This is a genomic window from Adonisia turfae CCMR0081, assembly GCF_011009555.1.
GTDB lineage: Bacteria > Cyanobacteriota > Cyanobacteriia > Phormidesmidales > Phormidesmidaceae > Leptothoe > Leptothoe turfae.
On record NZ_QXHD01000004.1, the window covers coordinates 3,008,585 to 3,057,358 of the forward strand.

Genomic DNA, 48,774 nt, shown 5'->3' on the forward strand with positions numbered 1-48,774 from the left:
ACTTCAGGTCGGTGAAAACTCCACCTTTCAATTCACCGTGGAAGTGGAAAGTGACCTGATCACCACGCCAGATACCTTTGTCAATCAAATCGAGGCGGTGGGTACATCCCCCAACGGGACTAATGTTAATGATGTATCGGATGATGGCGTTGACACTGATGCTAATCCAAATGATGGGAACCCAGGTGGAGGCCCGAATGAAAATGACCCCACCCCCGTCGTCTTGCCACCTAGACCCGTTATTGGTGTGGCCAAACAGGTCGTATCGACCGTTCCTGAACCATCAGGTACATTTGGCACTAATACAGCCCGGGTAACCTACAACATTGTGGTTGCCAATATCGGTACTGTTCCCCTTGAGCAGGTTCAATTAGATGAGGACTTCAACCCTGTTTACGGTGCTGGTACGTTCCAGGTAGTCAGTGTAACCTTTGTCAACGGAGCGACTACGGTGGTTGCCGATCCTAATTTCGATGGCATCGCTGGCGGCAACACGACTCTGCTAGCGGATGCTGCAGGTACGCCTACTGGAACCCTCGCAATTGGTGCCACTAGTACCTTCCAGCTAGTGGTGGATGTGGATGTTAGCAATCCAAACCTTACACCTGCTTTGCCGGGTCCCTATGATAATCAGGTGAGTGCTACGGCAACAGACGCCAATGGTAATACAACCAGCGATCTATCCGACAGTGGTACGGATGTTGATCCGGATGGTGACGGTGAACCAAATGAAGATAATGGTTCACCAGCGGATCCAGATAATCCTGCCGATGATGGCAATGAAAACACCCCAACACGGGTGCGGTTTGCTCCTGATATACGCCTTGTGAAGCGCATCACTCGCGTTACTCGCAATGGTAACGAAGTGGCTATTCCTGGTATTGGCGGATTCAATGATCAAGCTGGTGACTCTAATGACAACACCCTGGCTGCATTATCGGGCAGCAGCTTACCTTTGGGATTAGCGAATATCTCTCAATCGTTACAGTCTGGTGATGTTGTTGAGTACACTGTTTACTTCTTCAATGCCGGACTGGGTACCGCTGAAAATGTAGAGTTGTGTGATGAGTTGCAACCACCGAGCGTTCTGCAACCACCGAGTTTGGGGCTGGCGCAGCCAACACCGCTTGCCATCGGTGGAACAACCCTAAACTTCTCTAATATTGGGCCCTTATCAGCACGGGCTCCCCTATCTCCCCTAGAGCCTTCCTGTCTCTCTGCACCTGGAACCTTTCCATCTGGTGTCCCCGCTGGTGGTCTCGGTGTCGGTGCCGGTGGTGGCGTAGTTGTTGGGGGTCCTAACTCTGGTCTCAATGTTGATACGGGTGAAGTAGGAGCCTTCAGTTTCGAAATTCAACTTCCCTAGGATAGGGAGATTAGCTTCTGTATATCTGATAAGAGCTCTAGTGTGGGTAAAACCTAACTAGAGCTCTTTGATATTGAGTATTTATCAGGAGGAATCTCAAGTTAGATGGTAGTAAAAGTTGCATAGTTGTGGGATACCGTTGTTTATCACGGGACATAATTTTGCGCCAATGGCTTTTAGATTTGACTCAAAATTGACGTTGGTTCCCCATGGCGGTTTGTGTAATCGGATGAGAGCCATTGACTCTGCATTAAGGTTGAGCCGCAGACTGCACAAGCAGCTGACTGTGATCTGGCTTGAGAATACGTCTCAGTTACGATGTCCCTTTAATAAGCTATTTCAGCCGATTCCCCAGCTTCATCTCATCTCGCCACAGCTGACATCAATTTATATAAATCCTCAATCTATTCAAATCTCTAGTCCGTTAAAAAGAACACTCCTATCTTTCTCTGCCCAGGTATTTCAAACAGTCAACTTTCAAAAAATCATTGATAACGATGAAGCTATTAAGCTGATTAAAACTGATCAGCTGGCAACGTTGGCTAATTATCAAAGTTTGATGATTATGACTGATCGCAGTTTTGATTCGGCAAATACCTACGATGTGTTTAAACCAATTCCAACCCTAGAAAGTGCCATTCAAAGACGTATGGCTGCGTTTGGGAGACACACTGTTGGATTGCATATCCGTCGAGGCGATCATGACAAGGCTATTCGACATAGTCCGCTGGACCTGTTTATAAATGCCATCACTCAAGAAATCAACAAAAATGCAGATAGTAACTTTTATCTGGCATCGGATTCACTACAGATAAAGCATAGACTTTTAGACCAGTTCGGAGATCGCATTATCACCCAATTAGCCCCCACCGATCGCAACAGCGAACAAGGCATGCAAGACGCTGTCATCGATTTATATGCCTTATCACGAACACGAAAAATATATGGTTCTTATTGGAGTTCCTATTCAAGGGTTGCTGCCAATATTTCGAATATAGAGCTGGTTGTTCTTAATGCCCTGACCACCTAACCCGTTGTTTTAATCCTTATGGTTTTCTGGAAACGCCATCGCCTGTTAATTTGTGGTTTTTATGGTCATCACAATTTAGGGGATGAGGCCATGTTGGTAGGCATGTTGTGTTTACTTAAACGTTGTCTGGGGCCGGACTATCTGCATCGGGTCACGGTTTATTCTAATGATCCGGATGATACTGCTAAACAGCATGGTGTTGCTACGTTACGGAATCAGTTTCCCCGTCGTCGTCGTGAACAGTGGATCAAGTGGGCTGAACACACCCTGGCGTTATGGCAACATGATTTTTTCATACTAGGGGGAGGTGATTTATTGCGAGATTCCCCTGATCGGGAGGTGGCTACCGTTTGGTTAGGGCCGCTACAACGCGCGATGGCTTTGGGCTGTCAAACTATTGTTCTGGGTATTAGTGTAGGAGAGGTTTGGAAAACTCAGACGCAAGAGGCCATTGTGAAAACCTTAAATCAGGTGACCCTGATTGCTGTGCGCGATCAACAGTCTCAGAAGCAACTGCAACAGATGGGGGTCATTCGTCCTATTCATGTGATCAGTGATTTAGCCCTTCAGATAACATCAACACAATCACTGTCTAGGTCTCAAACAGCATTATCTCAATCGGCTTCTAATGGTTCAGCTCTCAACATAGGTATTTCCATTCGGTCTTTGGTGGGGCGCTCATCAGAGCTTGATGCTGATGTTGAGCAAAGCTTTTATCGAGAAATGGCCAAGATCATCGATTATTTGATTGGCACTCAAGGGGCAACGGTTTCGCTACTACCTTTTCAAACCCATACGCCCAGCGATAGAGCCCAGCGCCGTCCTCAAGACAATGATGAAGATGCGATCGCAACCGTATTAACTCAATGTCAACAACGACAGCAGGTTAACGTTTACGAAGCGTTTGATTCGGTGGAACAAGCGATCAATACATTACAGTCATTTGACTTAGTCATTGGCACTCGGCTTCATTCACTTATATTAGCCGCAGGCTTGGGGATTCCCATATTGGCCGCCGTTTACGATAAAAAAGTTTCTGGGTTTATGACAGAAATTGACCAACAGCTCAATAGTATTGCCGTGCAGCAGTTTACCCTGGAAAGGGTCAAACCCCGTCTCGAAAAGCTGCTGACTCACCAACCGGAAAATCGCCTTAAGCTCGTCAAGGCAGTTGAGGATTATCGTCAAACGATGGAACCTGTTGCAGACAAGTTATGCCAACTTTTAGGTAGCTGACGATGGTGATGAGTCATTCTTCTAGCAGCGAATCGCCCATATTTATTGTGGGCATGCCCCGTTCTGGAACAACGCTCCTGACTAGTATGCTGTCGACCCATCCCAGGATTGCGATCGCCCCAGAAACTCATTATCTTTGCTACTGGATGCGGCAATATAAAAACCTCAAGCTATCTTCTGACCAAGATTTCGACATTTTTTGGCAAACCTTAAGTCATAGTCAGCGATTTTCCTATTTTGGGATTGATGCAAACAAAACACGGGAGAGAATTTTAGCCAAAGGTTCTCCTTCACATCAGCATATTTTTGCAGGCTGGCTAGAGGAGTATGCCAACGCCATTAACAAACCTCGTTGGGGTGAAAAAACTCCGCTGCACTATCAACACCTACATCAACTGTTCACTTGGTTCCCCAATGCTCAAGCTATTTGGATGTTGAGAGATCCAAGAGCTGTTGCAGCCTCTTTGAGTAAGGTGCCCTGGGCCAGTAATTATATCCACATTCATGCTGAGCAGTGGCATGAGAGCCTGCGCAATTTTGAACGGAATTGGCAACGAGATTCCCGCGTCATGCTCTTACGATATGAAAAACTTATACAACAGCCTGAACAATCTCTCACAACGCTATGTCAGTTTCTAGGTGAAACATATGCACTTGAGATGTTAACCGCCCGTTCCGAAGTCAATCATCCTCTGATCAATCGCCAGGGATGGGCTGTTCAGCATTTACAATCTGTGCTAGAACCCATATCTACTAACGCTATTCATAAATGGCAACGTGAGCTTGCTAACCATCAAATTGAGATTATCGACGTATTAACGTTTCCTAATGCTGCCAATTATGGCTACCTTGCCAGTGCATCAACATTCGAAGCCTATGCTCGTTTTATTCTCACTTTAGAAAAGCTGAGGGTAAAACTTGATCGAAAACTGGTGTATTGGCGCACAAAAGTAGCGCAGCAGCCCATACAGACGGGGAAATATATCGGTGCTGCCCCTGAATAATTTCTGTCAAAAATTACGGTTCAACCAAAATATCAGCGTTTTGCAAAGCTTAGCTTCAATAATCGCACTCATACAGGCTTAAAGCTCTTCTACAAGCTAAAAGCTTAAGAGTCAACTTATTTTGTCAGTTCTTTATGCTTTGCTTCAGTTAACAAAAAAATCAGGTTCATATTCGTTATCTGTATCCAGTTTTCTAGACTTGTACTGTTGAATGTCCTACTATTAGAACCAGTAATTTTACCCCCAAACCACAGATTTCACCCTGCAATCGTGGTTTAACTCGAATGTTCCCTCTTAAAAGTCAGTTACGCATCTATCTTGATCTGCTTCGTTCGTCATCATCTCAGGCATCTAAACAATTCATTATTTTTGGCAGAGGTCGATCGGGTAGCACTGCCCTGGTCAGCCTCCTCAATTGTTTGCCTGATGTTTGCTGTGACGGTGAAATCTTAGCTCAACCCGTACTTTGGCCCCAACTATACCTTAAAGCCAAAGCTGCAAGTGCACAGGCATCTGTCTACGGTTGTAAGGTGCTAAGCTATCAACTGCGAAATATACATAGCATTCAACAGGGATCACACTTTCTGTATGAATTAAGTCAAGCAGGATTTCATATTCTTTACTTGAGACGAGAAAACTTGCTAGACCATGCTATTTCTAACATCCGCGCTCGGAACTTTGGCTTTCATAAAAGTCGGTTAGTTCAAGGTTTCCAAAAAAATAAAATCCACGTCAACCCAGTGACAGTCGTTGATTGGATAGAAAAAAGTCAACAGCTATGGCAGTACGAGTTGTCCTTATTGCGAGATATTCCTTATTTGGAATTGACCTACGAAAAAAATCTAGCTAATGAGAGTCAGCATCAATTCACCATTGATACCATCTGTCAGCATCTGGGGATTCAATCTAGAGCTGCGGTGAGTCAATATCAAAAGGTGTCGCCACAGACTCTACAGGCATCTGTAGAAAACTATGATGAATTAATTAGCTATCTTAGAGCAACTCCCTACCATCACTATCTTGAGCCTTGTTCAGTCCTTTCTACCGTTTAGTGACAGGGCTCATTCGCTAGCATAATTACATCTGTTGTAATTCCATTGCTGACCAGAGGCGTTCGAGCTTATGACCACTATGCGCCAATCAAGCGCCTTGCCTGTAGGTACGGAACATCGCACTCTCTTTCTTGTACAGGTAAAACCCTATCCGTTAAGTGGTGGGGTTTCTTTGCGTAATTGGCAAAATATTAACCTTTTAGCTCAACGAGGGCCAATCGCTATTTTTTCCCTTTATAAGGGCAGTGCTGATGCAGGCTCATTACCATTGACTGCTGTTTGGCAGCATTACGATCTATCGGCACCATCACGTTCTATTTGGGAAAAGTTGCAGCGTCGCCTCTGGCGGTTTCGACCCACCGGTCATGGGCGTAGTGATTGGTTATACACCCAGGATGCTGCTAATCAACTGCGTCAGAGAATTACTAGTTTTAAACCAACTCTCATTATCGTTGAGGAGATTTGGTTATACCGCTACCTGCCTATTTTGCAACAAGTTGGATGTCCTTTAATTCTCGATAATCATAATGTTGAGGGTGACGATCGCCGCTACCAGGGGAGCGACGCTATAACTCCTACGATATTGGCTCAAGTAAAACACATCGAAGCAAGATTTATTCGAGCAGTTGATCAAGTTTGGATGTGTAGTCACGAGGATGTACGTCACTTACATCAGCTATATCCGATGGAAGAGAAGAAGGCCTATGTTATCCCTAATGGTGTTAATCCTGACTACTATAAAGCTGTACAGTCAAACACTATATTGTCCGACAAGGCTAAAACGTTGCTCTATCTTGGGCGTTTCTCGTATCAACCGAATGCTGAGGCCGCATCTATTTTGCTCAACCAGATCTATCCCTTGCTGAAAAAAACCGTTGGCAATTGTCAGCTTCTATTGGTGGGATGTGATCCGACCGAAGCTATGCTGAAAGCGGCCCAAGCCGATGCAAATATTATTGTCACAGGTCAAGTGGATGATGTTCGCCCCTACTTAGCGAGAGCAGCGGTTATGGTCGTTCCCTTACAAAAAGGGAGTGGTACCCGGCTCAAGCTTTTAGAGGCGTTTGCTGCTAAATGCCCTGTTATTAGTACAACAAAGGGAGCTGAAGGCCTGGAGGTAGAAGATGAGAAACATTTACTCTTAAGAGAGTCCCCCGCTACTATTGTGGAAGCAGTTCGGCGACTATGGCAGGATCCTCGCAAGGTTCAAGCATTGACAGAAGCAGCCCATAGCTATTTTCTAAAACGTTACACTTGGACTGCTGTCGGTCAAAAGATTCAGAACTCTTTGACACAGCTTTCCAGATAAAAAATTGCGATTGCTAATTTAGGGGATGAACTGGTCTAGAGGCCTTGCTATTTGAAGGTATCTCACAACTAAAGCCATCTCGAGGATCAGCAATGCCAAACAATTATCTATGCTTTTGCTTTGATGTAAACAGATGCCTCAACTTCAGGTACTCCAGGAACCCCTTACCGTCAGTGTGGTGGTGCCTCTATATAATAAGGCCGCGTATATTGAACAAACACTAAACTCAATTCTGGCGCAAACTCATCCTTCCCAGGAAATCATTGTTGTAGATGATGGCTCAACAGATGATGGTCCAGACTTGGTAAACGCGATGGAAGATGAGCGGATTCAGCTGATTTACCAAGATAATCAAGGTCCTGGTAGTGCGCGTAATCGAGGATTGCTGGCAGCAAACGCAAACTATGTGGCCTTTTTAGATGCTGATGATGAGTGGCTACCTAATTTCTTAGAAATAACGCTTAATCACTTGAGACAGCACCCCGACTGTGCCCTTTGTGTCACGGGTCAATATCGGGGTAAAAATCGGTCTGATTGGTGTAAGACGCTATCTGCTCTGGGGTTAACATCGGGACGATGGCAACTTCCCCATGGGTTACCGCCAGAGCAATTTAAACCCAACATTGATGTGCTCCACTCAGGAGCTATTGTGTGCGATCGCACCATCGTCAATCGTTTTGGTGGGTTTTATGACAAGCATCATTGCACCTATGGCGAAGACATTTATCTGTGGCTCCAGGTGATTCTCAACTATCCCATCTATCGGGATCTACAGCCCCTTATGTGGTATCACACCGAAGCCTCTGACCTGGCTGTCTGGAATCAGGTGCGACCGCCCTGGCCCATGTTACTTGAGCCCGAACCTCTGCGTCGCAGCTGTCCTGAAAGCTACCGTCCCCTACTAGAAAGTATTTTGAATACCTATGCTGCCATTGCCGCTTATCGTGCCACGACGGCTGAAGATTTGACCACAGTCAATCGTTTGTTTGACGCATTTCCCGAGGCCCGCAAGCAAATGTTTCAAGATTGGCGTAAACGGGTGGACTACCTGATTGCTAATGTGCCCAATTTGCGGCGAACTTTAAAAGGATTTAAGCGGGGCTCGTAGACGGGCATTACCTATTCTCCAGTGGTCATGGATGGGCAATGGCTAACCCTGATATTGAGCAACCACTTCGTCATAAATGCGTTCTAACTGGCGGGTATTTCTTTGCAGATCAAAATTTGCTGCTACGTGGGCTTGCCCTGCTTGGGCGAATTGCTGTCTCAATTCTGTGTCTTCCAATAGGCGGAGCAGATGTTTGGCTAGCTGCTCAGTATCTTTTTCTGGAGCCAGCAACCCAGTTTCGCCATGGATAACGGCTTCAGGAATGCCGCCCGTGGCAAAGCTCACAACCGGTAGCCCCATGGCCTGGGCCTCGGCAAAAACCATGCCAAAACCTTCCGCATCACCTGAGCGGGCGATGATACTGGGGCCACAAAATACCTGGGCGCGATTCATCCAGTGACGAACCTGCTCCGGAGACTGTTTGCCTAAAAATTGACCCCGTACAGAAAGCTGATCAGCAAGGGTTTGGAGGTGCGATCTCAATCCTCCATCTCCAATGATCACCAACTTTACCGGCGGCAACTGACGTTGCACCGCTGCCATGGCTCGTATCAGATACTCTCCCCCTTTTTTCTCGACCAGTCGTCCGACAAATAGCACCATGGGCTCTCGATCTAGATCCGGAGAGGGTTGAAAATATTGTCGGTCAATACCAATGTAATGCACCACAATCCTATGGGCATCTCCCCCCCTTAACAGCAATTGCTCACGGATAAACTCAGACACCGTAACGATACGGTTAGCAGCCGCCAATGCTCGGTCTCGTTTATGTAATAACAAGGCTCTAAAGAAATCCCCTTGACTACGTACTGTTGTCCATGAAGGGGTTTCCCAAGTAGCATCATAGCCATGAAAAGTAACCACCAGGGGAACGTTTAATTGCTGGCACAGCGGCAAGACTAAACCACCATCACTGCCAAAATGGGCATGCACCAGGTTAGGAGCATAGTGTTTTAAGACTTTTGTCCACCGAGGAGACGTAATGCCGCCAAACTTGTACAAGCCTTTCCACAGTCGACTGGGAAAGCCATGATCTCCCAAGACAACCATGTCTCGATGATTAAAATTATGATTTAATCGGCTCGTACCTACGTAGATAGCCCTGTAACACGAAAGGTTACCTCCTTGGGCGGGGATAAAGGTCTCTGAGTACGGTAAAAGCTGGTCACGATAAATTAAAACCGTGGACATAAGAAGCTTCTAGTCATTAGGATTTAGGCAATGCTGACGCTTTCTTGCCCAGCTTACTTTTCTTGCCCAGATCATGCGCTGGTATAAAGTCAGAAGAACTAGACTCGCCACGGTTATACAGACGTTGTTTCCAGGCATAAAAAGGACTTAACAAGCTGCTGATAAGTAACTGTAGTTCGGCTGCAGACACCACATCTCTATTTAAGTGACGATGATGTTTAACCAGATGCAGCAATAGCTTTCGGCAGTCATTGCCCATAAATAAGAGTACCCATAGCGGTCGCCGCCAGGGGGATATACCCACCATACGAGTGGCATACTTACTCAGACCAATGCCATGGAAAAAACGCAATAAATAACTTTTCTCAAAGCGCCAGCTGGGAATTTGATGCTCGATGTGCATCAGCGGATTGAACCAGATTTCCCAGTTTGCTTTTTTAAGATATAGCAATGCTTCCACATCCTCTCCTTTCAAGTTTAGAGAGTTTCCGACGGGACCTCTCAGTGTCAAAGGGTAGGGAACATTATCTAACCATGCCTGGCGTAAAATCACTAAGCCAGCTCCGGGAGGAACTAAGTTACTCATAGCGCGCCATCCCGTGGTGAAACAAACCTCCTCCTGGCGCTCTACCACAGGAATAAAGGGGGCAATGCGCTCAAAGTTGGCAGGTGGTGGGGTCTCATAGTTTGGATGAATCTGGCTCCCAAAAGCTGCTGCCTTGGGATGGGTACAGCCAAATTCATACGCCGACTGTACCCAATGGGAATCAGGAATATTGTCATCATCCAAAAAGCCAATCCACGTCCCCTGTGCTTCCACGATGGCACGACGACGGGCAAAAGAGGCCCCTTGTCGCGCTTCTAATACATATCTCAGCGAACATGCCGTCCATGTTTGCTGATACCTATGGACAATATCAACTGTCCCATCAACACTGTTATTATCAACGATAATTATTTCCCAATTGATGCTGCTCGAAATAGCCTGGAGACTGAGGGCATCTAGAATTTTAGGTAATGTTAAAGCACCGTTATAAAGACGAATAGCAACCGAAAAATCAATCATAGATTTGAGTAACGCTACAGTCGCCTGGGCACCTATAGGAACATATCTTACTGAATTCAGTTAAAACCACAGCTAAGTTGAGGAATTTACCTGACATTGAATTGTTTAAACTATGACTTAGCCAACTCACGGATGACAACAGTAAATTCGTATTAATACGTAGGATAGTAATTGAAGATTACATAGACGGTTGTAATACTAGAGGGTGAGACCTGGGACGTAGCAATATCCATACAGTTATAGCGCCATCCATATATCTGCTACCATGCAATGCCCTCAGTGTATTCACTACAAGATAACTGCGAAAGCTAATCAGTACCACCTAAAGAAGTGACCCCCAGGCAACCTAAATCAGCAAAAATCTAAAAATTTACAATTAAATCACCGTTTCATTAAGTGTCTGGGAAAAAGTATCTACCCCCTTTTGGTTAGGAGGAGTCACGTGTGACGGACCCATCAGTTAAGTGTTTCCCAAAAAGTGCATACCCCATACCCAAAAATCATTAATTCTCAAAAGTTAGTACATTCGACTTTAGTTTATATAAATGCAACTCCCCTGGCCATAGAGTTAACTGAACCTACGACCAAGGGAGTTTACAGCAATATTCAAGTTAGATGACCTTTACTCGTTTCACTAACCCGATGTTGGTGATGTGTTACGACAATGCTTTCTTGCTCATGCTGTACTTACCACCGCGGCCACGGTACCACTCACTGGTACGTGCACCAGCAGACAAGATATTAGAAACACGGTTACGTGCTTTCAAGAACGTAGCCTTAGGCATATCACTCTTGAAAATAGCATCCATAACCTCAGCAATTTTAAATGCCTCATCTGGCTGGGCCTTTAGGATGTTAGCAACAACATCAGGTAGAGGTGTCTTACGGAAAGGATCTTGCACATAGCGCTGCCAGTTAGGAGATTTGCCTCCACGGGGCTTGCGAGTAGCCTTAGCAGCGGGTGCTGCCGCTGCTGCTTTGGCCTTAGGGGCTTTTGCTTTAGGGGCAGCTTTTGCTTTTGCAGCTGTTTTAACAGATGGCTTGCGGCCACGACGCTTGCCAGGTTTCTTAGCAGGAGCAGGTTCAGGCGCTTCTTCCTCTTGTACGGTAGCAACCGCGCTGCTAAGAATTTCAGTAACATTGGCGGCAACACCATTAGTGTCACCGGTTGACTGAAACATGTTAATAACAGTCAAAAGGCCTTCGCGCTGTTTTGCGGCGGCGGAGAGTTGATCGCTTAGTGCTTCAACTTGAGAAGCCAACTGGGATTCAACTTCCTTGAGCTGATCAAGGACATTGGTAGCCATATCGGGTTAAACCTCACTTTGTTGCAATGAATTTGAGTGATATTTGAGAAAGATAGTCTCGTTGGTTTTTTAATTCTACAAACATATAGCACTAATTCAACAAGTTTTTAACACCAAAAAGATACCCAAACACAAAAAAGCACTATCATCGGCAGCTTTTTTGCCTCGCCAACAACCTCAATTTTCGAGATCAGATCCAACGGGTAGTCACGTTTGCTTGGGCAAAAACGGCAAAAGATACAACATATACATTTAAGCTACAACCTCCTAATGACAAAGGTTTTCAGGTTTGAAAACTAACGAGAAACAGCTTTAAAGAGCGCTTTATGAAGGATTTTTTTGCCTCCTCGGTGAGGGGGCTTTTGCAGTCATCCCCCTTAATTATTTTCTGGGAAAGAATCAGCAAAATTTTTCTAAAAATTTAGGAAGACAGAACAATGCAAACTGTTAATGATGAACCAAGTCTCCCTTTAAAAGAAGAAAAACTAGTTCAAATGAACTAGTTTTTCTTCTTTTATGAAATTGTCAATTGATTTATCCCCACCGCGTTGATTGTAAGTTAGGGGGAACATCCTGAAGTCGGCCTGGGCCAATCGCTTTGATGGCCTCTGATAAGTCAACATTACCCGTGTAGAGGGCTTTCCCAACAATCACACCGCTGACACCTAATGGGGCTACGCCTAACAGACTGAGTAAATCGCTTGTGGAACTCACCCCTCCCGACGCAATAATAGGGGTATCAATTTTTCCAGCGAGATCTCTAAGCGCGTCTAAATTGGGTCCTTTGAGGGTGCCATCCCGTTTAATGTCGGTGTAAATAATGGCAGCAGCCCCTAAATCTCCCATGCGGCGGGCAAGATCATCAGCCATAACACTGGAGGTTTCTAACCAGCCACGGGTAGCAACTTTGCCATCACGGGCATCAATCCCTACGAAAATACGTCCTGGAAACTCGGCACTGAGTTCTCCCACTACATCAGGATTCTCAACGGCAACAGTACCTAAGATGGCGTACTGTACGCCCAGTTCAAATAGCTCTGCTACACGGTTGCGATCGCGTAATCCTCCCCCCACTTGAACCGGTACATCAACGGCCTGAACAATCTCGGTAATTGCCTGCCAGTTCTCGGGTTTACCCGCTTTAGCACCGTCTAAATCTACCAGGTGAATGCGAGAAGCTCCCTGTTCTGCCCAGCGGCGAGCAACAGCCACCGGATCATCACCAAAGACCTGAGACTGGTCATAGTCTCCTTGAAATAAGCGAACACAGCGACCGCCGAGTAAATCAATGGCAGGGATCACATCCATAGTAAAAATCTACCGTTCGATAGGGTAAGTAATGGTTCAAATTGTACAGAAAAAGGGGAGAGGAAATCGTTAGCACCATGGGTAAGAGCCTTGAATGCCTGACCTTCTAGCTACTGTAAACAATCAGACTCCAGTGCCTAGAGATTATCCGTAATGTTATCTAGTAACTGTGATATCTGGTCACGATCTGGAGCCATGGGGCTATGGGTCAGATAGGTTTCTAAGTCACTGCGGGCAGCCAACAGGTTTTGCAATTGGTAATGAACTAATCCCCGATCTCGGCTGTTGCTGGGCTCATTGGGCAGCAGCAGGAGCAAATAATCAAGGATCATCAAAGTGTTTGTTAAGTCACGCCGATTCAGGTAAATTAGCTTCAAATTATTGAGAAGCCTTGCTAGAAGGGACTTATCGGTAATTGGAGCAAGATAGTGGCTGCTCCAAGCCGCATTGTCACCGTATAGCCGATGAAAAATAGCCTGACAATCGGTTGTAAAGAGGACCTCTCCCTGATTAAACGGGTCTATGTATACCTCCATCTCCTCAATCGTAGGGCGTGCTAAAAAATGTCCCGGCATGCCCACGCCAATCATCGGGAAATCTAACCGCTGAGCAACTTCTAGATACACCAGCGCCAGGGTAATGGGGATGCCTAATCGTCTTTCTAGCACCCGATTGAGATAGCTATTATCAGGATCGTAATACTCCATTTGGTTGCCCCTAAAGCCCAGTTCTCTGTAGAGATAGTGATTAATGGCCTGAATGGTCTTGAGGGGATAGGTAGAAATGTTAGGTCTGATAGCCGTTGCAATGGCATCCAGCTGTTGCAGAATCTCGGCGGGATCAAGCTCAGGATAAATTTCTTGCGCCGGACAGAGTGCGGCTGCAGCCAGGTTGCGAGTGGGCTGAGCAATCAATTGGCGAAACTGCTGTCGGGCCTGGGAGAAGCGCAGGGTCATGGAGATTGGTGAGGTTAAAAAGGCTTTGAGAGAGGGGTGATCAGGGGCGACAAGGACCGACAAAGGTCTTAGAGGAGCAGGGGGGAGTTAGTTGAATTTTGAGTGTTGAGTGAATGCCTGTGGATAGGAGTAATCCATGCATACGCAGGTAACTCAACACCAGAAACCAGGAACTAAGAGCCCATAACTCTTCCCTCTAACGTTGAGCTGAAGGCCCATCGTAGTCACTGCCACTGCCATAGATTAAGGCCTCTCTCCACCGTCGCCAATAGTAGCCAGCATCTTTGGCAGGAGTGGTTAGTATCTGATTGAGGGCGCTATAGATAGCCAAACTGAGATAATGTCCAGTCCAGTCTAAAACCGCTGGAACACCTACTTGGGGCAAAATTTTGGCGACAAGCATCGGATGATAAACAGAGGTGCGCAGTAACGTTTTTGCTAAGGGCAAGAACTGTACAACGTCTTGGAGAAATGGCCGTAGCACTGGCTCACCCAAGGCTGCCATATCTTGAAAAATGGTTGTTAGTAGGCTGTTGATGTGGTGTTGATCCAGGGATTGACCCATGGAAAGACTCATGGCTTTTTGAAACAGCCAGGTAACAGCAATATTCGGCTGATAAGGCTGTAACCAGCCAAGAGCGGCTGCATTCAGCTGATCTTGCCGTAAAGCATCATTGATGCCTGCACTCAGACGCGTTAGGTGCCGAATCATGGCCCCAAATCCGCCAAAACTGAGGGGAGACTGGTGGCCGCTAGCATCCCCAACTGCCAACAGCCGATCCCAAGAAAAACGTAGGGGGCTATTGCGATAAGCGGGGAAAAACCCAAACAAGGCCCGCTTAAAGTGAAGCTGCTCTAGGGAAACTCCTTGATAGTCAGGTAGTAACTGAAAGTAGTCTTCAAACAGGTCTTCTAGGGTGATGCGGTCGGGATGAGCATCGAGATAGGTGAACAGATAGGTGGTGCGGCCATCACGGGCGGGAAAAGCCTCCCAAAAATATTGGCACTGATTTTTAATCGGGGTGAATGAGGCAATTAGATCTCCGGTTTGATTATGTTCATATCCGGTGGCACAGGTTCCTACCACAAGACATACGGCATCAGGGGACTCTCCCTGACGGGCCTGCTGCACAATCGGGGAGAAATGGCCCATGGTATCGATCAGCAGACGGGTAACAAACGTGTGCTCACCTGCAGTCACTTGCACGCCATCGGGAGCCACCCGAGCCTTGGAGAAGGGGGTCTTTTCCAAAAGTTCACCCCCCGCATCTAGAAAGACTCGTTTCAGGGTATCGAGCAGATAAACCGGGTCAACGCCAACATTGAGCACATCGCGTACCCAGAGGTCTTCACCACCATCGAAGTAAACGCGGGCCGGATTATATTCCGTTGCGATCGCAGTCTCCAGTTCCGTCTCACTTAATAGACCAAGCTCAACAAATGTCCTTAACTCACTACGAGATATATTCCACTCCTGATCCCGTCCCTTCAGGATATTTCTTTCTAATAGGGCTACACGCCATCCCTGACGGGCCAGAGTAGCGCCTAAGAGAATGCCCAGGGTGCCACCACAAATGATGACATCATAGGTGTCAGACTGGTTCTCTAGGTCCAAGGGCTCAGTTTGGGTAGACACCACATCGGGCGTGGGAATCTGGCCATGGCGATAGTCATGCCATAGGGCATCAGCTCGTTGGAGACCAATATAGGGATTGCCAGGAATGGCTTGGAGAATGGTTTGGGTGGGGGACATGAGATCAGAAGCAGGGGAGGTAGAGGCAACAAAAACCGGAAATAAAGAAGCAGTCCAAACCTAATGGTCAAAAGACTACCCAAAAGAATTATCCCCGTGTTTCCAGCATAAGAGATGTAGGGTGCTGCATCGGGATAGCCCAGGTCTCGTTTCATGGTGTGAGTTGGGTTTCCCTTGGGAGTGCGTTTTAACACCAAACACCTGTGCTGATCTGGCCGATCTTCTTCAAGGGTTAGGGGACTGCACAAAAATAAAGACCCAGGTTGGGACTATAGATGGTTGGATGAGTGATGGGGTAATGGGGTGATTATTTAAGCGCAAGCGCCTTAACACATTTGGAGTGTCTGGAGAAAACTGAATAAATGACCCTCGCCACTCACCAACAGTCTTACGGATGTATATCCACTCTCACTCCATGTACCTGGTTGGATGCCATAGACGATCAGGAGGATAGTCGCGATCGCACCCCCAATCCCTACCAATCGCTGATTAAATACCTTTAGCCGTGTAGTATCTGGTGCTCGATATAGCAGAGCGTTAGTTGATTTTCTCAAAGCCAAGTAAGGCATTAAAGCCAAAGCTCCAAAGCCGAAAGAACTCACCACAAATGGCCAAGCCGGTAATGTCTGATCTCGTCCATCCGTCAAGACTAGACTGGCGTAGATAATTGGCCATAGCCCCATCAGATTAAACAAAACAACGGGGCAATGGGGTCAGATCAACCCATTGCCCCGCTGACAGTTGACAAATGACATCTAAGGTATCAGGGGTACTGGGTGGTGCCAGTAAGACTGCATAAGTTACAAAACCTAACCAAAGTGCTCCTAGGAAAAATGACTGCCATTGCCCTGTTAATGAGGGGGATATAGCAACCTCCTCGGATATCTTCATAAAGTTATGGTGTGTTGAAAGTTCAGATTTTCTTAAGTTTTAAGTTGGTATATCAACCAACATCAACCATCCCATTAATTGTACGAGGTGCCGTCTACTCTATAGAAGTGTCGCCAGTGTGACTTGCCTACCAGCACCTATTCGCCAGCGGCAATCTTTAAAACGCTAGGGTCCTAACCTAAGATGAGAGTTCACGAGTTCCTGCGGCTATACGAATCAGGCCATCGAAACTTTAAAGGAGTTAATCTGAGCGGTGCTGATCTGTCGAACTGCATTTTAGTTAATGTCGATTTGTCCGGTGCTAATTTGACGGCTGCTAACCTGAGTCGAGCCTTTCTCACCAAGGGACAATTTGTCGGTGCTCAGCTACAACGAACCAATTTGCAATTTGCCAAGCTGAGCGAGAGTAACTTTAGCCGTGCCAATCTCACCAAAATTGAGGGTCGTGGAACTTTTTGGATTAAATCTGATCTCTCCCATGCCCGGTTAAGTGGTGCTCAGCTGGCCCATGTAAACTTTCGCCAGAGTCGTTTACACTGTGCTAATTTTTGCGGCGCAGTCCTGGCTGGAGCTAACTTGCGAGAAGCCCAATTAAGGGGGGCCAATCTTGCCTGGGCCAACTTGAGCGATGCCCGTCTTTATGGTGCCGACATTACCGCTGTGCAATTTAATGGCGCACATTTAGAAGGGGCGCGGCTTAACGGCCTTAATTTTCAAGACTATGACCTGAACGGAATTAACTTTTCCCATGCCCATATGAAGGGAGCAAATTTGCAGGGAACTAACTTAACAGCCGCCAATTTTTCCCACGCTCAATTACAACATGCCAATCTGCAAAAGGCTCAAATGGTTGGGGCCAACTTGCACTATGCCCAACTGCAACGGGCTAATCTTGTGAATGTCGATCTTAGTCGCGCCAATATTGATCAAGCAGATTTAACAGGCGTCATACTCACCCATACAACCCTAGAAAAATCCAAGCCAGGAACTGTAGTCGTAAATCAAGGGATATTAGCGCGAAAATCAGTAAGTAAGTATTTCTGCCATTCAGTCTCAGACATCTGCAATAGCACCCAGAGTGCCCATGGGACTATTCTCTCCAGTTTCGGTTAGATCCCTTTAATGTTGTCTGGTTTAGATTTTAGCTTTGAGATATGACGTCATCTTCCCAACTGGGTCTCGTGTTAGTCACTACGGCTACTGAAACAGAAGCCCGTGCAATTGTTAAAAGCTTGATTGAGTCTAGATTGACAGCCTGCGTCACCTTGACTCCAATTCAATCAATTTATCGTTGGCAGGGGGCTGTTCACAGCGACTCTGAGTACCAATTGTCGATTAAAACTGACCTGGCGCTATTTGACCAAATTGCCGCACAGATAGAGCACCAGCACAGCTACGATTTGCCAGAGATTATAGCAGTCCCTATTGTTGAGAGCACTGAGAGTTACGGCCAGTGGGTGAGGGAACAGGTTGGTGAGAGAGCAAGTAGGGACTAGGGAATAGGGAGTGGGGCTACAGCTGTGAAAGGGATATCTTGATGGAGTTTTCCATTTCAACAGAAATAGCGCAGTCGTCCCTACTGTCCACTCCCTGAGTCCCATTCCCCCTTAAAACAGCTTCGCTGTTTGCGCCTTCACGTCATACTCGTACCGAGTCTTGTAGTCAGTGACTCCGTAGAGGTTAAAGGAAACTGTCGGTTCATCTCCTATGGGTTGTACCTGGTGAATTGCCCCTGGTGTAAAGCCAATAATGTCGCCAGGTACTAGATCTATCTCCCCAGCCGACTCTAGACGATGGGGCTTGTCTTCAGTGGGGGAACGTTGCCACAAATGATTTTTTTCCTCGCCACCAATCAAAGCAACAATCCCCCATGCTGAGTGGTTATGGATTGTTGATACTTGGCCAGGTGCCCAGGCCACCATTTGAACTGTTAGGGGAAATTCATATTCTCGATACAGAAATTTTACGGACCATCCAGTTTTTGGGGACGGTGCATCATACTCCATTTGTAACCAGTAGGAGCTAGTTAGTAGCTTACGGACAAGGGGCACAATCTTCTGAATACGAATACTGTCATCCTTCTCGTCTGCCAAAATGTCTTCTAAATCCGTTAAAAAGCGATACAGCCGATAAACACGTTTTGGGGGCTGCACATTATCCGTGCTTCCAAACGTGGTTGGCTGACCGTCATCGGTAATTAACCAGTTATGGTTTGTCATGGGCAAAGGGGCAAGAGTAGATTTATCAGACTAATGGCTTCATCTTAGATTCTCAAACACACAAAGATATAGCCATCCGCTGGTACTTAGAACATTGCCCTAATGTAACAGTGTTATATGAAAGAAACGTTTCATCTTGTAACAGCGGTGTGCTTACAGTCCGCACCTAGACACTGGGTTAAATTCTCTTGTCTGTAGCCTAATTCAGCTAATAGGCGGAGCAAACTTAAGCTATTTAGCTTTGAGGGGATTATAGCCATAAACCTTTTTGTGATTTTCAAGGTCAAACCAATTATCTTCTGCGTTATTCCTTAGAGCTCAAAGTGACTTACTGGGCAGGGCAAATAGTGCCAACGTTAGGGAATCTTAGCCAGTAGAACTCGACTCCGTTTACGCCCCCGGAACGCTTTTGGTGTATATGCTTAACTCACGCTCAAAACAGTACCTTCGTCGGTCTTTAACTTGGATGCTATTTACAGTTGTCTTGGCAACTGGATGTGGTCAAGCCAACTCGCAGGTGGATCCGAGCGTTCATATTGGCCCAGATGGTCAAGATATTCGGTGCACTAAAGATTCCTTATATGTTGAGCGGGGCCGTTACATATCTGGTAGCGACCAAAAGGAACGGGACTTTGCCTATCGTATTTCGGCCCAGTCTTTAGCGACTACGCCAGAAGAGGCCCTGGATATAGAAACTCGTTTACGCCAGCAGCGATGGTTTGATTTTGAACCTGAGGCTGGCAATCAACGTCTGGCAGCATTTTGCATTAGTCGCAATCTAGTTACAAACACAGATTATCAAGAGTTTGTGCTCGCAACTGGTTATCATCAGCCTGGCATCACTGCCGAGAACTACCAAGAGCAAAATATGCTGGTGCACTCCTATCAAGACCTGCGCCCATACTTTTGGCGGGGCTACCAGTTCCCTCCGGGTAAAGCGCAACACCCGGTTGTGCTGGTGTCTCAAAAAGATGCCTTAGCCTATGCCGCTTGGAAAAGCCAGGAAGATGGGCTTGAGTATCGACTGCCCACAGCTGACGAATGGGAAAAAGCAGCTCGCGGGATGGATGGACGTTATTTTGCCTGGGGTAGCGAATGGCAAGAGCAGGCTACAAACTGGCAGAAAAACGGACCCGAAGGAACTAGCCGTGTGGGTGCTTATCCCCTGAGTAAGAGTCCTTACGGTGTGGAAGACATGGCGGGCAATGTGTTTGAATTTACATCAACCGTATACGTGCAGGACGGTCAGGAGCGGGCCATTATGAAAGGGTGCGCCTGGGATGATCTGCCAGGATTTTGTCGGACTGCCTATCGCCATGGCCGACCTACGACCTATCGTCATATTTTGTTTGGATTTCGTTTGGTTTCGGACCCAAAACGCTAGTTTTGGCTGAAAAATCAGCTAAACTCCCTTGCCTTTCAGGTAATTAGCATCTTTTTCTCAGCCAACATTAAGGTTGATCGCGAATAATTATTCGCGGATTAATTTGTCGATTTGGTTTCGGCTGCATTATTATCTGTTCAATGCTTTAAGAGGAGCCCTCTGATGAAAGTTAATTATTTAGCGGCTGTTGCAGCTGCTTCTGTGTTGAGTGTTGGTGTTTTAACTGGTTGCGGCGGCGGCGGCGCAAATCCCTGTGCCGCTGACCCTTGCGCAGCACCCACTGAAGAAGTTGCTCCCTGTGCAGCTCCTTGTGCGGCTGATCCTTGTGCGGCTGACCCCTGTGCGGCTGATCCCTGTGCGGCTGATCCTTGTGCGGCTGACCCCTGTGCAGGCAGCTAACGTCTAGTACAGCTCAAAGACAACTGGATATTTACAAATTCAGCTTCCTGAAATTAGTTTCAGGAAGCTTTTGCTATGGTGACTGTGCCACAGCTAACACCACAGGAAGACTGCTATGAAGGTTGCATTTATTGGCCTTGGTACTATGGGCATGCCCATGGCCCTAAATTTGCTAGCTACAGGCCATCAGCTCATTGTCCATAATCGTAGTCGCGATCGCGAATTACCCCTGGTCGAGGCAGGTGCCCAGCGAGCCGCCACACCCGCTGCTGCTGCCACAGAGGCTGAAATTATTGTAATTTGCGTTAGCGATACGCCCGACGTTGAAGCAGTGCTTCTCGGGCCTGAGGGTGTGATTTCAGGAGCACAGCCCAATAGTTTAGTCATCGACATGTCCACCATTAGCCCCACGGTCACCCGAGCCATTGCAGCTGAGCTGGCTGAGCAGCAGATTGCCATGTTGGATGCTCCCGTATCCGGCGGTTCAGAAGGGGCGACCAACGGCACTCTATCCATCATGGTGGGGGGGGAAGCTGAAGCACTAACTAAAGCGATGCCTGTCCTGCAGGCCCTGGGTAAAACAATTACCCACGTTGGCCCCATCGGTGCTGGGCAAACCACCAAGGCCATTAATCAGATCGTTGTTGCAGGTACCTTTTGGGCCGTTGCTGAAGGGTTAGCTCTGGGGCTAAAAGCGGAGTTGGATATGGAAAAAGTCGTCCAGGCCGTGGGTGGTGGTGCGGCTAGTTCTTGGGCCTTTACCAATCGGTCTGGCAATATGCTCGATAATACCTATCCCCTTGGGTTCCGGATGCGGCTGCACCGCAAAGATTTGCTCATTGCTCTGGAGGCAGCCCGCGAACTGGGGTTGCCACTACCCATGGCAGCCTATGTGGAGCAGATTGAGAGTGGGCTGATCGCTCAGGGCTTTGGGGATGAAGATATGTCAGCGATTGCTCGTAGTCTGCGAGAGATGGGGGGGATCTAAAGGGTGTACGGAGATCGGACGGGAGGACCCTGCCCGCTTTCCGCATCAGGAGCTTAAGGTACGCCGATGGTGGTGATGTATAGCACGGCCTCATCCTCGGGGATGCCGAGGACGTCATTGACCTGATCGTCAAAGAACCCGGCAATGCCGCTCACACCGAGACCTAAGCGTGTGGCTGCCACATTCAGCCGCTGCCCTAGATGACCGGCATCCATGTGCAAATAGCGATATGTCCGATCACAATGGCGCTCAACGGCCTGTTTCAAATTGGCCGTATGCATAATGGCCACACTGGCATCACGGCCTAAGTGCTGTTCTAAGCAAAGATGATGTAGCTCGCGCCGGAAATGCTTAAACCGCACCTGTCGTAGGGTGGTTTCTGCCGGATCGTAGTAATAGCAGCCTGCATCCAGATTGTTGACGGCCAACACGACGATAAACGTCTGAATCAGGCTCAAATCAAAATAGTCGGGCTGCGGGTCGAACCCTTGTTCGCTATAGTTTTCAGGGTGATAGGTAAAATCCAGCAGCTGCCGTAGAGGATCCAAGGAAATTGCCGCACCCCGATAACGGCGAGTCGAACGCCGGTGCAGCATAGATTTAGTCAAATACTCCAGCCCTTCTCCCCAACTGATAGGGGCTACTTTGGTACTGGCGTTATTGCCAAATGGAAACGCATACTGGGAGCCAGCGAGTTGAGGCGAATGATCTAACCGGGCTTGCTCCAGACTTTTATCTGGCTGAGGGGTAATTTTGCTGGCCTGATGCAGTGCGGCCAGCAGCTGACCGTCATCTACCGTCACCCCATGCTCAGATACCTGTAAATCACTGGACAATGTGGTGCAGCCCCGGGGTAGGTTCTGCTCGACCTGTAGCAAATCGGCCAGGGCTAAAACCGCGATCGCACCCTCCTCTTCTGGGTTCAGGTACAGCAGATCATTCACCGCATCATCCACAAATCCACCGATCAGATGGGGGCGATAGTCACACAGCGATGCCGCCAGATCCACATTGCCCAATAAATGGCCTGTGTCCAGACATACCCGACGATAGGCCCGGGCCTGATAACGCCAGACCGAACGCTGGAACACAACGCTGGTCACCATCGCCAGGTGAGTGTGCTCCAGGGCCGGATGCCAAAAACAAGCCTCCTGCAATCGCTGCCACGGATGATCGTCCCAGAACCGCACCAAACTATGGGTCTTGACCTGGTAATTGTATAAACCAGCAGGCAGATGGGATGTGCCCCGGGAAATCAAGTAAACTTCTGCCGGGTACAGCGCACCGGCGGATGGGGCCGAACGCAGATAAACCGTATCCCCTATCGTGCTGGTAAATTTGGCCGTTAACCCATAGCTGTGGAATAAAAATTGCGATAGCCGCTGCCACCATTGATCGCTGGGACGTTCCACCGCTCCTAAATAGCCCTGTAGATCAAACCGGCTGCCCAAGGGATAACGTTTGTAAACTTCAGGCTGGTCAGCCCAGTTTAGGGTTCCTTGGGGCAGCGCATCGGGGAAATACTTAGTGCGTTGGTGATAGTGATAGGCGAGAGAGCGCGATGCCTTAGTCATGGCTGTGCAGTGGAGCTATCGATTGAGTGGATACCCAAGGCCGAGGATGCCCCCGAAAATCTTAAGTGACGCTTAAGAAAGCCTTTTTTCTACGATATGTATCTTAATTTACATTCTGTAACATCTTGCTTTCAGGTGCCAAACATTTCTGGAGCAATATTTATTGAGCCAGTTGGAGGCTGGCCTTATCGCAAGTGGCAGGTATCCAATTCAATTTTGACGTAGATGGGTATGACGGTTGATGAATTCTTAGCGGCCTATCAAGCTGGGAAACGTGACTTTCAAGACATTGTGCTAGAAGCAGCTAACTTATTTGATTGCGATATCCGCAACTGTGATCTCACGGGTGCTCACCTGCAGGGAGCCTATTTACCCTATGCCAAGCTCAGTCGGGTGCGGTTAATTGAGGCCACCTTAACGGATGCCAATCTGGGTAATGCCTTACTACAGGCTTCAGATTTGTCGCAAGCTAACCTACAGCGGGCCATCCTGTCCTATGGGAATTTGCGGGGAGCCAAGTTATCTGACGCGACGTTGTATCAGGCCAACCTTTACAGGGCTGACTTAACCGGGGCTGATTTAACGGGAGCCGATCTACGTCAGGTGAATTTAAGTCGGGCCAACTTAACCCAGGCCAACTTAACCCAGGTAGATTTGCGGGGTGCTAATTTATTCCGGGCCCGGCAGGTGGATTTAAGTGACGTGATATGCGATCGCACCACCATTGGTCCCGATGGTTATCCTATAGAAAATAGCGAGAATGAATTGTAGAGGCGTTCCGGTGGAACGCCTCTACAAGCCGCCCTAGCTCAGGTATGCTATGAGCAGTCTTTAAGACCTGTCCTGCCCTTCCCCTCTATGACTGTGAGCGCATCATCAAAATCCGCTAATTGGCCAAAGTTGGCCCTCATGCTGATCTTAATGTGTGCTCCCATTCGACCGGGTCATGCCCAGACGGACACCACGATCACATCCTTGGGTAACAGCTCCACGGCTGAAGCGACGACGGCTGTGAATCAGCGTCCTGACGATGCTGGTGATTCTTCTGACTGGAGCATTGTGCTGCTGAGCATTTTGATCGGCACCTTGATCTTGCTCCTGGGGATGGGGATGGCCATGCTCTGGGTAATGCGCAGTGCGGTGGAAACAGAAATCACCAAGAATGTGACTAAAAACGTCCTTGGTCAGCTCAATGAAATCGAAAACCTGGAGAGCAAGATCCAGGCTGCCACCCGTAGAATTGATGGCATTTTGGCTGAGGCTGACGACCGCGCCGATGAGCTGGTGGAACGCTCCACCAGTTTTCAGCGAGACCTGACCACCCAGCGCAATAGTTTAACCAAGCTACTGGCGGATATTACTGACCTGAAGGCACGAACCGTTAAAGATTGGCAAACGGAGCTGGATAATGCTCGCCAGTCTTTTGGCACGACCCAAACCGATTTTCTGCAAGAGCTGGATAACCTGAAACAGACCACGATTCAGCAGCTGCAAACTCTCCAAGCCGATACCCGGCGGCAGCAACAGTCTGTATTTCAGGGGTTAGATACTGCCCAGTCCACCCTGGATAATCATTTGGCAGGTCTTAAAGCCACCGCTGACCATCGCCAAGGTATTTATCTCGATGAGCTAGAGCGCAAAGAATCTATCTTTTCTGACGAGATTGGTACACTACAGGCCAACACCATTGAGCAGCGAGATCGCTGGTTAGAAAAGCTGACCAGCCTGGAAAAAAATATTGGCCCCCAGCTGGAAGATTTGCGTAAGGCAATGAAAGCACAGCTGGAGCAGCAGCGGGACAACATTATCGAAGAAATGCAGCAGGATCGGGGGGACTTTACCCAGGAAATGCAGCAAAGCCGGGGAGAATTTGCCCAGCAGCTGAACGAGATGCAGGCTAATGCCCTGGGCCATAAAGAATTAGCACTGCAGACCATTGAACGTTCAGTGGGTGACCTGCAACAGCAGTTTCAGCAGCTGCGTAACGATATTGAAGGCCGCAAAGCTGACCTGATGCAGCAGTTACGTCAGTCCACCGATGACTTTTTGACCCAGTTTGCCACCCTCCGAGTGGATGTGGAAGGTCGTAAAGGGGTGCTGTTAGGGGATATGGACCAGGTGGCCGCCAACTTTAAGCACCAGCTAGAACGACTGCAAGGGGACCTCAGCACCGAGCGAGATGAGTCATTTCGAGCATTGCAGCAGACGGCTAACAGTTTTGCCAATCAGCTCAGCCAGTTGCAAAGTGAAACAGGTGATCAGCAGTCTCGCACGCTGCAGACTATTGATGGCGCTGCCCGCGAATTTAACCGTCAGCTTACGGAGCTGCAGTCCAGTGTGACCCAGCAGCAGCAAGAATCACTGCAAAGTCTGCAGCAGCTTGAGGGCGAGTTTACCCAGCAATTGGGGCAAGTGCGTGATGTGGTGTTTGGCCGTCGCGACGTGGTGATCGACAAGCTGGATCAGTTTGATGCCAGCCTGGGGACGCAGATCAATGAGCTGGCGAATGCCGCCCGTAGTCGTCAGCAGGAAGCCCAGCAGCGGCTAATGGTGATTGTTGAGCGCTTTGCTACAGCCCTTGACGACCTGAAAACCCGGTTTGAAGGAGAGCAGTCTACCTCAGCCGCTGATTTGGAGCAGCTAAAACAGAGCTTTGCGGAGCAGCTGGATAGCTTGCAAACTGATGCCAAGGTGCAAAAGGACCAGATTATGCGCCAGTTAGGGGAAGTGACGCCTGAATATGTGGCTGATTCGTTTGTGGATACGGCTCAAACTCAACTGCAAAGCCTGACCGAGCGCCTGGCACGGCTACAGTCTAATCGCCCCGAGCTGTTTGAGACCATTGACGAGCTTGTGGCCGAGGCTGAAGGCCAGATTGAAGCCGGTAATTTAGAAGATGCGATCGCAACCTACGATCGAGCCCTAGCCATCCAGCCAAACAATGCGGAACTGTGGTTAGCCCGCAGTAAACCCCTCACCCAGCTGAAACGTCGTGATGAGGCCCTAACGGCGTTGCAAAAGGTGATTGACCTGGAACCCCAGCGCAAAGAAGCCTGGTATCAACGCGGTCTAGTACTGCGTGAGCTACGTCGCTATGACGATGCCCTGACCACCTTTGAACGGGTGATTGAACTCAATGATACGGACCCAAGAGCCTGGCTCAATAAGGGCATGGTGCTCAGCCGTCTCAAGCAGCGAGAAAAGGCAATTATTTCCTTTGATAAGGCCATTGCCCTTAACCCCACTTACCACGAAGCCTGGGTGAACCGTGGAGTGGCCTACGGTATTTTGCAACAGCCAGAGGAAGCATTTAAGTCCTTTGATAAGGCAGTCAAGATTCAGGAAAACGACGGTGTGGCCTGGCTAAATCGGGGATTGGCACTGTTGGATCTAGAGCGCTTTGAAGATGCGGTACCGTCGTTTGAGCAGGCCACACGGTTTAAGCCAGATTTAGTCAAGGCCTGGGATAATCGCGGATTGGCACTCGTTAAGCTGGGTCGAGACCGGGATGCCCTCAAGAGTTTTGAAAAAGCACTGGAGTTAAACCCGGCCTATGCAAAGACGTACTACAACCGTGCCGTTTGTTATGCCCTACAGCGGGAGACTGATAAGTCCCTAGAAAATTTGCAGAAAGCGGTGCAGATTGATCCGCGCTATAAAGAAGAAGCCCAGGCAGACGAGAGCTTTGAAGATATTTGGCAGGACAACTGGTTCAAAGAGTTAGTGGCGTAGGTTGGGTTGAATTTTGAGAAACCCAACAATCTAAATACGCGAGAAGGAACTAGGTCAGCTGTCATTAAGTCTGCTAGGTTTAGCGATCGCATTTCAAACCCATGAAAAACCGCTTAAATATCCGAGATACCAACACCCTGGGTGATGATGGCCCCATGCTGGTACTAGATTTTTTAACCGAACAGATTACGGTGCGAGAGCTAATTCGCAGTCGGGTTTATCAAGAAGTGAAAGACTTTAATGCGAAGCAGCCGGACGTTTTTACAGGATTGGTGCAACCCACTGAAACCGAACAGACACTAAACGGTTACAAACTGCGTAAACCCCGCAAGATTAACTGGGAAGCTCAGTTTGAAAAAGCCATTACCGCCTTTCAAAGTAACGGCTTTATCATTTTGGTGGATGACGAACAAGTGACGGAGCTGGAAGACGAGATCACCATTGCCCCTGAGACTTCGGTCACCTTTATGAAATTGGTCCCCCTGGTGGGCGGTTAGTTGGGAGGTTAACCATGACCATCAACAATGCTGATATCATCCAAGCAGTTCTGCAAGAGCATCAAGAACCAACCAAGGGTCCCTCTTACAACTTCAAAGAGTCTGACATTTGGGAAGAAATCTCTAAACTCAATCGAGCTGAGCAAGCTGAGTTAGCCCTTGCCATGGTGCAAGCCTATAAGCACCACATGGAACAGGCGACTAACAATGACGATGGTGATGCCTATGGCAACGCCTCTGGTATTGCCAATGTGTTGCTACTGATCTTAAATCGCAAACTACCTTTTACCGCAGACGGTGTGATTGAATTTCTAGTCACCTGTCAAGATCGGAATCTGCGCACCTGGTATTGGTATACACCTGTCAAAAAGCTGACGCGAGATTATCTCAAAGACCATGTTCTAACGCCCGAGCTGCAAGCTGCTATTGAAGCAACCTGCAACAGCTGGTCACAACTTTACGGCGATGCACCCAAAGCCGCCAACCAACTACGCTTGTTAATCTCCGCTGAGACCAAAACTCTGGCAGTCACCCCCGGAGAACCCTGGTCTGATGCAGCTAAACAAACTATCGAAGCACTGCCCGAAACCAAACAAGCTACCTGGATTCAACTGCTTGCAGCCTGCTCTACAGCCTCTGGCGGTAAACCCACCGCCAAGTGGCTCAAAAGCGCCAAACCTCTGCGCCAGGCTGTAGGTATAGACACCTTTCAACAGTATCTAGTGGAGTGGTGTCCACTGGTAGACCAGCCCCGCACGCAGCCTTTGCCCGGTTGGCGTGGTGGTGATGATGTGATTCAAGACAAAAATGCCGACATTCTCAAAGGTTTAGTGTGGCTCTGTGCGGATCAAACCGAGGAAGAGTTGGTGCGTGCTTTGGGAAAACTAGCAGTTTCAGCCTATCGCAAAATTCCTGGCATTGGACCACGGTGCGTGAAGCTGGGCAATGCCTGTGTGTGGGCCTTGGGGCAAATGCCCACAGCGGATGCCATTGGTCAGCTGGCATTGTTAAAGGTAAAGGTAAAGTTTGGCACGGCCCAAAAGGGAATTGAAAAAGCACTGACAGCTGCGGCTGAGCGAGAGGGACTACCCCGAGAAGAAATTGAAGAGTTGGCGGTGCCCACCTATGGGTTGAGTGAGGTGGGCGTGCGGCGAGAGACATTGGGCGAGTTTACGGCTGAGCTGATGGTGACTGGCACTAGTAGCACAGTGCTACGGTGGCTTAAGGCAGATGGCAACGTGCAAAAGTCAGTGCCTAAGGCCGTTAAGGATAACTACGGTGAGGATCTAAAGGAGCTAAAACAGGCAGCAAAAGATATTCAGAAGATGTTGCCCGCCCAGAGAGACCGCATCGAGGCATTTTATCTACAGCAGAAGACGTGGGGTTTTACTATCTGGCAGGAGCGTTATGTCAATCATCCATTGGTGGGTACTTTAGCGAGACGGATGCTCTGGCAGTTTGAAGAAGATGGAAAACATGCTGTAGGGTTCTGGTTTGACAGGGAAAACGGTCCCCCCAGCTCCCAAAACTTGGGGGAAGTCTCTGCTCAAAGTCCCCCAGACTTGGAGGATTTAGGGGGCCAAGGCAAGATAGCCAACACGACTCAAACATCTTTGAAGACAAATCTAGTCGATCTACAAGGAAAACCCATTGACTGGTTGACACATAAAACTCGCGTCAGTCTATGGCATCCGATTACAGCAACAACTGAGACCATTCAGGCCTGGCGCAGTTGGTTAGTTAACCATGGGATTCAGCAGCCGTTTAAACAGGCCCACCGGGAGATTTATCTACTCACGGCGGCTGAAGAGACTACTCGTGTGTACTCCAATCGGTTTGCAGCCCACATTATTAAGCAGCATCAGTTTAATGCGCTGTGTGGTCAGCGGGGCTGGAAGAATCAGCTGAGGCTGATGGTGGATGATGATTATGAACCGGCACGGTTACTATTGCCCAAGTGGGATTTGCGGGCAGAGTTTTGGATTGAAGGGATTGGGGATGACTACGGTAGCGATACGACTGAGGCGGGTACCTATCTTTATTTAGCGACGGACCAGGTGAGGTTTTACCCAATTGATGCGGCGAGTAATTTTGCCCATGCGGGTGGTGGTGGTTATGGCACCTATCGTAATGCTCCAGCAGAGCCGATACCGTTGAGTGACATTCCGGCATTGGTATTGACAGAGGTGTTACGGGATGTAGATTTGTTTGTGGGTGTTGCCAGTGTGGGCAATGATCCAAACTGGACGGATGGTGGCGCTGAAGGACGACGACAGTATTATGACTACTGGCATGATTATTCGTTTGGGGAGCTATCGGCGACTGCCCAGACGCGACGGCAAGTGTTGGAAAATTTGGTGCCCAAGTTGAAGAAGATTGCTAGCCGCTGTTCGTTTCAGGAACGATTTTTGGTGGTGAGGGGGGATATTCGCACCTATAAGATTCACCTGGGCAGTGGGAATATTTTGATGGAGCCGAATGATCAGTATTTGTGTATTGTGCGGGCAGGAAAAAGTGCGGCGGATAAAGTGTTTCTGCCCTTTGAGGGGGATAAGACCCTGGCGCTGATTTTGAGCAAGGTGTTTTTGCTGGCCGAGGATACAAAAATTACAGACAAAACAATTTTGAGCCAGATTACCCCGTAGGTTGGGGTTGAAGTGGATTGTTGGGTTTTGGAGAGCCGCAAGGGAGCAGAGAATGTTGGATAAAGTTATCAACCCAACCTACGGGGGATGTTCATCTCTGGTGAATGACAATATCGCCCCCACTGACCTTTTGCAAGAAGAGACGATCGGCAACATGGTCAAGAAGCCGGACATAGTATCTACCTGTCAGGCAGAATTGAACGATAATTCAAGCTTATACTACTCATCCTCAGCCTTTTCCCACTCCAGGGTAATCTCCAAACTTGTCGTCCCAGTTCCCCTGGCCAACGCCGCAATCAGATGCCCCTCCTGCACCTCCACCTCCACACCAAAGGTCACACTGGCTTTGGTTGGTTTCGCTGCATTAATCGGCTTTGCAACGGCCTTCACAATCCCCTCAATGGAAGACGTTACCCTATCAAACGAAGACTTAGACCCTAACTTATCTGAATTACCCCGTGTTACTTGGGGTGGTTTTACCTTGACATAAATCAAGCTGCCATCGTCTAACTCTACAGGGACTGTTTGGCCCGATTCGTAATTCATGAGCAAGCGCTAAAACATCAGCTCTGTTATAACGCTCGTACCACAATTACCCAACCCACCAGCAACATTTCGACAGGCAAAAAAAAGCCACCCCCATTAAAAGGTGACTCGGATGTTCCAGGAAACTTAACCAAAATTTGACTGATTACGGCAACGTCTCTTCCTACAGCGCCGCCCTATTCGTCAGCCACTCTGCGGACCAAAAGCGCACTGCACCATCAGCACTGCTGCTCATCAACACCTTGCCCTCATCAGCAAATTCCAGATCCCATACAGCCATTGTGTGCCCCCTCAGGGTTTGCACCCGCTGATGATTTTTCACATCCCATAGTTTCACTGTGTGATCATAGCTGCCACTGGCCACCGTGCGCCCATCGGGGCTAAACGCCACTGAATATACTGCGCGCCCATGGCCCACAAACATACAAACAGGTTCAAATTTTTGCAAATCCCAGGCAATCGCGGTCCTATCTTGACTACCGCTCACCACCATGGTGCTATCGGGGCTAAATGCTAAATCCCACACCGTTCTCTTGTGCCCATGCAGCGTGAGTAGCTTCATCTTAGTTTTGAGATCCCACACGTGAAGCATACCGCGCCGATCCCCGCTGACAATAGTCTTGCCATTGGGGCTAATAGCCACCGCCGTAATTCCGTGGGGGTGCTCAAACGTGTGTAACAGCTCACCGGACCAGATATCCCAAATTCTGACAGTTTTATCAAAACTGCCACTCACCAAAAGGCTGCCATCTTCGCTGATGGCCAACGATTTCACATCATCGGTATGCCCAACCAAATCATGAAACAGTTGCTTTGTCATTAAGTTCCAAATGCGAATATCGTTGTCCCAGCTACCGCTGGCCAGCAGCTTGCCACTCGGAGTCAAGACAACATCTTCGACCGCATCAGAATGAACTTGGTGGGATTGCAACAACTTGCCAGATACGGAATCCCAGACCGAAATAGTGCCATCAAAATGCCCCGTTGCAAAAATCTGGCTGGCCGCATGCATGGTGCTGCCATAGGTCACCGCATCGGTTGTAAAGGCCTGCCGTGAGCCAAAACGATTATCAAAACCAAAAGAGGCATGGGCATCGGTGACACCTGACGCTACATTAACGGCACCCATACGGGTCGCCATCGGTGGCGCAACCATGTCTATACCCACTGCGATACAGGCAGCCACTAAGCTAATTAAACTCAGCTTTTCAGCGGTGGATGTCTTCTTTTTACGGGATTTTTTAGCTTTAGATGGTTGATTTTCGCGTTGCTGACGCTTTTTACTGGCAAGATTTTTTAAAAATGAGTTCCTTTTCTTAGCTTCGGTAGATTTTGATGTGACGATCATGACGTTTATACTGGCACCACTGATAAATTCCAACAGAAGCCTATGCCTAGCTAGACATAGAACTCCTTAGCCATGGCTGCTGCCCATAAAGAGGTGGACAGACATCCTCGAATGGGCCCCCTCTTGTGTTTAGTGAGGGAGTATATCAATAACAAAGGGCACCTCAAATCATCCGCTGGGCCATGTTTGAACCCCCAGGTTCGATGAAATGAGGTAAATATTAGTTGATTCTGACTTTAACCAGGTCTTTCTGAAATTCTGATCCTTTGCGAACCAGGAACAAAACTGTAATGGCGATAATGCAGATGGCAGCAATTGGAGTAACCATTGTCCACTGACCTGCCATTTTATTGATGACATGCCAGGTCAGCAGAAACATGGCGGCATAGGTCAATGTATGGAGGCGTTTCCAATTTTTTTTGAGCCGCTTTATGCTCCAGTTGTTAGAGGTGATTGTTAGTAGCGTAAAAATAATGAGTGTTGACAACCCCTCAACACTGGCTCGGTAGGTATGGAAATCAAAAAAGTCAAAATTACGTTTGCGAATGACAAAGTAGGTATGACCAACCGCAAGTACAAAAGATAGAATGCCAATAGCTCGTCGCTGTTTGAGTAGCCAGCGAACAATGCTATGGCTTTTGAAAGCTGGAAAGACAACGCGGATAATGGTTGGTGCCAAAGTGGCGACATAGGCAACCAGTGCCAGAAACCCCAGATGGTTTCCAAGGGGCACGGGCTCAAACGATAGACTCATCTCAGGTAGAACACTCATCGGTTAACTGCTGCTTAGGAGACGCCCAAACCGAACTAAACGTTGGCGTGAAATCTCCTTAACGGTCGAATTGTCTGTGAGTACGGAGTCTACTTGCAACGCTGTAACAAGGCTTCAAACATTTTTAAGACTCCGACTTTAGACTAAATGAAAAATAATGATGCACCCATTGTGTCCCCGATCAAACAAGATACGTTTGAAAAAATCCCTGCTAAATGTAGTTGAGCAGGGAAATAATAAATGCTCTTGCTAACGTATATATGTTAGAACGGAGTAATTTCACCCACTCATATTGATCCGGAGACTTTATCAAAAGTTTCTAGTTTCCCCATGAATTGCTAAAGATTCTGTAGAGAGTCAAATCATGACTTGACTTTTATGTCTTCATATTACTAACAACATAACTTCCCCCCTAGTATCTGAATAATGCCAAACTAGGAGGGAAGTGCTGAATTAAGTTATTTAGGGCGATTTTTCTAGCTTAGGATGATAAAGCTTGCCGATAGTTAGACTTTTTCAGTATTAGTCCTAAAGGGAGCGCCTTAAGGGCTTCACCCGCTGACTCAAAGCGAAGATGGTAATTTGGACTGACCATTCGCTCGAAAAGTTTAATAATGTTCGAATCTGCCTTGACCAAATCCGTTAGCTTGCCCTTGCTGCTGGTCTTAACGAGCCATTCAGGAGACTGTCCTGTTAATGATTGTAGGACAATCATGCCGATGGAATAGACGTCGCTGTTTAGCTGAGGATTACCAGCACGCTGCTCAACGGGTTGATAGTTGTGGTGTTTCAAAATTGCTTGGCGGTAGGCCAATGAATGGGACCGCAGATTGACAAATAGCCGCTTGAGGACACCATATTCCACCAGGATGATGCGATCGTCCGATTGACGACGTACAAAGCTTTGGGGATGACATTCACAGTGGACAATTTTCCCTTGGTGAAAGGGGTGTATGCTGCTAAGCAAATTGTGGGTTAGCTGCAAGACGTGGCCCATGGATTGCGCACTGTCGAGCTCATCGACTAAGGATGTGCCTACAATATCGGACTGTACCCAGTAGAATTTATCATCTTGCTCAAACGAATCTAGGCAAGTGGCAATATCATCCTGTCGAGTGATGACCTTGAGAAACTTCATTTCTGAGTCCAGGGCATCACGCACCAGGGGCAGTAGTGAAGAATTTCCGACTGGTAGGTTAAAGACATTGATGATGACTGATTTGGCATCATTGTCGAGATCTTTAGCCAATAATCGCTGGCCAAATGTGTTTTCACTCAGCACTCGGCTAACTTCGTAGCGCCCCTTTAGAGACTCCTCAGAGGACTTGTTCCGGCTAGGCTGCGGAGATGTGAACTGTGTCTTTAATGATGAAAACTCGCTTTCTAATTCTGAAAATTGAGATAGCGCAGATTCTAATTTTGTGAAGGTTAGGGGGTTGGCTGCTGACGATGTGCTGTCAGGGGATGTCACCCCTAACAATGTATTCACCTTGCCTAGCAGACGCTTAAGTACAATGGGTTTAGTATCGTAGTCGTTGCAGCCAACTTCTAACGCTGTTTTCCAGTTACCTGATTTATTGTTAGTTGTTAACGCAATGATAGGGATATGTGCCGCTGCCGTGGATGCTTTCAGGATTTTGATTGACTGCCATCCATCCATCACGGGTAAATCCGTATCCATGATGATTAAATCGGGCTGCTTTTCGATGGCCAGTGATACACCTTTGTCGCCATCGGTTGCAGTCAGAACCTCGTATCCGCAATGCTTCAGGCGTCGTTCCAGCATTTTGCGGTTTAATGCATTGTTTTCTACTAACAAAACCTTAGGCATGGCGAATAATAAGGGATAGATTGAACACTCAACGATGTCAGGACGTCATGGTTAAGCTGTCGCCCAACCGACTTAGCAAAATTAGACCGCAGCACAAACATGCAGTTCTTCTAAAAAGTCTTGCAAATTCAAATCGTTGCGATAGTAGATACTTTGAACATCATTGGCAATTTGGATGCTGATCTCTGTTTCGATAACTGAATTAGCGATCGCAATAATAGGAATTTCCTCAAACGCCGACGTCTGTCGCAGCGACTTGATACACTGAATCGCATCAGACTCCAGACTTAAGTCAATTAAAATAAGGGTCGGTGGTTTGTCTACCTGAGCCAGCGTCAAGGCATCGGCACTATTGTCAATACACTTAACTAACCAGGTTTCTTGCTGCAGCATACGAGTAATAACTTCTTCATTCTTTTCGCGTGCTTGCAGTACTAAAAGCCATGGTTGCTCTTCTTGGATGGGCTGGCGATTGCCTTGAACCACTTGAGGTAAGCGCAGAGTAAACTGGGAGCCTCTATCAGACTGACTTTCTACTGTAATATCTCCTCCCATCATGTTGGCAAACTGTTTGGTGATGGTCAGGCCGAGTCCTGTGCCGCCAAACTGTCGAGTGGTTGAACTATCGGCTTGGGCAAAGGCTTCAAAGACCTTTTTCTGTTGTTCCGATGTCATGCCAATGCCAGTGTCTGTGACAATAAAATCAATCCATGGTTGATCCCCTTCCATGCTTGATTTAACTGTTAAGGCAATGGTTCCATCTTGAGTAAATTTGTTAGCATTACTGAGCAGGTTTAACAAGCTCTGATACACTTTAGAGTGATCGGCCGAAATTACGTCTACATTAGCTCCCTGATGGACAATTAGCTTATTACCCTTCTTTTGAATGAGGGGATTGAGGACATCAGCAACCTGTTCAACTAAGAAGGAAATGGAGAATTCCTCAATGAATAGCTCCATGCGACCTGATTCAATCTTGGAGAGGTCAAGGACTGAATTAATTAGGGTCAGTAGTTGTTTGCCGGCATCTTGAATACGATACAGATCGGTTTGGGCATCTTCGACAGAAAGGTCTTCAGCTTCTTCAGCCAGCATCTCACTGTAGCCAATAATGGCATTGAGAGGTGTGCGTAGCTCATGGCTCATATTGGCCAAAAATTCGCTCTTTGCCTGGGTTGACGCTTCAGCGCTTTCTTTAGCGTGGCTTAAAGATTGTTCCCTGAGGACAACTTCGTTGGCCATGTGCTCAAAGGCTCGAGCCAGTTGCCCCGGCTCGTCGGTGCGGGATGTCAAACTGCTGAGGGATGTGGTGCCGTCTGAGTTAGTGGGTAGGGTGACCCGTTGTCCTAGACTGATGTCGCGGATGAGCTTGTTGAGTTGGCCGAGGGGACTAATCACTGTTTTTCTTAGCAGGTGATTGATGACGCCAATGACGACAGCAAATACACCGGTAAAGATGGCAACCGCGAGTAAGAGATATTGATTTCCTTCTATAAATACCTGGCTAGAGGGGACGTATATGGTCTGAGCCGCAACGGTTTCTCCTAGTTTCCAGCCGTAGCCATTTTCAGTACCATAGGTTTGCCGCATACTGGGTGGCGCATCTGAGGGGATGCCATGGCATTCTAAACAGCTCTCTTTTTCAATGGTGAGCGGGCGGCTGATGTACAGCAGCTTTTTACCCTCCATTCTGCGATAACCTTTGAGTTCTTCTAGCTTGCTGTTTTCTCGAAATTGATTGACAACTTGGGTTTCAAACTCGTCTGCTTGATCCCTTGGATTGGTTGGATTTAGGGTTGCTTCTTTGTATAGAAAATCCTCATATTCATTCGCGGCGCGGAAACCTTCAAATACTTCCCTGGCGGAATAGGCCGGTACGGTTTCAGGAATAAATTCTGTCGCTTCAGCCAGTTCATCTGCCAGATGGGGTCTTACCTGCGCACTGGTGTAGTTTCTGACCGCATTCATGGTTTGGATTAATATTTCTGCCCGATGGACGATTTCGCCCTCAGCTTTCTGACGCATCGCAGCTGAGAGAATTAACCCACTGGCAATAATGCCCACGAAAAAAATAATCGTTAACATCCTGGTAAATTGATTACCAAGACTAGAAAGACGGCGTTGAGACCTCATAGTGTATGACTCACCCTAAAAGTTAGGCATATAAATAATTTGGTGTTGCTGATCCTTGGCAGGGGTCAATCTAAGAAACACTGATGTAAAGCAATCCTGCCCGATCGCTTCATCCCTTAAATCAGCAACAGCAATAATTCCTCTATGGGTCGATTATGTGTTATGCCATGGTGAGGAATAAAGTATGGCTCAACGGTAAAACCAATAATTTATAGGTGTGTAGATATTCGCTAAAATATTTTGGTTCTTTCCTGGTGGATAGAACCGTAGCTATAGAGTACATTTCATCCGTTATAGCTACTTTTTTGGAGAGATATATAATTTCTGTTCCTATTTCTCAAGGCTGAATATTTAGCTTTGATGAAATCTGTAGATTGAAGGGCTTATCAGTAAAATTACCGTTGCTTTATTTGCAGATGAATGGGTCTGGAGAAAGCGGTCATAACCAGCTCTTATGAATTATGTCGCTTTAAAATTGGGCAACTGATAGATCGGCCCTCGACTATTCGACATTTTGTTTTTCTTTACCCATGGGCAACAGTGTGGTGATCTGCCAGGGTTGTTGTTCGTTTTTTTCGATACTTGGTGTCAGGGTTATCAGGTCTTGGATATTGTGCTCCATGGTTTGACAGATGGCATTTAGGGGCAGATCATTGCGATCGCACCCAAAAGGATTTTCAATTTCCAGGCCAATTTCTTCCACACCAAACACAGCAAAGGCAACCAGGGCAACCACCGGAATCGTCCACCCGTTGAGCTCGCTCACCACCTGAAAGGGTAGGGCCAAACAGTACATCACCAGTAGCTGTTTAAGGTGGATCGAGTAGGCCAAGGGCAAGGGTGTGTTGAGGATGCGTTCGCAGCCGCCCAGGGAATTGACCAAACTGTTTAGTTGTGAGGTCATGGCCTGGAGCTGATAGGCATTAATCCGACCTTTAAGCTGTTGCACCTGTAGATAGTCCCCTAGCCAAAAGGCAATTTCTAGCGGTGGGCTATTCATACCCATGAGTTTTTCTAGCTGTGGGGGAGTCACTAGATGGTTCAGCTCATGGGCGCAAGGCTGCTGTCTCAGATGTTGCTTGGTTGCGATCGCAAATGCCACCAGTAATTTCAGCGCCTGCTCCTTAGACTGGCGGCTGGTATCCACCGACACCCAGATTTGGCGGGCCAGGTTGCGGGTGGTATTGACGATGTTGCCCCAGAGCTTGCGGCCTTCCCAGAAGCGTTCATAGGAGGCATTGGTGCGAAAGACCAGCAGCAACCCCAGGACAATGCTGGGGACAACACCGCCTAAAATTGGCCAGGAAACGGCAAAGCCTGCGTTATCCAACAGCGTTACGATCAGGGCAAACCCAACACAGATACCGACCCTGGGCATCACCGCCCGAATCACGGAACCGCGCAGGCAAAACAGGGTTTTAAACCAGGGTCGACGATCTTCTGCCATGGTCATTGGTAAATTGATAATTAACAATTGACAATTATTAATTGATAATGGTCAATTGCTAGCGGATATCATAGCCAAACAAATTGGGGTCAGCTTCACCCATCTCTAGATCCCCCAGACCGTATTCAGCCCAGCGGCGTTCCACCATGGCGGCTATCTCTGGATCAGACTTCAGCTCGTCGCCCCACTGGTGATCGGTTTCGGGGGGTACCTTGGTGGTGGCATCAATGCCCATGCGGCCACCCAGCCCTAGTTTTTCGTTGGCAAAGTCTAAGGAGTCAAAGGGGTTATCCGGCAGGATAAACACATCGCGGGTGGGGTCTACTTTAGAGGTGAGCGCCCAGATCACCTGGCGCGGGTCGCGGATATTGATGTCATGGTCGACGACGATGACAAATTTGGTGTAGGTGAACTGGGGCAGGGCGGTCCAGAAGGCCATGGCGGCACGGCGGGCCTGGCCTGGATAGGCTTTTTTGATGGAAATGACGGCAGCTTTATAACTGAGGGCTTCCATGGGTAGGAAGAAGTCCACAATTTCGGAAACCTGCTGTCGCAAAATGGGTGTGTAAATGCGGTTGAGGGCGATGGCAATCATCGCTTCTTCTTTAGGGGGCCGACCGCTAAAGGTGGTTAAGTAAATGGGCTCTTTGCGGTGAGTCACACAATTGAATCGGATCAGTGGGGCCTGCTCATTTTGCGGCCCATAATAGCCCATGTGGTCGCCAAAGGGGCCGTCAATGGCGACTTCGCCGGGGGTGATGGTGCCTTCGAGAACAAATTCCGACGTGGCGGGGACTTCTAGATCGATGGTTTTACATTTAGCCAAATGCACACCGCTGCCGCCGTAGAGTCCGGCGAAGAGCCATTCGGATAGATCCACAGGGATGGGGGTGGCGGCAGCCATAATAATTAGGGGATGGACGCCGATTGCGATCGCAATTTCCAGTTTCTTCCCATTCTCAGCCGCTTTGCGTAAATGTCTGGCTCCGCCCCGCACTGACAGCCACTGGACGGTCATGGTGTTTTTGCTTTGGAGCTGTAGACGGTAAACGCCGACATTGGGAATACCGGTTTCGCAGTCTTTGGTGATCACCAGCCCCAGGGTAACCACTTTACCGCCGTCCTGGGGGTAGGGCTGGATCATGGGAATTTGGGTGAGATCGACGTCGTCGCCTTTGAGGACGACCTGGTGACAGGGTGGCAACAGGTCTCGCTGGGGTTTGGCTTTGAGGACGTCAAATAGAACTTTGCCAAATTCGATGGCTTGGGAGATTTTTTTGGGGGGCTTGGGCTGCTGGAGCATGCCGAGCTTTTTGCCCAGGGTTTCTAGCTCCTGGGGGTGTTCCATGCCCATGGACCAGCAGGTGCGTTCTACGGTACCGAGCAAATTAACGACGACGGGGTGGGGAGAGCCTTTAACGTTTTCGAAGAGGAGGGCGGGGCCGCCGCATTGCAGCATGCGGTTGGAGATTTCTGCTATTTCTAGCTCGGGGTCGACGAGGGCTTTGATGCGGCGTAGTTGGCCACGTTGTTCGACTAGGTTAATGAATTCGCGGAGATCTCGGGCCATGGGGGTAAGTGGGTCTTTGTGGTAATGAGAATCCCGCAGAGATTTCCCCCCTTTAGAAGAGGAGACCAAGGGGGGTCCTCGGTAGATGATGCAAGTTTACGAAACGTAAAGCCGCATTTTCTATTATGCGAGGAAATGAGCGGGGTGGGATGATTTGGCACAGTGATGAGCGGGGTTGGTCAGGGGAGAAGGGGGTGGGAGATGAGGGCTACTCCGCTTCTAATACCGTGACTTCATACCGGGCGTAGTCTTGTTCAATCGATTTAATCACTCGCACCGGGCGGACTTCGCCAGGCAACATGGGGGCGTCGCTGCCGTAAACGGCAAGGATGTCTTGGTTGAGAATTAGTTCTCCGTTGGTATTGTAAAAACTGGCCTGTAGCTTGAGTTTGCGAATGGCACTGTCGCCGGTGTTGGTGACGCTCCATTCGGCATCGAAAAAGGCGCTGTCGGTGAGGTCGTAAAGGTTGAAGTTTTCGCTGCGGGTGGCTAATGCAAACTTGACCTGGGTGGGTTGCTGAAAACTCCAGGTGTAGTCGATGGGGGGGGCTTGTGCGTAATTGGGCGGAGCGGGAACCTCGTCGATGGTGGTGAGGTTTAGGCGAACGTCGGTCAGTTCTGGGGTGATTTTTTGGATCAGGTCAAAGGCGTGGGAATCACCGGGGCGGACGGTGGCGTCATTCTCGGCAATGGCGTCTGTGCTGTCGGTTGCGATCGCCACGCCATCTTTGTTTAAATACTCAATCTGTAGCTGTAGGCTATCGATTTCTTGATCGCTATCGTTGAGCACCACGCCCTGCAACGTGTAGTAAGAGGAATCTGTGTAGTTATCTAACCGAGATAACCGTGGCTCAATAACGACACCGGGCTGGTCAAAGTTGATGGGAATATCGATTTTGGTACCTGTGCCTGGGGTCTGGCTAGGGGGTTGCCCTGGGGTGACCTCAAGGACAGCGTCTTGGGTGAGCTGTCTGATTTCGGACCGTTTGACAATCGTGTCAACGGTGAATTTCGAGCCGCCCAACAATAACAGGCCAGCTAAACCAAACCACAGCAGGCGCTGACGACCACTGACTTCATGTTCCAGGGCGCTGATTAACATGACCGCGTCTTCGTTGCTGGGGTTCAGTTCCAGGCAACGTTTGGCTAGGGCAATGGCTTGTTGTTTGTCTTCGATATGCTTGTGTTTGCCGTAGCGCTGATCGTAGGCGTATGTGAGGGTTTGCAGGCTTTCAAAATTTAATGGATCCAGGGCTGTTGCCTGGGTGAGTTCTGTGATGGCTTCATCAAGGCAGTCAAAGTCCAGGTAGTTGCGTCCGCGTTCAAGATGGTCCTGGGCTTTTTGCTGAACAGCAGCTACATCCTCCGAACTCAACCCAACTTCTTCAGCTAGGGCACTGAGTTTATCGGCTGTTAGGGGCTCTTCCCACGCCAATAGTCGTTGAATATAGGTTTCGATAATTTGCTCACGACCCATGGGGCACTCCGTTGACCTGGTTATTTCGCCACCATCTACACCATAGCAATACGCAATAAATCACGGAATTACGAACAAAATGCCGGTAATTCCTGATTTATCTTTTGCATGAATGTGTTTGCGGTTAACCAATGCGTTATGACCTATTCTGCCTCCACTACGGTAACTTGATAGCGGGTATACCCTGAAACAATGGGTTTAATCACCCGGAAAGGGCGGATTTCACCCGGCAGCAGCGGGGCGTCGTTATTTTGAATGGCCAGGATGTCTTCTTTCTGTAAAAGCCGATCGTTGGCGCTATAAAAGTTGGCTTCGAGCTTGAGTTTTTGAATGGGAACATCGCTGGTATTGATAATCACCCATTCAGCATTAAAAGTGTTCGGACCTGTGGGCGGCTTTTTCTGATCGGTGTCCGTTTTGTCGGTGGTGTTAGCGGTCGGGTCCAGATTGTCAGGTTTAGTGGGTATCGCCATATCGGATACGCCAACGTCTTCACTGCGACTGGCGAGTTCAAAGCGGATGCTGTCAGATTCTAAGGATTCCCAGCTGTAGTTGATCGGTGTGGGTGGCACATAGGTTCTGCGGGCGGGGGCCTGCTCTAGATGGGTGACGCCCAGACGCACACTGGCTAAATCTGAGGGAATTTTTTGGAGCAAATTAAAGGTGTGGGTATCGCCAGGGCGAATGATGGCATCGCTGGTGGCAATGGCTTCTTTGCTGGTGGATGCGATCGCAACATCATTGCGGTCCAGGAACTCCACATTCAGCGCAAGTCTTCTAAATTCTTGGTCACTGGCATTGATAAAAATGCCCTGCAGCTGATAGTAAACCTCGTTTTCGTAGTCCCCCAGCTCCGACAGCCGTGCTTCTAGCACCAGACCCGCATGGTCAAAGAAAACGGGAATGTCCACATCAGCGGAAAAGTCTAGTTCTACCGTGCTGGCTGCGGTATCAGCAGCGGCCTGGGTAGCATCGCCGGAGGCATACAGGGCTGACCCTGGAACGATGGTGCCGGGGGCAGGCCCCATGGGTGCTGGGGGTTTAGAGAACATGGGTAAACGACTGACACCCATTAACCCAATGCCGACCGTAGCAGCGCCACCGGCTAACAGGGCCACCTTTTGCCGGGTCCATTGAGAGGCGTTTTTTGGGCCTTTTGCCGGGTTATGCTCTAAAAAGCTAATTAAAACCAGTGCTTCCTTGTCATCGGGTTTAAGTTCCACACAACGCCTGGCAACGAGGAGCGATCGCTGACGATCCGTGGCGTCTTTGGTGCGGTTATGGCGCAGGTTATAGACATTGGCTAAGGAATGCAGCACCTCCAGGTTAAGCGGATCCAAATTGGCTGCCTGGTTGAGTTCCTTAACAGCATCATCAACGCAGCCAAATTCGATGTACGCACGACCACGGGTGAGGTGTGCCTGAGCCTGGTTGTTAATGGCCTCCAGCTCAGCATCTGTAATCCCCACCTCTTCAGCAATGGCTGCGAGGGTTGCGTGCGTTACTGGTTTTTCCCAAGCCAGCAGTCGTTGAATATAAGCTTCAATGATGCGATCTCGACCCATAATCTACTCCGTGTCTACTCAATGCATTCCCTATCCCCTGAGTGAATAAGGATAAAAATGTGACTAAGTTGAGTAAAGTCTTTGTGGTAGGAGCACAAATTGGATCTTGATCAAGATTGTTCAAGGTGCCGTTGTCGCTGATGGTGTCCCTGTCCCAGTTTAATCTGAACCATTTTTCTCTCGGTTGCGACTAAACTGTTTGACCCAACAGTTTAAAGTTGTTGCCCTAGGGGACAGATGCACTCCAGGTAGAACTATCAGCACTGGGGGACTCATAGGTGGTGAGACCAACAACCTGCTGAATGTCATTCACAGTGACACGAACGCTCATTAAGTCTGGCGTAATTTTGTGAAAGAGTCTAAAAGACCGGGTATCGCCAGGTCGGATGATGGTGTTTGTGTCAGTTACACTAACTTGATGAATAATGGAAATCGGCAAGCCATTCCCATCTAACAATTCCACCTTCAGGTCAAGCTTGATAACTTCTTGGCCACTGTCATTAATAACAATGCCATGGAGCTTGTAATAAGGCTCTCCTTTATACTCACCCAGGCGCGACAACCTCGGTTCAATCAGTAGGCCAGGATAGTTAAAGGCCACCGGTACATTGGGGCCTGGGTCAAAGGTGTAGCTACCGGTACTGGCCGTTGTGGGTCCAGCGGTGTCAGAAAATGTGTCTTCTGGATCGATCTCGACGATGGTGTCAGAAAAGACAGGCAAACGGCTAACACTCATAAAACCAATACCAATGATTCCGACACTACCCACTAGCAGTGCTAGCTGACTGACCAATGCCGCTGCATTTGGGGTACGAATCGGCTGCTGTAGAAAGAGAATTAGCAGGGCAATTTTTGTCTTAGTTCGACGAGAGAGCATTGTCGGACTAAAGACATTTTCTAGAAAGCCAATCAAAATAAAGATGTTTGGCTTTGACTGTAACGAGATTGCTTCAGGAATAGCATTGCGCCGTAGAGACCGCACCAGTGCCTGGGCTTCTTTATTCTGGGGCTGTAGTTCTATGCATCGCTTAGCCAGACGTATTGCTTCCTGACGATCTTCCAGACCACTATCCTGTTTGTAGCGAAGGTTATAAATCTTCACTAAAGCAAACAAAACGTCCAGGCTGATCGGATTTAGAGCTTTAGCCTGATTAAATTCATCAAGAGCCTTCTCCAGGTAGCCAAATTCAATATAGTTCTGGCCACGGCTAAGATGTCCCTTAACCTGTACATTGATAGCCTCTATTTCACCCTTGGTAATGCCGACCTCTTTAGCAATTGCTTCGAGGATGGCTGGTGTCACCGGCTGGTTCAATTCAAGCAGCCGTTGAATATAAGCTTCAATAATGCTAGCGCGACCCATAAGTGTACTCCGTTTTAGCAATTGCCTGAGGGTAGATTGCGTAATCGGTTTTGTAGGCAAGCGATCATCGGAAATCGTCTCAATGATGCTGACCCAACCCATGGTTGACCCCGTCCCTTGTTAATGAATTCGCAATGGGCCTTATTAGATACGGATAAAGTTTCGACTAAATTCAATAAAGTCTTTACAGTGCATCCATGATTTAGGGCAATGGCATCAAGGGATAGATAGCGAACTAGAGACGATGCAACGTTAAACTACAACGTGACTGTTTAATCTAGATCAGGGTGCGATCTTAATGGGATGCGCCCGATTCTGGTTTTTCCTTGCGGTCCAACTGTGTTCCCGTTGTGCCTAGTGGTGTCTGTTAACCTTACCCCTGATCAACTACGTTCTATTAAGGGCCAGCTTGACCTGGTGCTGATTGCCCTTGAAACACTTGTGGGCATTGGATCAGAAGCAATTTTAGATCAGGCCAAAGCCGCCGGACTCAACACCCTCCTATCGGATCGGGTAAACCTGTGGCGGTTGCGGCAGTCGAGTCCTTTGCGTAAAGGGCAGGGCCGTAAAAAACTGGATGTGGATGAGGCGCGGGCGCTAGTGTTGACCACAGCCCAGCTAGCCAGCAAACATCGGCAGGCCATTCACCAGGCTGTAACCGCGTTAGAAAAGGCGACAGCAGACAGTACCCCACCCCACCGTGTGGCGATTTTAGGCGACTATCTCGATCGGTTTAGCAATACCTATACTGAACGGATGGAAGCGGATGTGAAGCCCAATGTGTTGGAGAAACTTGCCTTTCAGCTATTAATTGATTTGCTATTTTATAGCGGTGGTGGCGGCCAGCAGCGACTTTGGCAAGCGCTTTTAGATCGGGCCGAATAGATTGACCCCGAATAGGCCGATAATGGGTGGGTCAAAAAACGCACATGGCACATGACCACAGAGCTGCTTAAGGGTACAAACCTATACCTGGTAGGCATGATGGGTTCTGGCAAGACGACCATCGGCAAACACCTGGCCAAACTTCTCAACTACCGCTTTATTGATACTGACGATGTGATTGTGCAGGCCACTGGGCAAAGCATCAATGACATTTTTGCGGCGCAGGGGGAAGCGGCTTTTCGCGATATTGAAACCCAGGTGCTAGGCCAGGTTGCGCCCTATACCCACACGGTCATCGCCACGGGCGGTGGCATGGTGATTAAACAGCAGAACTGGAGCTATTTACAATCGGGGCTGGTGGTGTGGATTAATGTGGCCGTTGATGAACTGATCGCTCGCCTGAGTCGAGATAAGTCCCGTCCATTGTTACAGGAGGGCGACCTGCGCCATAAGCTCACCACGCTGTTAGAGCAGCGCCAGGCTCGTTATGCCCAGGCCGATGCGACGGTGGTTTATCAGCATGGGGAAAAGGTGGATGCGATCGCATCCCGCATCCTCGATACCCTACAAACCGTCATTACCGAAAACCCGGCCACCAGCACCACCCTCGATCATTAACCATTTTGCAGGGACGTTCCATGGACCGTCCCTACCCCCGTTCCCTATCCCTTCAATCCATATGGAAACCGCTGCCAATCGCGTTCAAATCCTCAGCGAAGCCCTACCCTACATCCAACGATTTCGTGGCCGTACCGTTGTAATTAAATACGGCGGCGCTGCCATGAAAGACAGTAGCCTCAAGGATGACGTCATTCGCGACATTGTATTTATGGCCTGTGTCGGCATTCACCCCGTTGTCGTTCACGGCGGCGGGCCTGAAATTAACACCTGGCTCAGCAAGCTCAATATTGAACCCCAGTTTAGAGACGGTTTGCGCGTCACCGATGCCCCCACCATGGATGTGGTGGAAATGGTGCTAGTGGGACGGGTAAACAAGGAACTGGTCGGTTTAGTCAACGCAGCGGGCGGTAGCGCCGTTGGCCTCTGTGGCAAAGACGGCAATCTGATCACCGCCCGCCCCCATGCGGCTGAGGGCATCGGCTTTGTCGGCGAAGTCACCCGCATCGAACCTCAGCTTGTCAAATCCCTGGTAGAGGCAGGCTACATTCCTATCATTTCCAGCGTTGCCGCCGATATCAATGGCCAACCCTACAACATCAACGCCGACACCGTTGCCGGTGAGCTAGCCGCCGCCCTCGGTGCCGAAAAGCTGATTCTGCTCACCGACACCCCCGGCATCCTCAAGGACTACCACGACGCCTCTACGCTCTATAACAAACTCGACATTCAAGAAGCCCGTGCATTGATCGATGCCGACATCGTTTCCGGCGGCATGATTCCCAAAGTCACCTGCTGCGTCCGCGCTCTGGCCCAGGGCGTCCGTGGTACTCACATCATTGATGGGCGAGTGCCCCATTCACTACTCCTCGAAACCTTTACCAACTCTGGCATCGGCACAATGCTAGTCGCCTCGCATCAGACAGCTTAGAATAGGGCGCAGGGTTTGATGTTTAACTGTAAACCCTACGCCCTATTCCTCCAACCTTAGATATGTCAGCTACCTGGTGGAAAAAACTCAAACAAAACTCCCTGGCCCGGTTTGGCGCTACGGTTCTGATTATTTTCTACCTGACGGTAGCATTTGCAGAGATAACGGCTCCCTATAATCCTTACGAGCAGCAGCCCAGTGGGTCATTGCTACCGCCGACTACGGTGTATTGGACGGATCAGGTATCTGGGCAGTTTATTGGTCCCCATGTGTATCCAGTGACCCAGGGACCGGTAGACATTGAAACCGGTGAGCGAGTAACTGCAACAGATTTTTCAAAGCCATCACCGATTCGGTTGTGGGTTAAAGGATCAGAATATAAGCTGTTTCAGCTAAAGCTACCCTTTGTGAAAAGCATTTCCTTTGAAGAGTCCATGCAGCTAGAAGAGACAGAACTCTTTAAAGGGTTTACCTTTGACCGTCATGTATTTGGCACCGTTGGTGAAGGTAAGTGGAATATTTTTGGTACCGATGAGTCGGCCCGAGACCAGCTCAGCCGATTGATCCACGGTGGTCGCATTAGTCTCAGCATTGGTCTTGTGGGAATTATGATTACGTTTCCCCTGGGCCTATTGGTGGGCGGCATTTCTGGTTACTTTGGCGGTACCGTTGATACGGTGATCATGCGCCTGGTTGAAATGATTATGACCATTCCAGGTTTCTTCTTGTTGGTCACACTGGCGGCGGTGTTACCAGCGGGCCTCAGCAGTTCCCAGCGATTCTTACTAATTGTTCTGATTCTGTCATTTATTGGCTGGACGGGCCTAGCACGGATTATTCGCGGTGAAGTGTTGTCGTTAAAAGAACGCACCTTTGTGCAGGCGAGTCAGGCCATGGGGGGGCGGTCGTTGCACATCATTTTGCGACACATTTTGCCCCAGACAGCCACCTATGTGGTTATCTCAGCAACATTGGCAATTCCAGGTTATATTCTCTCAGAGTCAGCCCTAAGCTTTATTGGTCTGGGCATTCAGCAGCCGGATGCATCCTGGGGCAACATGTTATCTTCGGCAACAAATGCATCGATTTTGGTGTTGCATCCGTGGTTGATTTGGCCTCCGGCAGCATTGATTGTGATTACGGTGTTGTGTTTTAACCTGTTAGGTGATGGTCTGCGGGATGCGTTGGATCCACGTAGTTTGGAGGAATGATCTCCCAGGGTGGGCACAAGGCACCACCCCTACAGGGTTATTGGTTTGAACCGGGGGTATGAATGATGGCACGACGTAGGGGCACTCCCTTGTGGATGCCCCTTGCGATATGGTTGCCAAGTTGCAATCCTCGATGCATCCGGATTTTGGAAAAATAGTGGGCACGCTATCCTAGAGTCAATCGCAACCGGTAATCCCCATGACGATTGCTACGAATAAAACCTTAACTCTGGAAGAGTATCTGACCTACGACGATGGTACAGGTGCTCGCTATGAGTTGGTCAACGGGGTGTTAGTAGAAATGCCAACCGAGAGCCCGATTAATAAGACCATCGTCATGTTTTTGGTGAGTTATTTTTTGCGGTTAGGGATTCCGTATTACAGACTTGCTGTTGGGCATCAGCTAGAGGTTACATCTGAGAAAGCGTCGGCGCGGGAACCAGATTTAGTAGTGCATTCGGAAGAGTCTGCCGCTGCAATTTTGCGGGATGGTAAGTTGTTGCGGTTGGGAATGCCGATACCTGATTTGGTGGTGGAAGTGGTATCCAGCAGTGATACGGATCTGAAATCGCGAGAGCGGGATTATGTGGAGAAGCGACAGGAATATTCAGAACTCAAGGTGCCGGAGTATTGGATTATCGACCCAGTGGCAGAGGTTGTTTGTGTCTTAACGCTGGTGGATGGGGATTATCAGGAATGTAAGTTTGAGAGTGATCAGGTATTACTGTCGTCTCAATTTACTGTAGTGGATTTAACAGCTAATCAGGTACTGCGAGCTGGTCTGTAGAAGGCTTTAGCTGTAGATATAGCGTCCCGTTATCCCAGGGTGGTCGGTTTGAATTGGGGTCAAAGATTATGGCACGACGTAGGGGCACTCCCTTGTGGATGCCCCCTCCGACATCATCGCCAAGTTGCGATCCTCACAATTCCGGATTGTCATGAGGATATTTGTGCTCTGGAATTCTGGTGAATGACGTCTGTTATCCCAGGGTGGGCACAAGGCACCACCCCTACAGGGTTGTTGGTTTGAACCGGGGGTATGAATGATGGCACGCGTAGGGG

At 48.6% G+C, this 48,774-nt stretch carries 40 protein-coding genes; 21 read left to right on the forward strand and 19 right to left on the reverse strand.

Annotated elements, in window-relative coordinates; genetic code table 11:
• The 7 genes from DXZ20_RS17180 to DXZ20_RS17210 all read left to right on the forward strand — a co-directional run.
• The coding region (locus tag DXZ20_RS17180; RefSeq protein WP_250565799.1) for a hypothetical protein at positions 1–1,366 on the forward strand (1,366 nt) is incomplete at its 5' end.
• A 169-nt stretch (positions 1,367–1,535) separates the two neighbouring features.
• Positions 1,536–2,396, forward strand: a complete 861-nt coding sequence (locus DXZ20_RS17185) for an O-fucosyltransferase family protein (protein WP_163664335.1) — start codon at positions 1,536–1,538, stop codon at positions 2,394–2,396.
• Between the two features lie 18 nt (positions 2,397–2,414).
• Positions 2,415–3,632 (forward strand): polysaccharide pyruvyl transferase family protein, encoded by a 1,218-nt coding sequence (locus DXZ20_RS17190; RefSeq protein WP_163699474.1) that lies wholly within the window; start codon positions 2,415–2,417, stop codon positions 3,630–3,632.
• 8 nt (positions 3,633–3,640) lie between these two features.
• Positions 3,641–4,636 carry a sulfotransferase family protein gene (locus DXZ20_RS17195; RefSeq protein WP_163699476.1) on the forward strand — a complete coding sequence of 332 codons (996 nt, stop codon included), beginning with the start codon at positions 3,641–3,643 and terminating at the stop codon, positions 4,634–4,636.
• Positions 4,637–4,920: 284 nt separating this feature from the next.
• Entirely contained in the window at positions 4,921–5,688 is a 768-nt protein-coding gene (locus DXZ20_RS17200) for a hypothetical protein (RefSeq protein WP_163699478.1), read from the forward strand.
• Positions 5,689–5,767: 79 nt separating this feature from the next.
• Complete coding sequence (locus tag DXZ20_RS17205; protein WP_163699479.1) at positions 5,768–6,997, forward strand: glycosyltransferase family 4 protein; 1,230 nt, start codon at positions 5,768–5,770, stop codon at positions 6,995–6,997.
• Between the two features lie 133 nt (positions 6,998–7,130).
• The gene (locus tag DXZ20_RS17210) at positions 7,131–8,105 is read left to right on the forward strand and encodes a glycosyltransferase family 2 protein (RefSeq protein ID WP_163699481.1); all 975 of its coding nucleotides are present in this window, start codon (positions 7,131–7,133) and stop codon (positions 8,103–8,105) included.
• 42 nt (positions 8,106–8,147) lie between these two features.
• Here DXZ20_RS17210 and DXZ20_RS17215 read toward each other — a convergent pair whose 3' ends face one another.
• The 7 genes from DXZ20_RS17215 to DXZ20_RS17245 form a co-directional block, all read right to left on the reverse strand.
• A complete protein-coding gene (locus DXZ20_RS17215; protein ID WP_250564926.1) occupies positions 8,148–9,155 on the reverse strand; it encodes a glycosyltransferase in 1,008 nt (335 codons plus the stop codon).
• A 157-nt stretch (positions 9,156–9,312) separates the two neighbouring features.
• Positions 9,313–10,362, reverse strand: coding sequence for a hormogonium polysaccharide biosynthesis glycosyltransferase HpsE (gene hpsE, locus DXZ20_RS17220; protein WP_163699483.1), 1,050 nt, complete (start codon positions 10,360–10,362; stop codon positions 9,313–9,315).
• Positions 10,363–11,018: 656 nt separating this feature from the next.
• Positions 11,019–11,669 carry a hypothetical protein gene (locus DXZ20_RS17225; protein ID WP_163699485.1) on the reverse strand — a complete coding sequence of 217 codons (651 nt, stop codon included), beginning with the start codon at positions 11,667–11,669 and terminating at the stop codon, positions 11,019–11,021.
• Between the two features lie 534 nt (positions 11,670–12,203).
• Positions 12,204–12,977: a 1-(5-phosphoribosyl)-5-[(5-phosphoribosylamino)methylideneamino]imidazole-4-carboxamide isomerase gene (gene hisA / locus DXZ20_RS17230; RefSeq protein ID WP_163664317.1), complete on the reverse strand. Its 774-nt coding sequence runs from the start codon at positions 12,975–12,977 to the stop codon at positions 12,204–12,206.
• 137 nt (positions 12,978–13,114) lie between these two features.
• Positions 13,115–13,933 (reverse strand): SirB1 family protein, encoded by an 819-nt coding sequence (locus DXZ20_RS17235; RefSeq protein WP_348918705.1) that lies wholly within the window; start codon positions 13,931–13,933, stop codon positions 13,115–13,117.
• A 196-nt stretch (positions 13,934–14,129) separates the two neighbouring features.
• Positions 14,130–15,686, reverse strand: coding sequence for an FAD-dependent oxidoreductase (locus tag DXZ20_RS17240; protein ID WP_163699487.1), 1,557 nt, complete (start codon positions 15,684–15,686; stop codon positions 14,130–14,132).
• A 326-nt stretch (positions 15,687–16,012) separates the two neighbouring features.
• A complete protein-coding gene (locus DXZ20_RS17245; RefSeq protein ID WP_163699489.1) occupies positions 16,013–16,369 on the reverse strand; it encodes a hypothetical protein in 357 nt (118 codons plus the stop codon).
• A gap of 391 nt (positions 16,370–16,760) precedes the next feature.
• On the opposite strand from DXZ20_RS17245, the gene DXZ20_RS17250 reads away from it, so the two are divergent.
• Positions 16,761–17,690, forward strand: a complete 930-nt coding sequence (locus tag DXZ20_RS17250; protein ID WP_163699491.1) for a pentapeptide repeat-containing protein — start codon at positions 16,761–16,763, stop codon at positions 17,688–17,690.
• 41 nt (positions 17,691–17,731) lie between these two features.
• Positions 17,732–18,073, forward strand: coding sequence for a divalent-cation tolerance protein CutA (gene cutA / locus DXZ20_RS17255; protein ID WP_163699493.1), 342 nt, complete (start codon positions 17,732–17,734; stop codon positions 18,071–18,073).
• 111 nt (positions 18,074–18,184) lie between these two features.
• Here cutA and DXZ20_RS17260 read toward each other — a convergent pair whose 3' ends face one another.
• Positions 18,185–18,796, reverse strand: coding sequence for a cysteine dioxygenase family protein (locus tag DXZ20_RS17260; protein WP_163664310.1), 612 nt, complete (start codon positions 18,794–18,796; stop codon positions 18,185–18,187).
• A 466-nt stretch (positions 18,797–19,262) separates the two neighbouring features.
• On the opposite strand from DXZ20_RS17260, the gene DXZ20_RS17265 reads away from it, so the two are divergent.
• The 3 genes from DXZ20_RS17265 to DXZ20_RS17275 all read left to right on the forward strand — a co-directional run bounded on the left by DXZ20_RS17265 (position 19,263) and on the right by DXZ20_RS17275 (position 21,567).
• Complete coding sequence (locus DXZ20_RS17265; RefSeq protein WP_163699495.1) at positions 19,263–20,180, forward strand: formylglycine-generating enzyme family protein; 918 nt, start codon at positions 19,263–19,265, stop codon at positions 20,178–20,180.
• A 162-nt stretch (positions 20,181–20,342) separates the two neighbouring features.
• Entirely contained in the window at positions 20,343–20,579 is a 237-nt protein-coding gene (locus DXZ20_RS17270; RefSeq protein ID WP_163699497.1) for a hypothetical protein, read from the forward strand.
• Positions 20,580–20,694: 115 nt separating this feature from the next.
• Positions 20,695–21,567 (forward strand): NAD(P)-dependent oxidoreductase, encoded by an 873-nt coding sequence (locus tag DXZ20_RS17275; RefSeq protein WP_163664304.1) that lies wholly within the window; start codon positions 20,695–20,697, stop codon positions 21,565–21,567.
• A 53-nt stretch (positions 21,568–21,620) separates the two neighbouring features.
• Here the strand turns inward: DXZ20_RS17275 and DXZ20_RS17280 are convergent, their stop codons facing one another.
• Complete coding sequence (locus tag DXZ20_RS17280; protein WP_163664302.1) at positions 21,621–23,141, reverse strand: SagB/ThcOx family dehydrogenase; 1,521 nt, start codon at positions 23,139–23,141, stop codon at positions 21,621–21,623.
• 225 nt (positions 23,142–23,366) lie between these two features.
• Here DXZ20_RS17280 and DXZ20_RS17285 point away from each other — a divergent pair, with 225 nt between their 5' ends.
• The 4 genes from DXZ20_RS17285 to DXZ20_RS17300 all read left to right on the forward strand — a co-directional run bounded on the left by DXZ20_RS17285 (position 23,367) and on the right by DXZ20_RS17300 (position 30,015).
• Positions 23,367–23,912 carry a pentapeptide repeat-containing protein gene (locus DXZ20_RS17285; protein WP_163664300.1) on the forward strand — a complete coding sequence of 182 codons (546 nt, stop codon included), beginning with the start codon at positions 23,367–23,369 and terminating at the stop codon, positions 23,910–23,912.
• Between the two features lie 93 nt (positions 23,913–24,005).
• Positions 24,006–26,873 (forward strand): tetratricopeptide repeat protein, encoded by a 2,868-nt coding sequence (locus DXZ20_RS38515; protein WP_163699498.1) that lies wholly within the window; start codon positions 24,006–24,008, stop codon positions 26,871–26,873.
• Positions 26,874–26,974: 101 nt separating this feature from the next.
• Positions 26,975–27,370, forward strand: a complete 396-nt coding sequence (locus tag DXZ20_RS17295) for a hypothetical protein (RefSeq protein WP_163664296.1) — start codon at positions 26,975–26,977, stop codon at positions 27,368–27,370.
• Between the two features lie 14 nt (positions 27,371–27,384).
• The gene (locus DXZ20_RS17300) at positions 27,385–30,015 is read left to right on the forward strand and encodes a DUF4132 domain-containing protein (protein WP_163699501.1); all 2,631 of its coding nucleotides are present in this window, start codon (positions 27,385–27,387) and stop codon (positions 30,013–30,015) included.
• Positions 30,016–30,234: 219 nt separating this feature from the next.
• Here the strand turns inward: DXZ20_RS17300 and DXZ20_RS17305 are convergent, their stop codons facing one another.
• The 10 genes from DXZ20_RS17305 to DXZ20_RS17350 all read right to left on the reverse strand — a co-directional run bounded on the left by DXZ20_RS17305 (position 30,235) and on the right by DXZ20_RS17350 (position 44,169).
• On the reverse strand, positions 30,235–30,561 hold the full coding sequence (locus DXZ20_RS17305) for a CU044_2847 family protein (RefSeq protein WP_163664291.1): 327 nt from the start codon (positions 30,559–30,561) through the stop codon (positions 30,235–30,237).
• A 163-nt stretch (positions 30,562–30,724) separates the two neighbouring features.
• Positions 30,725–31,909: a WD40 repeat domain-containing protein gene (locus tag DXZ20_RS17310; protein ID WP_163664289.1), complete on the reverse strand. Its 1,185-nt coding sequence runs from the start codon at positions 31,907–31,909 to the stop codon at positions 30,725–30,727.
• 220 nt (positions 31,910–32,129) lie between these two features.
• Positions 32,130–32,681: a ferric reductase-like transmembrane domain-containing protein gene (locus DXZ20_RS17315; RefSeq protein WP_250564925.1), complete on the reverse strand. Its 552-nt coding sequence runs from the start codon at positions 32,679–32,681 to the stop codon at positions 32,130–32,132.
• A 481-nt stretch (positions 32,682–33,162) separates the two neighbouring features.
• A complete protein-coding gene (locus DXZ20_RS37530) occupies positions 33,163–34,512 on the reverse strand; it encodes a response regulator (RefSeq protein ID WP_163664287.1) in 1,350 nt (449 codons plus the stop codon).
• Between the two features lie 81 nt (positions 34,513–34,593).
• Complete coding sequence (locus DXZ20_RS17325; protein WP_163699504.1) at positions 34,594–36,645, reverse strand: c-type heme family protein; 2,052 nt, start codon at positions 36,643–36,645, stop codon at positions 34,594–34,596.
• 502 nt (positions 36,646–37,147) lie between these two features.
• Entirely contained in the window at positions 37,148–38,092 is a 945-nt protein-coding gene (locus DXZ20_RS17330; RefSeq protein ID WP_163664283.1) for a bestrophin family protein, read from the reverse strand.
• 58 nt (positions 38,093–38,150) lie between these two features.
• On the reverse strand, positions 38,151–39,662 hold the full coding sequence (locus DXZ20_RS17335; RefSeq protein WP_163664281.1) for a UbiD family decarboxylase: 1,512 nt from the start codon (positions 39,660–39,662) through the stop codon (positions 38,151–38,153).
• A gap of 208 nt (positions 39,663–39,870) precedes the next feature.
• Positions 39,871–41,139, reverse strand: a complete 1,269-nt coding sequence (locus tag DXZ20_RS17340) for an FxLYD domain-containing protein (protein ID WP_163699506.1) — start codon at positions 41,137–41,139, stop codon at positions 39,871–39,873.
• A gap of 143 nt (positions 41,140–41,282) precedes the next feature.
• Positions 41,283–42,704: a hypothetical protein gene (locus DXZ20_RS17345; RefSeq protein WP_163699508.1), complete on the reverse strand. Its 1,422-nt coding sequence runs from the start codon at positions 42,702–42,704 to the stop codon at positions 41,283–41,285.
• 226 nt (positions 42,705–42,930) lie between these two features.
• Positions 42,931–44,169: a tetratricopeptide repeat protein gene (locus tag DXZ20_RS17350; RefSeq protein ID WP_163699509.1), complete on the reverse strand. Its 1,239-nt coding sequence runs from the start codon at positions 44,167–44,169 to the stop codon at positions 42,931–42,933.
• 201 nt (positions 44,170–44,370) lie between these two features.
• On the opposite strand from DXZ20_RS17350, the gene DXZ20_RS17355 reads away from it, so the two are divergent.
• From DXZ20_RS17355 to DXZ20_RS17375, 5 genes are all read left to right on the forward strand, one after another.
• Complete coding sequence (locus DXZ20_RS17355) at positions 44,371–44,952, forward strand: DUF3038 domain-containing protein (protein WP_163699511.1); 582 nt, start codon at positions 44,371–44,373, stop codon at positions 44,950–44,952.
• A gap of 51 nt (positions 44,953–45,003) precedes the next feature.
• Positions 45,004–45,570: a shikimate kinase gene (locus DXZ20_RS17360; protein WP_163699513.1), complete on the forward strand. Its 567-nt coding sequence runs from the start codon at positions 45,004–45,006 to the stop codon at positions 45,568–45,570.
• A 61-nt stretch (positions 45,571–45,631) separates the two neighbouring features.
• Positions 45,632–46,501 carry an acetylglutamate kinase gene (gene argB, locus DXZ20_RS17365; protein WP_163699515.1) on the forward strand — a complete coding sequence of 290 codons (870 nt, stop codon included), beginning with the start codon at positions 45,632–45,634 and terminating at the stop codon, positions 46,499–46,501.
• A gap of 62 nt (positions 46,502–46,563) precedes the next feature.
• Positions 46,564–47,712, forward strand: coding sequence for an ABC transporter permease (locus DXZ20_RS17370; protein ID WP_163664269.1), 1,149 nt, complete (start codon positions 46,564–46,566; stop codon positions 47,710–47,712).
• A gap of 199 nt (positions 47,713–47,911) precedes the next feature.
• Positions 47,912–48,499: a Uma2 family endonuclease gene (locus tag DXZ20_RS17375; RefSeq protein WP_163699517.1), complete on the forward strand. Its 588-nt coding sequence runs from the start codon at positions 47,912–47,914 to the stop codon at positions 48,497–48,499.
• Positions 48,500–48,774: the final 275 nt, after the last annotated feature.

What these genes read in the sequence shown, in the direction of transcription:
- DXZ20_RS17375 (WP_163699517.1), top strand. Translation starts at nt 47,912, where the DNA reads ATGACGATTGCTACGAATAAAACCTTAACTCTGGAAGAGTATCTGACC.
- DXZ20_RS17350 (WP_163699509.1), bottom strand. Translation starts at nt 44,169, where the DNA reads ATGGGTTGGGTCAGCATCATTGAGACGATTTCCGATGATCGCTTGCCT.
- DXZ20_RS17315 (WP_250564925.1), bottom strand. Translation starts at nt 32,681, where the DNA reads ATGAGTGTTCTACCTGAGATGAGTCTATCGTTTGAGCCCGTGCCCCTT.
- DXZ20_RS17370 (WP_163664269.1), top strand. Translation starts at nt 46,564, where the DNA reads ATGTCAGCTACCTGGTGGAAAAAACTCAAACAAAACTCCCTGGCCCGG.
- DXZ20_RS17195 (WP_163699476.1), top strand. Translation starts at nt 3,641, where the DNA reads ATGAGTCATTCTTCTAGCAGCGAATCGCCCATATTTATTGTGGGCATG.
- DXZ20_RS17280 (WP_163664302.1), bottom strand. Translation starts at nt 23,141, where the DNA reads ATGACTAAGGCATCGCGCTCTCTCGCCTATCACTATCACCAACGCACT.
- DXZ20_RS17260 (WP_163664310.1), bottom strand. Translation starts at nt 18,796, where the DNA reads ATGACAAACCATAACTGGTTAATTACCGATGACGGTCAGCCAACCACG.
- cutA (WP_163699493.1), top strand. Translation starts at nt 17,732, where the DNA reads ATGACGTCATCTTCCCAACTGGGTCTCGTGTTAGTCACTACGGCTACT.
- DXZ20_RS17235 (WP_348918705.1), bottom strand. Translation starts at nt 13,933, where the DNA reads ATGACCCTGCGCTTCTCCCAGGCCCGACAGCAGTTTCGCCAATTGATT.
- DXZ20_RS17300 (WP_163699501.1), top strand. Translation starts at nt 27,385, where the DNA reads ATGACCATCAACAATGCTGATATCATCCAAGCAGTTCTGCAAGAGCAT.
- hisA (WP_163664317.1), bottom strand. Translation starts at nt 12,977, where the DNA reads ATGGATGTGATCCCTGCCATTGATTTACTCGGCGGTCGCTGTGTTCGC.
- DXZ20_RS17240 (WP_163699487.1), bottom strand. Translation starts at nt 15,686, where the DNA reads ATGTCCCCCACCCAAACCATTCTCCAAGCCATTCCTGGCAATCCCTAT.
- DXZ20_RS17200 (WP_163699478.1), top strand. Translation starts at nt 4,921, where the DNA reads ATGTTCCCTCTTAAAAGTCAGTTACGCATCTATCTTGATCTGCTTCGT.
- DXZ20_RS17250 (WP_163699491.1), top strand. Translation starts at nt 16,761, where the DNA reads ATGAGAGTTCACGAGTTCCTGCGGCTATACGAATCAGGCCATCGAAAC.
- argB (WP_163699515.1), top strand. Translation starts at nt 45,632, where the DNA reads ATGGAAACCGCTGCCAATCGCGTTCAAATCCTCAGCGAAGCCCTACCC.
- DXZ20_RS17340 (WP_163699506.1), bottom strand. Translation starts at nt 41,139, where the DNA reads ATGGGTCGTGAGCAAATTATCGAAACCTATATTCAACGACTATTGGCG.
- DXZ20_RS17210 (WP_163699481.1), top strand. Translation starts at nt 7,131, where the DNA reads ATGCCTCAACTTCAGGTACTCCAGGAACCCCTTACCGTCAGTGTGGTG.
- DXZ20_RS17245 (WP_163699489.1), bottom strand. Translation starts at nt 16,369, where the DNA reads ATGGGGCTATGGCCAATTATCTACGCCAGTCTAGTCTTGACGGATGGA.
- DXZ20_RS17285 (WP_163664300.1), top strand. Translation starts at nt 23,367, where the DNA reads ATGGGTATGACGGTTGATGAATTCTTAGCGGCCTATCAAGCTGGGAAA.
- DXZ20_RS17330 (WP_163664283.1), bottom strand. Translation starts at nt 38,092, where the DNA reads ATGGCAGAAGATCGTCGACCCTGGTTTAAAACCCTGTTTTGCCTGCGC.
- DXZ20_RS17205 (WP_163699479.1), top strand. Translation starts at nt 5,768, where the DNA reads ATGCGCCAATCAAGCGCCTTGCCTGTAGGTACGGAACATCGCACTCTC.
- DXZ20_RS17360 (WP_163699513.1), top strand. Translation starts at nt 45,004, where the DNA reads ATGACCACAGAGCTGCTTAAGGGTACAAACCTATACCTGGTAGGCATG.
- DXZ20_RS17295 (WP_163664296.1), top strand. Translation starts at nt 26,975, where the DNA reads ATGAAAAACCGCTTAAATATCCGAGATACCAACACCCTGGGTGATGAT.
- DXZ20_RS17305 (WP_163664291.1), bottom strand. Translation starts at nt 30,561, where the DNA reads ATGAATTACGAATCGGGCCAAACAGTCCCTGTAGAGTTAGACGATGGC.
- DXZ20_RS17355 (WP_163699511.1), top strand. Translation starts at nt 44,371, where the DNA reads ATGCGCCCGATTCTGGTTTTTCCTTGCGGTCCAACTGTGTTCCCGTTG.
- hpsE (WP_163699483.1), bottom strand. Translation starts at nt 10,362, where the DNA reads ATGATTGATTTTTCGGTTGCTATTCGTCTTTATAACGGTGCTTTAACA.
- DXZ20_RS37530 (WP_163664287.1), bottom strand. Translation starts at nt 34,512, where the DNA reads ATGCCTAAGGTTTTGTTAGTAGAAAACAATGCATTAAACCGCAAAATG.
- DXZ20_RS17215 (WP_250564926.1), bottom strand. Translation starts at nt 9,155, where the DNA reads ATGGTTGTCTTGGGAGATCATGGCTTTCCCAGTCGACTGTGGAAAGGC.
- DXZ20_RS17270 (WP_163699497.1), top strand. Translation starts at nt 20,343, where the DNA reads ATGAAAGTTAATTATTTAGCGGCTGTTGCAGCTGCTTCTGTGTTGAGT.
- DXZ20_RS17265 (WP_163699495.1), top strand. Translation starts at nt 19,263, where the DNA reads ATGCTATTTACAGTTGTCTTGGCAACTGGATGTGGTCAAGCCAACTCG.
- DXZ20_RS17310 (WP_163664289.1), bottom strand. Translation starts at nt 31,909, where the DNA reads ATGATCGTCACATCAAAATCTACCGAAGCTAAGAAAAGGAACTCATTT.
- DXZ20_RS17185 (WP_163664335.1), top strand. Translation starts at nt 1,536, where the DNA reads ATGGCTTTTAGATTTGACTCAAAATTGACGTTGGTTCCCCATGGCGGT.
- DXZ20_RS17225 (WP_163699485.1), bottom strand. Translation starts at nt 11,669, where the DNA reads ATGGCTACCAATGTCCTTGATCAGCTCAAGGAAGTTGAATCCCAGTTG.
- DXZ20_RS17190 (WP_163699474.1), top strand. Translation starts at nt 2,415, where the DNA reads ATGGTTTTCTGGAAACGCCATCGCCTGTTAATTTGTGGTTTTTATGGT.
- DXZ20_RS17325 (WP_163699504.1), bottom strand. Translation starts at nt 36,645, where the DNA reads ATGAGGTCTCAACGCCGTCTTTCTAGTCTTGGTAATCAATTTACCAGG.
- DXZ20_RS17345 (WP_163699508.1), bottom strand. Translation starts at nt 42,704, where the DNA reads ATGGGTCGAGATCGCATCATTGAAGCTTATATTCAACGACTGCTGGCT.
- DXZ20_RS17335 (WP_163664281.1), bottom strand. Translation starts at nt 39,662, where the DNA reads ATGGCCCGAGATCTCCGCGAATTCATTAACCTAGTCGAACAACGTGGC.
- DXZ20_RS17275 (WP_163664304.1), top strand. Translation starts at nt 20,695, where the DNA reads ATGAAGGTTGCATTTATTGGCCTTGGTACTATGGGCATGCCCATGGCC.